The organism is Bacillus cereus group sp. BfR-BA-01380, from assembly GCF_022663535.1.
Lineage (GTDB): Bacteria > Bacillota > Bacilli > Bacillales > Bacillaceae_G > Bacillus_A > Bacillus_A cereus_BB.
The window spans coordinates 57,672-115,342 of the sequence record NZ_JAKUFS010000015.1; the positions used below are offsets into that span (position 1 = coordinate 57,672).

A 57,671-nucleotide genomic window follows, 5' to 3' on the forward strand; every position below is an offset into this window, starting at 1 on the left:
ATGCTTAATCATTTTGTTATTTAAAAATCCTAATCCAAGGACAATTCCTAATCCAAGTAAATATATAATATATTTTCGATTTTCTTTCATACGAGCTTGCGTAAGTATATAAATGCCACCAAGGGCCATAACAAATAAGCGTGTTATCACTCCAACCGTTGCATCGACTTTGAGCACTAAAATGCAAAATGATGTAAGTAAATCTATAATTGGTTGTAATATAATAAAAATCAATAGAAAGCGTTCAAATTTATAACTTAAACTATTGTGATTTAACATCTTTACCCCCTATAAATATTGTTGCTTCGTTCCAAATACCTATTATAGCATAAGTTCTCAAATGACTAGATGGTATTTTAATTGAATCATAAAATCTTTGGGAAAATCATTTTTCTTTTATATATAAATCCATTTTGATTTTCCAACATATAAATCGCTGCTATGCAGAATACAACATGCCCTCCTACTGGCCTGCTCCTTTTGTTTTAACCATCGCACGTGGCAGAAAAAGGCCCTGACCGCTTCTATGCATGGCCAGTTGCTCTCGCCCACCTAAAAAAAGAGGGTTTATGTCGTGTTTTCAATTTGTATTTATATATCTACTGTATTTACTTTGTAAACAGCACTTTCAAACGCTTTCTTTCCCTATTCTTTCACTTTTTTTACATGTAGCGAAACAGGAATTGTTATTTGTATAACTTTAGTGTATATTTTTTCCTTGGAACATCTTTAGAAGGAAGGGATCGGAGCGATGTTTTTAATTGATGTATTTACGTTTCTCGGCATTATCGCCGCTGCCATTTCTGGTACATTAGTAGGTTTAAAAAAAGAACTCGATTTATTTGGTGTCCTTTGTTTGTCTGTAGCAACTGCACTTGGCGGTGGAATAATTCGAGATATTATGATTGGAAACTTACCTCCAGTTGCATTTGTTCAACCAATTTACTTTTTTGTTAGTATTTTAGCAGCATTATTTACTTGTATGTTTTTTGAACGAATTCATAAATTACAAGTTGTTATCATGCTCTCAGACGCTGTCGGTTTAGGCGTATTTACTGCTATTGGTGCAAATGCGGCCATTACTCATCATATGAATGGTTCTTTCTTGGTTGTTTCTATGGGAGTCATTACAGGTATTGGCGGTGGAATTTTACGCGATATGTGTGCTCAAGATATCCCATATGTCTTTCGGAAAGAAATTTATGCAATTGCCTCCATTCTAGGTGCAATTAGCTTTCTTATTACTTATGAAATGGGCTCACACGTATTAGCTTTCTATATTTGTTTACTTATAACATTTGTTATACGCGTAGTAACTTTTATCTATAATGTGCATTTTCCAGTCTTTTTTAAAACACATGCGAAAATTCATAAAGGTCATTGATCTCTTTTATATATACAAGTTAAAAAATCGACATAAAGGCCCTCTTTCTTTTTAGAAGGGAGCATCTGGCCGCGCATAGAAACGGTCAGAGGATCTATTATCCACGAATAACGCGATAAAGTGAAACTTCCATCAGTGGGGGTTTTCTTCATCCCCCACTGATGGTTAGCCCGCCCAATCGGGCTTTTACGGGCAGTTATCCTCCACCTATCTTCTTTAGAAAAGCGGAAGTGGCTCGTTCAGAATGTGAGGGGGATGGAGCTTCTGACGTAGAGGTGTTTTTTACCTCGTAGGAAGAAGCGAAGCCACCGAACATTCTAGCCACTGGAGCTGGACAACGCTTCTCTCTCAATCTTGAGGTGGGGGTCTTACTGCCCACGAATAGCGGGATAAAACAACACTCCTATGAGTGAGGAATAAAAATGTCCACACTCATAGGAGTTTTACTTTTTAAAAAATAGTTTTTGGCAATACCGATACATCACATATATCCCATAGCTTTGTAATATCAATAGACTTGGGACTAATACACCCTCATATACAATATGCATGTTCATAAACCTTGTACACAAATGGCTCGCAATTATGAGTAGAAACAGCATATAATTTCTATTTTCCTGTTTTTGAATTAGAAGATGTAACATAGAGATTGCCGCAAATATTGTAATCATCATGTATGTAAAATATCCACCTTTTATAAAGGTGTTTTTCATTTCTTGTTTCTCTAGCTTTCCTAAACTCATTTGAATAGAAGAAAAACGATCCTTCTCTATTTTATTCAACTTTTTGTTTATAAAATCCATATTATATTCTTTTTTCTCTTGTTCTGCTCTTTTTTCATTTTCTCCTACTAGGACAGATTGAATATACCCTTCGTTTGTAAAGGTGTATCGCGAATTACTTGATGTTCCAAGTGCATAACTTACTGCGTAATGAACACCATAAAATATAACACATACACCTACCAGTCTAATCAACATTCCTTTTCTATCTGGACTTTGCAAAACTTCTACTAATACAAGATACAAAACAAGAACTATAATTAAAAATAAGCCTAATGGACGAATCATATTACTGAAAGCAAATAAAGCAACGGCGACTCCCCACATATACGAATGACTTAATCCTTTATGTATAATAAGTAAGTAACAGGCAAAATAAAATAAACATGTTGCCAAATGCTCATTCGTTAACACAGAACAAAGCATGATATTAGGAATGTACAAAGCATATAATGTCGCTGCAATTCGGCCACATTCTTCATGAAATATTTTTGAAGCAAGCTGATAAATAAAATAAGCGGTAGCTCCGCAATATAAAACATTACATACCTTTAAGACAAACGTTGCATCTCCGAAAAAGCGAATTAAAAAGGATTCGTACATAATAAAAGGAGATTGAACTACAGTTTCTAGACTGCTAAAAATAGTATTTCCTTGTGCAACTTGTTTAGCAGCTTCATACATCACATTCATATCACTTTCGATCGGAGCTTTCATTAACACAATGGATAGAAACCGGAGTAACACAGTACCAGAAATGAGAAAAATAATAAATTGTTTATCCGTAAATCGATATTGTAAAATAGAGGTAGTCAGCAAAAGTAAAATGATACAAACACCTAATACAATCGCTAAACTAGAAGATTTTACGTCAAAAACAGTTTTTACCTCTCCAAAAGAATACCAAAAGGAATATGCAAAAAAGAGGAACATGAGTCCAACTACTACCTTGTAAAAAAAAGTTGAAAAACCTATCTGCATCTTGTCCATAACTTTATTCTATCGCACCTCTTTTTTCTCTTGTTAATAGGTATCTATACCCTTAACTTCGTATTTGTAACAAGACGATTTTATCACGAATAAAGAGAATACCGGTACCCTATTTCTATGACAAAGTTATTAACGTCATATATTCTCCTTGCAATGTAAGCGAAATCTCTTTTACACTACAATCTATATACAGAGAAACTTCCGGCTATTATTCATAATGAATGATGGACGAAATAAATTAAGTTCTGATGAATATCATGAGAACAAACGAAACAGGAGTAGATAATATGGAAAAGAAATTTATGAGAGAGTCCAGGGCGATAAAAACAACACGTGTTTTCCCAAATGACTTAAACAACCATCAAACATTATTTGGTGGAAAATTATTAGCAGAAATTGATAGCATTGCTTCTATCGCCGCTGCACGCCATAGCCGTCAGCATTGTGTAACTGCTTCTATCGATTCTGTTGACTTCTTAACACCAATTCATCAAACCGATTCTGTTTGCTATGAAGCATTCGTTTGTTATACAGGAAAATCTTCTATGGAAGTATTCGTAAAAGTCGTTGCAGAGGATTTATTAGGTGGTGAACGCCGCATTGCAGCTACTTGCTTCATCACTTTCGTCGCATTAAAAGACGGAAAACCATCCTCTGTACCAGGTGTAATTGCTGAAACAGAAGAAGAGCACTGGTTATATAACACGGGCGGAGAGCGTGCAGAAAAACGAAAAATGAACCGATTAAAAAGTAAAGAAATGGCAGAAGTACTAACCATTCAAAAACCATGGAATGTATAATTCCACAAACTCTTCTTGGCGAATATATTCGCCAAGTTTTTTGTTTATAAAAAATACTAAGCTTTCTTATCTGTTATTTTCATACATTCTACGCTGTTTTTAGTGCAATTAATAAAAGAATCCACAGTTGCTTTACAAAGTTTATCTGCGGTAAACTTATATCCGTAATTACTTAGAATTAAGTCGATTATAGAAATACAAATTAAAAAATTTCCATAAAAACCCTCTTTCTTTTTAGGCGGGCGAGAGTATCTGGCCATGCACGGAAGAGGGCAACATACCAGGTTTAAAATAAATGTAGAAAGCAAGCGCAGGTCATTTTTTATGCTGCATAGCAGACCTATCTGCCGAAAATTAAAAGCAAATTGATTAACAATATTCGGCATATAATTACCGGCAAAATTAATATGATTAAAAATGCACATTTAGCTTTCAATATTGAATTTCTTTCAATAGAAACGCAAAGGCATTTTATTTCAAGAACTATCGATGAAAGGTGAAATTATGCAAAAATCAATTGTATCAAATATTTTTTATAAATTATTGCTCAACACCTTTAATATTATCCTTCCGCTTCTAGTAGGCCCATATGCATACCGAATGCTTGGGTCTCATTCAATGGGAACAGTTAACTTTAGCGAAACAATTTTTAATTATTTCTTTGTTTTTGCTACATTTGGTGTATATCAATATGGCTTACGCGAAATTAGCTTAGTGAAAAACAATAAGAAAAAAGCTTCACAATTGTTTACAAATTTATATCTTATTAACTTTACAACTAGTATCCTTGCTTTAATCGCATTTTTACTTTTTAGTTATATTGGATATGGAGATAAAGATGTATTTCCTGTCCTTCTTATTTTTGGATTCAACTTTATTTCAAGTTTATTTTATGTAGAATGGTACAATGAAGCACATGAAAATTATGATTTCATTGCGAAAAAAACAGTTATTGTTCGTCTCATTTATGTTGTCCTTCTATTCATTTTCATTCATGGTGCAAATGATTACAAACAATTTGCAAGTTTATTAGTTTTATCAACATTTTTAAACCATTTTATCAGTTTTATATATGTAAAACGTCAAGTTAAGTTCGATTTTTCCAACATAACTATTGTTCCGCATTTAAAACCATTATTTTTAGTTGTTATCTTTTCAAATGCAAATATCCTGTATACACAATTAGACCGACTATTATTAGGAGAGTATGTTGGTAAATCCGAACTTGCTTACTATGTAATGGCTTTTCAAATTATGACGATTATTAATACACTTATGTTAAGTGTAATTCAAGTTACCGTTCCGCGACTCTCTTATTTATCAGGAAATGCAGATGAAAAAGAGTATGAAGCTTTATTAAATAAAATCTCAAAAGTGTACTTTATTACATTATTCCCAGCAGCTATTGGCTTAATGCTTATCGCTCATGGAGCTGTTATTATTTATGGGGGAAGTGATTTTTCTAATGCTGGTGACACATTAGTTGTTTTTGCATTATACATGATTTCAGTAGGTATCGAATCCATCTTATCGAATCAAATTATTTATGTAAAAAAGAAAGAAAGCATTTTAGTACGATTTTTATTCATTGGTGGTTTTCTAAACCTTATTTTAAATATCTCGCTGATCGTCTTTCATGTATTCACACCGACAACAGCAATTTTCACAACTACGATTGCGTATTGCTTGCTAATTGCACTGGAATATATATATGTAAAAAAGAAACTAAAAGTAAATTACACATTATTTGATATGTCGAAACTAAAATATCTCTTCTATTCACTTACATTTGTACCGTTATCATTTCTCGTTCATATAACAATAACAGGAAAAATCCTTTCTGTTGTGGTTACAATCATTACATGCGGATGTGTATATGCCTTGATTTTATTGATAACAAAAGATGAGATATTGTTTACGCTTTTAGATAAAATTAAAGAAAAACTGAAGAAACAATAATGTAAGTAACAAAACACCATCTTGCATGTTTAAGTGAATGAAACTTCTTTAAAGGAGCTGTTCTGATTGAAATTCTCTTTAATCATGGCGACTTGCGGCAGACGTGATGATATTATAGATTTATTAAAATCGTTAGAAAAACAAACATATAAAAGCTTTGAACTCATTGTAGTCGACCAAAACGATACACCAATTGCTGGTTTATTTGATGACTATAAAGAAAAATTTCCAATCAATTATATATACACACCAATCAAAGGACTCTCCCGTGCGCGAAACACAGGTTTAAAAGTAGCTGATGGTGATATTATCGCTTTTCCAGATGACGACTGTATTTACGAAACAAATGTATTAGAAAGCATTCAAGAAACATTTAAACAAAATAAAGATATTCATTTTATTTCTACCAACACAACAAATGTAGAAGGGACAGGCTCTTTAATACACGCTCCTAAAACAGACATTATTTTAAATAATAAATATGGATTCATGGGTCCTTCCTTCGCCCTCTTCTTCACGAAACAATTTGTACAAGATGTAGGCACTTTTGATGAAGACTTAGGGGTTGGATCAGGAACAATTTACGGAGCTGGTGAAGAAACTGACTTTGTACTTCGCGGTATGAAGAATGGATATACAGGTTTATTTAAGAAAGACCTTTTCGTATATCACCCAGTAAAAGAAGAGATTATTAATGAACAATCATTAAAAAGAGCCATTTCCTATGCCGGTGGTTTCGGAAGAGTTATTCGCTTACATTATGGATTTCTTTACTTTTTACGTGCCATTGCCGCTGCTACATTCCGTGCAATGCAAAACATCTCTAACGATAAACGAAAATTCCATGTAAATCGCTTAAAAGGGATTGTTAGAGGATACTTTAATTGAACTACCCCCTCCTAATAGAGAGGATAAAAAAAGAGCAACTGTCCAATACAGGAACAGTTGCTCTTTTTTACAAGGGGTCTTTTCATAAAAACAAGGGGGGGTTTTTATAATCTCTAAACAATTATAAGATGAGTAAACTAACGACTATTTATTATCATGGTATACAGCACACATTATTGTATTTTTATCATTATACTTACTCATCTTTACAGCGTTTCTACCGCCTTACTAACTAAAGTGTATAATATATAAAAGGACTCAACTATCGATTTATCTTACAAGAACATTACATTGTTGTAATAAAGAAATTCCATAAAGTTACAGGCCCTTTTCCTACGGAATACGTGATAATTCAAAGATAAAAGATAGCATTATATTGAAGAATTTAGTATCATGATTCAAGACACTATTATAAATAGAAATTGAAAAACCTACCTAAAACCTCTTTCTTTTTAGGTAGGTGAAAGCATCTGGCCATGCTAGGGTCTTTTCCTGCCACAGTGAAAACAAAGGGAGAAAGCGAATGCAGGTCATTTTTTATGCTGCGTATTAGTAACTTTTATGTTAAAAAATTAAAATGGATTTATATATTTCAAACAGAGCGGAGGACACTATGAGCTTATTAACAGTTGAAAATCTAGGTCATACTTTTGGTGATCGTACACTATTTAAAGATGTATCAATGCGTTTATTAGCAGGAGAACATGTTGGATTAGTCGGTGCAAACGGTGTTGGTAAATCAACATTTATGAATATTATTACAGGGCAACTGATTCATGATCAAGGGCGTGTAGAATGGACACCTGGCACCCATTATGGATATTTAGATCAGCACACAATTTTAACACCTGGACGAACTATTCGTGATATATTAACAGATGCGTTCTTACCTTTATTCGAAAAAGAAAAAGAATTAAATACGATTGCTGAAAACATGGCAACAGCGTCACCAGAAGAATTAGAAGAACTACTTGAAAAAATGGCAGGAGTGCAAGATGCACTTGAAGCAGGCGGCTTCTATTTATTAGATATTAAAATTGAAGAAGCGGCACGCGGTCTTGGAATTGATGCAATTGGCTTAGATCGTGATGTTTCGGCGTTAAGTGGTGGACAGCGTACGAAAGTATTGCTTGCAAAGCTATTACTTGAGCAACCTGAAGTACTATTACTCGATGAACCAACTAACTATTTAGACGTTGAACATATTCAATGGTTAACAAACTATTTAAAGGAATATCCTCATGCGTTCCTTTTAATTTCCCATGATACAGAGTTTATGAACAAATGTGTTAATGTTATTTTCCATCTTGAATTTTCAAAAATGTCACGTTATACAGCAACATATGAAAAGTTCTTAGAACTAGCAGAAATCAACAAAAATCAACATTTACAAGCGTATCAAAAACAACAAGAGTTCATTAAACAACAAGAGGATTTTATTTCGCGAAATAAAGCGCGTTACTCAACTACTGGACGTGCAAAAAGTCGCCAAAAACAACTCGATCGCATGGATCGTATTGATCGTCCAGAAACTGCTATGAAACCGGAGTTTTCTTTTAAAGAATGCCGTGCAAGCAGCCGTTTTGTCTTTGAAGGAGAAGAGGTAGAAATCGGCTATACGTATCCTCTCTTACCGAAATTAACAATGACTGTTGAACGTGGTGAAAAAATTGCCATTGTTGGATGTAACGGAGTCGGAAAATCAACATTACTCAAAACGATTCTTGGAAAAATTAAACCGCTAAACGGGAAAATTAGTCTTGGTGATTTTTTAGAGCCTGCTTATTTTGAACAAGAAGTTAAGGCTGAAAATATTACACCAATTGATGATGTATGGAATGCGTTCCCGCATTTAGACCAACATCAAGTACGTGCAATGCTTGCGAAATGCGGCTTAAAAAATGAACATATTTCTCGCCCAATGAGCCAATTAAGTGGTGGTGAACAAGCAAAAGTTCGTTTATGCAAATTAATGGCAACAGAAAGTAACTGGCTATTATTTGACGAGCCAACAAACCATCTTGACGTAACAGCAAAAGAAGAATTGCAGCGTGCTATGAAAGCATATAAAGGTACAATTATTCTTGTTTGCCACGAACCTGATTTTTATGAAGGTTGGGTTACAAAAGTTTGGAACGTAGAAGAATGGGCAGAGAAAGCAGCTCAGCGATAAAGTGAAACTTCCATTAGCAGGGCTTCTCATCCCCCCACTGATGGAAAGCCCGCGAATAGCGGGATAAAAATATGCCTCGTGTCTAAGACAAGAGGCATATTTCATTATTTTTTCTTTTGAAAAAACTTGTATTCTTATAAAGAATGCACCTTATTCCCGCATAAATCATTACTATACTTCACCTTAAAAATGAATCACAATAAGGAGTGTAACAAATCATGTTAACCATACAATGGAACCGTTTCAATTCATTGTTAGCAAAATGTCTCGTGATCTTATGCTTACTTATCTTTACTTTTACTATTTGGACTTCTTATATAACTGTTAAAGAAACTCTATTCGTTCGAACACTTATTAGCGCTCCAATTGTAATTGTCATCATGATTTTACTTATCTTACTAACTTATCTTTGTAATACATACTTTTCAAAAACTACATTTATTATTTTATTAACATTTTGTGCGTTTACCATTCGATTCATTTGGATTTTAAACATCCCAACACCAATTGAATCTGACTTTGCATTAATGTATGAGGGGGCTGTACAAGCTGCTCACGGTGACTATAGTTTTTCAAATTCTCCATATTTTACAACATGGGTATATCAACTTGGGTTTACGGTGTATCAAGCTATCATCATCCATTTATTCGGCAACCATGTATTCATCCTGAAGTTATTAAATGTCCTTTATTGTACAGGAACTACCATCTGTGTATATAGTATTACAAGCAAAGTTTTTAATGAGTGGACTGGGCGTATAGCTGGACTATTATATGCCTTTTTTATTCCAAGCATTATGATGAGCTCAGTCTTAACTAATGAACACCTTGCAACATTTTTATTTTATTTAGGATTCTATTTATTAGTAAGATTACACAGTAAATATACTTGGATCTTTGTAGGGATTACACTAGCATTTGGTGATATCATGCGCCCTCTAGGTGGGCTTATTTTATTAGCAATTATCATTTACCTATTTCTTCATGGCTTTCTTGGAAAAGATAAGAAAACAATGCTTACTACAACAAAGCAACTTATTGGTATTCTTGTTGTCTTTTATGCTGTCCATTATATTGTAAGCTCTGCGTTCATTGCTACAGGAGTTACAAAGTATCCTTTATCTAATCGTGATCCCCTTTGGAAATTTGTCGTAGGACTTAACCATGAAACAACAGGATCATATTCAACATCCGATGCTGAACAAATCATAAGTCTAGAGATAGGTGAAGAAAGAAAATCATTAGAAATGAAACGTATTAAAGAACGAATTGCAGATAAAGAAAAGCTATTCACACTCTTTGGAGATAAATTTTCCTATATGTGGGGTGATATTGATTCCGCTGGTTACTGGAGCTTAAATCAATTAAATAAAAAGGAATTAACTGATACAGCCATGGAATATGAAAAATATATTTATATTGCAACCATGTTATTTGGTATAATTGGATTATTATGCCTTCTTTTTACAAAACAGAAAAACTTTCAGTATACATTATTCCTCTTACTTATTATCGGATATATATCCATTCATTTTTTAATAGAAATACAGACAAGATATCGATATTTTATCATTCCAAGCTTCTTTATTATTCAAAGCTATGGAATCTATGTGATTCATCAATATATGAGAAAAAACTTTCTTTTTAGGCGGGCAAGAGCATCTCACCATGCATAGAAGCGGTCAAGGCCTTTTCTTGCTACATGCAAGGGTTAAAGAAGGGTGCATGTCATGTTTGTTCTGCATGTGTTTTCCCGTATCGCCAAATCTGTAACATTCATTGTTATTTAAATTACATGTCAAATATTCGCATCAGATGTGTTCCAATGTAATAACAGCCTGTTCCAAAAATGAACTAAGAGGAACAGGCTGTTATATTTTTTAGCGTCTAAATAAGATAAGAAAATCCCCATATCCTTCTTTCTCTAAATCTTCTTTAGGGATAAAGCGTAATGCAGCAGAGTTAATACAATAGCGCAAACCATTTTGTCCTGGTCCATCTGGAAATACGTGTCCCAAATGAGAATCTGCATCTTTACTGCGTACTTCCGTTCTCGTCATATTATGGCTTACATCTATTTTTTCTTTTATACTTGCTGATAGCATCGGTTTCGTAAAACTAGGCCATCCACAACCGCTATCAAATTTATCTAACGAACTAAATAAAGGCTCCCCTGACACGATATCAACGTAAATCCCTTCTTCTTTATGGTTCCAATATTCATTTTGGAAGGATGGTTCTGTCCCATTTTCTTGTGTAACATAAAATTGCATGTCAGTAAGCTTTTCCTTTAAATGAGCATTATCCTTTGGCCAATATTTTTTGATAAACGCATCACGCCCTGAACCTTGGCGATATAACGCATATCGAAACGGATTTTTCTCATGATAGCCTTGATGATATTCTTCCGCAGAATAAAATATTGTAGCTGGTAAAATTTTCGTGACAATCGGCTTCGAAAAGCGTCCACTTTCTTCTAGCTCACGTTTAGACATTTCTGCAGCCTTACGTTGCTCTTCACTATGATAAAAAATGGCTGTTTCATATGATTGTCCGCGATCATGAAATTGACCGCCAACATCAGTCGGATCAATTTGTTGCCAATATAAGTAAAGTAATTGTTCATACGGCATATGCTCTGGATCAAAAGTAATTTGTACCGCTTCATAATGTCCAGTTGTCTCTGAGCAAACTTCTTTGTATGTTGGATTTTCCTTATGTCCACCTGTATATCCAGATACAACCTTTATAATGCCATCCATTTCCTCAAATGGCGACACCATGCACCAAAAACATCCTCCAGCAAATGTTGCAAATTCATATTTTTCGTTTACAACCACTTCTTCACCCCACTATCTTTTCTTACAGTATGGCATACGCAAATGTAAATTATAAAGTGAAACTTTAATCAGTGGGGAGGCTTTTTCATCCCCCACTGATTATCAGCCCTCACCAATCGGGCTTTTACGGGCAGTTTATCTCCCACCTAACTTCTTCAGAAAAGCGGAAGCGGCTCGCTCAGAATGTGAGGGATAAATAAAAAGCATCCAAATGGATGCTTTTTATTTGTAACTACTCAGCCATACATTTCATTTTCCAGCATATAAATTGCTGCCATGAAGATACAAATGGCAATGCGCCTCGCTACCTGTATTTGTTTGAAAACGTTGCGCGTGGCAGGAACAGACCCTGACCGCTACTATGCATCGCCAGTACCTCCCAGACCATTTAAAAAAACGCTTCTCTTCCTTTTTTTACAGAGCGACTGCGTAGTTACTTTTATTTCTTATTTACCATTTCTTCTTTTTCGTCACTTATTACTTCTAATACATCGAGTAAAAACATGAAAATTGGAATCCCTATAATCAATCCCCATACACCTAAAAAATGTTCAGAGAAAATTAAAATCATAAATGTATAAAATATAGGTAAATTTGTTTTCTCTGACATAAACTTTGGATTTAAGAAGTAACTTTCAATCGCATGAACGACTGCCACAATAATTAAAATGTATAAAATATAGACCATACCACCGGTATTATAAGCAATGATACAAAGTGGAAACAGCGAGATAATTACACCTGCGACCGGGATAAGCCCCAACAAGAAAATCATTAAGGCTAGGCCAAGCAACTGCGGGAAACCTAAAATCCAAAGTGCAATAGTCGATAGCACACAATTTACAATAGCAATAAGAAATTGCGCCTCAATTACTTTTCCGAATGAGCGAGCAAATTTCCTTCCAAAATACTCAATTTCATTATAGAAAACAGCCAGTTTACTTTCTTTGAACTTCACTGTAAACATAACAATTCTAGACTTTTCTAGTAAGAAAAATAAACTTAAAATAAGTGAAAGTAAAATTTGCAAACTTACTTTCCAAACATTTGCTAGCGAATTATAAATAATGTCAACGCCTTGATTCACATACTTCGATAATTCCACATGATTAATTGTAGAAACTAGATATCTAATTATTTCATTATCAGGTGGATTTCGTACAAATATATTGAACTGATACACAAGTTGCGTAATTTGTACCATTAAAATTGGTACATATTTGTATAATGTAATAACGATCCCACTAATCAATGCGGTATATAAAAATGCAATAATTATTTTTCTATTAATTGGTAAAAAATGCTCCAATTTGCGAGAAATGAATTTTTGAAATCTATCCATTAAATATGTAAGAATAAATGTAATCAAAATTAAATTAAACATGCTTTTCAACCCATATAAGACGAGCACAAGCAACCCTAATACAACTAATCTCTGAAATCCTTTACTTTGAAACAGGTTTTTCATTTGCATAATCGACGCGTAATCTCTCCTGTCCTTATAATTCGTTTTTACCTTAATTTCATTTTACAATATAAATGATACTTTCAGAACGTATTATTACAAACTAAATAAAAAGTTTTATTGGCAAATTTTGATTTTGTGATTCTATTGAAAAAAAATTCAATTAGCGTGTCAGTGACCTATATGTTGATGAATTTACATATAATCAATGTAACATAAAAGAACAAGCTATCTATAGAAATCTGTTTCTACAAATAGCTTGTTCTATAAAAACTCTTTATCCCGCATTAACGGGCAGTAATACTCCAACCTCAAAATTTAGCGAAAGCAAAGAAGTTAGGTGGGAGATAAACTGCCCGTAAAAGCCCGATTGGTGAGGGCTGATAATCAGTGGGGGATGAAGAAAACCCCCACTGATTAAAGTTTCACTTTATCTATAATGTGCTACGCGATAAATGGCATAAGCATCGGAATGACAACGACTGTCACAACGCCGACAACGGTAACTGCAATACTTGCCATTGCCGCTTCTACTTCCCCCATCTCAATACCGACCGCAACGCCCAGGGCATGTCCAGCAGTTCCTAACGCTAATCCTTTTGCAATCGGATTCTTCACTTTAAACATTCTTAAGAATAATGCTCCAAGAGCATAAACGATTACTGCGTTGAAAATAACTGCAAATGATGTAATTGCTGGAATACCGCCAATACTTGCGGATACTGGCAAAGCAATCGCTGTTGTTGCTGCTTGAGGTAGCATAGAATACATAACGGATGCGTCTAATCCAACCCCTTTTGCAACGATAAAGACAACAATAACGGAACAAACAGAACCAATGATGATTGCGGATAAAATTTGCCACCAATACTTTTTCAATTTATCAACTTGTTTATATAAAGGAATAGCAAATGCAATTGTTGCTGGTTCTAAGAAGAAGCTAATCATTTTCCCACCAGTATTATATTCTTCAAATGTGAAATTCCCTACTTTTAAAAAGACAACTCCGAGCACCATTGCTACAAAAAGCGGTGTAAAAAGGAAAAATCCTTTTGAATGTTTGAATAAAAACGTTCCGATTCCATATGCAACGAATGAAACTACAATACCGAAATATGGAGTCATTGTGCTTGCTGTGTTCATTATCCATTACCCCCTGACATCTGTTTATTAAAAAAGATACGTCATGCAACTTTCCCTTGCTTACGTCCTTTCCGAACATCATTCCATTGTTTTTTATCTGTAGTATCTTTTGAACGTTCTTTACCTAAAACCAATTGTGCAAATAAACCTGTTACTCCTAGTAAAATAATTGTTGCCACTACGATAACGACAACAATTTGTATCCAGTATTTCCCCATTACACCAAGAGAGTTCACAACAGAAATACTAGATGGTACAAAGAGAAATCCAATAATACCGGTAAGCGCTGTTCCAAGTGATTCAACTTGCTCTAATTTAATGACCTTTAAGCATAAAAGACTAAATAAAAGGACTAAGCCAACTACTGATGCAGGCATCGGAATTGGTAAATGCCCCGAAATGATATTAGAAACGAACATAATTGCTGAGAAAATAAATGCTTGTGTTAGAAAATCGTATACTTTTTTTGTACTCATTTTTTCCACCTCTTTCGATTTGGTACCTTTATTGTATAGGATGTAAGTGATTGCTTAGGCACTTACAACACAGAGCGTCAAATATATGAAATCAGTTACAAAAAAAGAAGGATGAAATGCAAAAAGCTGCTCGCTAAATACGAAGCAGCTTCTTTAATTCTTTTGCATATGTACGGCTTACAGGCACTTTTGAATCCTCTTTCATAATTAAATTATACGTAGAGTTAAACCACGGCTGGATTTCAGAAATATGATTTACATTTACGATAAAACTGCGATGCACACGCAGAAAATTCATTTGTGGCAATTTCTTTTCTAATATGGCAAGCGTATCGTGCGTTACATACGTATCACAAATCGTTTTCACAATTACCTTTCCGTCCAACAATCCAGCATATACGATATCTTCTATATTCACTAATACAATCGATTCATCAATCGACAGCGCTAATTTTTGCATTCTGCTAGATACATCTTGCGCATGTACTTCTTGTTTCTCCTCCATTTCATGTTGTTTTCGTTTTTTAAATTTCTTAATCGTTTGGACAATGCGCTCTTCATCAAACGGCTTTAAAATATAATCTAAAGCATCTACTTCAAATGCCTGAATGGCATATTGATCATAGGCCGTTGCAAATACAATAGCAGGTGGCTTTTTCATCTTCTTTAGTATATTAGCAATTTCAAATCCACTATCATCCGACAGCTGAATATCTAAAAAAACAAGATCCGGTTTACTTTCCATCAACTTCTCTAACGCTTCTTCTACACTGTCTGCCTCATCAATAATATCGACCTCTTTCGTTCGATATAATAAATATTTTAATTCGTCCCGCGCCAACATTTCGTCATCAACTACTAATATTCTCAATATCGCTCCCCCCTTTTCTTTGAATTGGAATCGTAAAGGAAATCTCTGTCCCTGCTTCCCGTTCACTGACAATATGAAGCGTTGTATCTTTTCCAAACAACCCCATTAACCGTTCATTAATATTATATAATGCTGTTCCCGTTCCTTTTTTTGACGATACAATCGCTTTTCCTAACCGCTCTAATCGCTCCGGTTCAATCCCTTGACCGTTATCTTTTACTTTAAAATGTACCCTGTTTTGTTTGGCATAAACGTGAATTCCAACTTGACATAGAGGCTGTTTTTTGGGAAATGCATGCCGAAGAGCATTTTCTACTAATAATTGCAGCACAAACGGTGGAAGCAAAATATTATGTAGTTCGTCTTCAATATACAATTTCACTTCATATTTATTCGGAAATCTTGCTTGTTCTAACGACAAATATGCATGCACATGATTTAATTCTTGTTCCAACGGAATGAGAAGCTGCCTTGCACCTTGTAAATTGCAGCGAAAATACACGCTTAGCTGTAACAATAATTTCCTTGCTTTCTCTACATCTGTACGACATAAAGCAGAGACTGTATTAATCGCATTAAAAAGAAAATGAGGGTTGATTTGTGCTTGCAACGCCTTTATTTCCGCATCTTGCAGCAATTTACTTTGCAGTTCTGCTTCTCCAAGTTCAAGCTGCGTTGAAAAGATTTTCGCTAATCCTTCTGCCAGCTCTTCCTCTACGGGGCTTAATGAATTGGGATTTTTAAAGTAAAGCTTTAACGTACCGATGGTCTTTCCATGAGATGTGAGCGGAATCACGATTGCCGCTTGTAATAAGCACCCTCTATGCTGACAATTAATCTCTTCACGCGACTTTGCTTTCATAATTTCCCCGGTCTTTAACACCTCTTTTGACAATTCCGTAATTAAGCTATGGGAAGGAATATGATGATCAGATCCTAATCCAACATGGGCTAATATTTTTTCTGTACCCGTTAAAGATACTGCATCTGTTCCTGTAAAGCGATGGATAATTTGTGCCACATGCGTACATGATTCTTCCGTTAATCCTTGGCGAAAATATGGAAGTGTTTTATCAGCAATGCGCAATACTTTATGCGTTTGTAATGCCTTCGCATGTTCTTCTTGTCGTAAAATGGACTGAATCATTGACAGTAGAATAAAACTTCCGAAACCATTTACGATAATCATTGGGATTGCAATTGTTTTCACAATGCTCCAGCCGTTATCAATTATGAAAAGAATCATAAGCATTTCCAGCGATACCATACAGATGCTAAGTACCGAAGAAAACTTAGGGGTTACAACACGATTCCGTTTTTGATATAAATAGCCAATATAACCTGTCACAATCCCAGCTAAAATAGAAGAGATTGCACAGCTCAATGCAGTCGTTCCCCCTAGCACATAACGATGAATGCCAGCTATAAATCCTACCCCTATTCCAACAATTGGACCTCCTAGTAACCCGCTAATCCCGATTCCCATAATACGCGTATTCGCAATCGTACTAGAAGAAGAGACACCCTGCAGCCAGTTTTCATTCATAATCGTATTACCAGAAATCTCAATCCCGGTGTAGTTGCTTACAATTGTAAATAATGAAAATATGCCAATTAACATAAGGCTACCTTTATAGCCATCTTGCTTATGCAGCAGCCAACGGAACGCCTTAATATGTGAAAGTAAAAATCCTAAAATAACGATTAAACCAACGCGTTCAATCATCATCAATAATAAATCTCCCATTTTATGTCCATCCTTCATGTATTTACTTCATTTCATTCAATATATTACATTATTATGTCTATGCCTGCAGAATCTATTTGTTTTATGAAAATAACATTATGATATAGAAATAATTTGACAATAATGTAAAAAGGAAGCCTCTCTAATGAGAGGCTTCCTTTTCAGAGTGTTGGGAAACCCTTTGGGTTTCCCAACCTCTGATAACCTTTATTGTAACTATGTATAAAAAAATTGTACGAAACAATAAAAAATAAGAAAAATAGCCCTTCAACTGACCCTTTCTGGTCAGATGAAGGGCTATTTTTTTCATGTTTTGGCAGGCTGCGGTGAGATATGCCTGCATTTGGACAGGCTTCATCCCTCGGAACCGAGCGTATCGATAGCCATGTAGTTCTTTGGCATCGGCAAAACTCCGCTCAATTGTAGAACAGCGTACTTTATATAATCGTTTTCCTGTTTTCGTTCGCTTGTATTCTCGTGCAATATCTTTATACTCTTCCCAAATATGACGCGTAATCTCTCGACTTTTTTGAGTAGTTGAAAAGCAATCTGAACGTAAAGGACATACTGCACAATCCTTTTTGTCCGCTTTATAATGACGATATCCTTCTCGATCCGTTGTCGCATACTTCATAATACATCCCATTGGACATGCAAATACATCACTTTCAGAAACATAATGAAATAATCGTCTTGGTACTTCTTTATTTTGATTGCCAAATCGGCGATATCCCATCACCATGAAAATATTTTGCTCTAATAATTTCTTACAGATATGTCCCGTAAAATACCCTGCATCCAGTGCCACCGCTTCTACTTGAAATTGAAACTTTTGAACTTGAGCTTGAAGGCGTGCCAAATATACCTCGGAATCTGCCACATTTCCGGGTGTAATATATGTATCCGTAATGATATTGTATTTCGCATCAACTGTTCGATGATCTAAATAGTGAAAGCCATCTGGTTTTCCAGCTCTCATTAAAAAACCACTGTCTGGATCTGTTGTACTTACGCGAATTTTATCTTTTGTGGCAACACCTTCCTTTTTAGGGTTTAAAGCTTTTTTCCATGATCCTCACGATCTTGTGTGACAGCTGCTTCTAATTCTTCCATATAAGATTTGGGTTTTTCTTGTTTCACCTTACGAATAAATTTATTTTTATTGGCATTCGCTTTAATATGAGTGGAGTCTGTCATCAATGCACGACCACCTACCATGTGATGCTCTGTGGCTTGGTGTACAATTTCATCAAAGATTTCTTCAAAAATATTCGTATGAATAAAACGAGTCCGACGATTCCAGCTAATTGTTGAGTGGTCCGGTACAGTATCCGATAAAGAAAATCCTAAAAACCAACGATAGGCAACATTCATTTTAATTTCTTTTTCTAATTGGCGTTCAGATCGAATTCCGTAAAAATAACCGATAAACATCATCTTAAATAAAACAATTGGATGAATCGAGGGTCTCCCATTATTTTTACAGTAATAAGGACGTAATTTTTCTTCAATGAAATGAAAATCAATTGTTGCCTCAATGGCACGAAGAAAATGATCTTGTGGAACTAACTCTTCTACAGAAATTGTTACACGTTCATCACGATGATTTTTTAGTGCTCCCATCATAGGATATCGCTCCTTTACATCTTTTTTATCAGTGTTGACAGATAAAAAGATGTTCAGACACAAAAACGGGCTGTGGAGAAGGCTTTCTCCACAGCCTGAAAAGGAAGCCTCTCTAATGAGAGGCTTCCTTTTTGCATTATTTATGAAAGAAATTTAGCTTCAGCACTTGATTTGGATACGCCTTATGATACATGTGCGTCGTTGCAGGCAACAGCGGCGGAATAAGCCACCTGTCACAAAGCGCCCGCACGCAGCTTCTCGCTTCTCAAATTTCTAATCTCTCTGCTTATAGAGCAAATATTTAGCTTCCGTTCCTTCTACAAATTGATTTTGCTCGGCAACCAAACGATAATTTTCATAAAGGTAAGGAACCTCAAGTTGATCTGGAATTGTTTTTGGATCAACTCTTAATACAACAAATTTAACCTTTTTCTCTTTTATATAACGATGTTGCTCATCCATATTTTCAGGATATTCATCATAGTCAATGTTTTGTCTTTCAAAATAGCGGATATTCGGTACAATATCTGCTGCTAAGTAAAATCCCCCATCTAAAAAACAATAATTTAACAATGTTGGATTCGGTTCTTGATGCATGATTTCTGCAAATTTTTCTTGTGCAAGAGGCCCCTTCTGATAGAACTTTGAAGATTTCATATTTGAATTATAGCCAAAGCAAAGAAAAATTGTTGCCACCGCCATCATTGATAAGGCAAACCATTTACTTTTACCAAGGTTAATCTGCGATTTTATATTAGAACTTTGAATAAAATGACCGATTGCTATCAATCCAAATAGCCCTAAAGGAGTTATAATAAGAAAGTAGTATGGATAACCTCTTCCTCCAATGTACACCCCCACTATTAAGAAGATGACAGTACTTAAAAATAACCATTTTTGGCTTCTATCTTTAAAATACTTCCATGTAAACATAAAATCAATTAAACCAACAATAATCAACACTTTACTTTCGAAATTACCATTAAATGCATCACCAAAAGTAAATGCAAAATTGATAAGTTTTTCAGTTGTACCCACCTGTGACGAATAAGTACCAAGATTAAATTTAAAATACACATCTATTAAGTCTTGCATTGCATGATTCATACCAAAATAGATAAACCATGGAATACTTGCAAGAACTAGTCCTGCAAACGTGAAAACAATTGCGTTCGTCAAATCTTTCCATCTTTTATCACCTATACAAATGAATAAAATTGCAAGGTAAAATCCAATCCAAGCCCCGACAAGAGTAAATTTAATCCAAAGCACGCAGGCAATCATAATCCCATTTAGAAGAAAAATTCCCCGTTTAAATAGAGAATCAGAGCCATACTTAAAATATTTAAATATTATATAAAGAAGGGTCATTATGAAAGGAATTGAAAACTCTTCAGCACTATCCCCAAAACGAAATGCATGTTGATTTAATATTAATATCGGGAAAAAAATGGATATAATAGCAGAAGGCATCCAATTCAAATAAAGTCGGGAAATCTTGAACGCTAAAACAATATTAGCAAACATTGCAAGACTTTCCAGTATGTATACTCCAACGAAAGTGGAATGAGAAAACGAGTAAGCTAATGCATGCAAGCCATATAACAAAGGACCCTTTTGTTCAAAAAGATCTTGGTAAGGAACTAATCCATTAGCCATACCTTTTCCGACTGTAAAAAAGGCATTAGAGTCTACCCATTCACTTAACACAAAGAATGGAGAACTCTGTGTAAAAAACAACATAGTAATAAAGGAATAAAAAAACAAAAAGATATTTAGTCGTTCAAATGATGATTTATTTATCCTGAGCTCATTAAACCTAACTGACTTTTTCATTTCTTTTAAGTCTTCCTCTCACTTATTTAATTAAAGCTGGGAACATTTCATCAACTTATGCCCCGATCAAACTTAATACCTATCCTAAAAATTCATCCCCATCTTCAGACACGCGCTAGGCAATAACCCAGCAGTAAGATGGGGATGAAATTCAGTTAGACATAGCTTAAAATAATTCCTAGTAAATACTTATAAGGTTTGTTCATCCTAAGAGTTTGTTTCGCTCCGTCAATATTTGTAGAAGCCTGTAACTTCTTATGTAAGGATGCCTATGATTGACCATTCCTTCCCAGTCAGAACCGATATAAATTCATAAATTAGGTAATCATTTTTGAATATGCAATCTATATATATCTATTTTAATTTTTTAATATATAAGTTACTGCTATGTAGAACATCCGGATTTCTCCTTTTATTTTAAACTTTGCATGTGCCCTAACCGTTTCTATACATGGCCAGATGCTCTTGTTCCCTCTAAAAGAAAAGGGAAATGTCATTTTTTTCAACTTGTATATATACGAATGGCATCAACAAAGAACTAATACTAGACTACTAGGATTTTTTACAAATACTCACTTCAAAATACTTTTAAGTGAAGATGAATTTCCTTACTTTCCATTTACTTTTTGATCAAGTCTGATACGTATTCTTTTTGTTTCTCAAGAATACTATTTTTTTCAATTGTATATCTCGGGCGCCTTTTTGTTTCTTTGAAAATTTTCCCTATATATTCACCAATAATTCCAATTGCCAGCAACTGTACTCCTCCAACAATCCAAATGGATAGCATTAATGAGGTCCAGCCACTAATTGTATATGAAAACACTTTTGCAAATACTGTATAAAGAGCAATTCCTATCCCGATAAGTACCATCAAAAATCCTAAATAGGAAACGAATCTTATTGGTGCAACGCTAAATGAAGTGAGCCCGTCAAAAGCAAAGGCAATCATTTTCTTTAATGGATACTTAGATTCACCAGCAAATCTTTCTTTACGGTCATAATAAACATTAGTAGATTTAAAGCCTAAAAGAGGGACAATTCCACGAATAAATAAGTTTTCTTCTTGATATTTTATAAATTCGTCTAATGCCCTTTTGCTCATTAAACGATAATCTGCATGATTGGGTACTAACTTAACACCCATTTTTCCCATTAGACCATAAAACCACAAAGCAGTATTTCTTTTAAATTTAGTGTCCGTATCTCTTTTATCCCGAACTCCATATACAATCTCATAACCTTCTTGATATTTATCAATAAATTGATATATAACGTTAACATCATCTTGAAGGTCAGCATCTATTGAAATCACACAATCTGAAAATTCTCTTGCTGATTCCAAACCAGCGATTAATGCTCCTTGATGGCCAAAATTTCTACTTAATTTTAATCCTTGAACATACGGATTTATTGTTGTTTTCTCTTCAATTATGCCCCAAGTATTATCAGAGCTTCCATCATCCACATAAAAAATGATACTTTCATCACTTATTTTGTTATTTGTAACTAAATCGTCCATAATTCTTGTCAGTTCTTTTGTTGTTTCCTCTAATGTAGCTTCTTCATTGTAGCAGGGAACAACAATCGTCAATAGAGGTATATTGTGCGCCATTTTTCCACTCCTTAATTTTAAAAAACCCCATTTTATATATCTTAAAATTCCCAAGATTCAGTACGCACAGATTATTTTAACATATTTAACTATAAAATGTAATAAAAACCCATACGACTTAACTTAATTATTATATAAATACCAATTAAAAAAACGACATAAAAACTTTTTTAGGGGGGCCCATGCATAGAAGCGGTCAGGGTCAGGGCCAGTTCCTGCCACGAGCAAGGTTTAAAACAAAGGGAGAAAGAAAGTAGCGGTCATGTTTTTTCTGCATAGCAGCGATCTATATTTTGAAAAATTAAAATGAGTTTATATAGATATTTCTTTAACTTCTCTCTCAAACAACGAGAACCTCATTTACTTATGGCAAGATTCCCGGTGATTAATTTAAATAAGATTTTTTCCTTCAGCGAATTACTTGTTTACAATTCCAGCCTTCTTCGTTAATCTCCTATTAGAAATTCGCCTATACTCACTTAAATTACATTCATACTATATAACAAACAATATTTAATTCTTTAAAAAGGAGGCAGTTAATTGTCTTTAAAAAAATTTGTAGATGTCTTGCCAATTCCTCCTGTCTTAAAACCAGAAGGTACCCGTGATGGGATCCCATTCTATGAAGTAACGATGAAGCAAAGCAAACGAAAATTGCATCGTGATTTGTCGCCAACTACTGTCTGGGGTTACAACGGTATGTACCCTGGCCCTACATTCGAAGTAGAAAGAAATCACCCTATTTTTGTAAAATGGAAAAATAAATTGCCCCTTAAACACCTGCTGCCTGTCGACCAAACCGTTCATGGTGCGGAATCAGATAAACCTCCTGTTAGGACCGTTGTCCATTTACATGGAGGTCGGGTTCATCCAGAAAGTGACGGACATCCTGATGCATGGTTCACAAGAGGTTTTAAAAATGTTGGGCCGGAATTCGTGAATGAAGTCTACTATTATCCAAACTGTCAACGTCCTACAACACTTTGGTATCATGATCACGCCCTTGGAATCACTCGTTTGAACGTTTATGCGGGTCTTGCGGGCTTCTATCTTCTCAGAGATGAAGAAGAAAAAAAATTGAATCTTCCCAGTGGAAAATTTGAAATTCCGCTAGTCATCCAAGATCGTTCGTTCTATGCTAATGGTGAACTATTCTACCCATCCCAACCAGGAAATGTGTCGCCTCCAGCACCACAGTCACCTCTACCAATCGATCCTGCATTACCAAATCCGTCAGTCGTCCCTGAATTTTTCGGTAACACAATTTTAGTAAACGGAAAAGTATGGCCTTATCTTGAGGTTGAGCCACGAAAATACCGGTTCCGCATCCTAAATGGCTCCAATTCTCGTTTTTATCGTATGCAGCTAAGCCCTGGGCAAAATTTTGTCCAAATTGGCACGGACGGAGGACTTTTAGAAAAACCAGTCCAAGTGTCCGAAATCATTCTTGCACCTGCGGAACGCGCCGATGTCATTATCGATTTTTCAAACCATAATGGTCAGAGTATTATTTTAACAAATGACGCACCAACCCCATTCCCTGATGGTGAAAGTCCTTCTGAAGATTTGAGACAGATTATGCAATTTCGCGTCAAACAAACATGCTGCAGGCCTGACAAAAGCAAAATTCCAGAAAAGTTAAGTTGCTTGGAACACCTGAATCCCCAGGATGCTGTAATGACACGAAAAAACACTTTACTTGAAGCTACCGATAATTTTGGACGCCCTATGCCATTATTAAATAACATGGAGTGGGATCAGCCCATTACAGAAACCCCGTATAATGGAACGATAGAGATTTGGGAGCTGTACAATACGACACCAGACACTCACCCGATTCACTTGCACCTTGTCAATTTTCAAATTTTGAATCGTGCTGTATTTACTGGCGATCCAAATGGTTCTAACCTCAAAATCGGACCGCCCATACCACCCGATCCAAACGAGAGAGGATGGAAAGATACTGTTCGCGCTAATCCTGGGGAAGTGGCCCGAATTATTGCACATTTTGGACCATTTACAGGAACCTATCCGTGGCACTGCCACATTCTTGAACATGAAGATTACGATATGATGAGGCCGTACGAGGTTCTAGCTAATCCTGCCTTTAACCCATGCGAACGAAGTCCAGAACAATGCAGCGATAACGCCTTTTCTCAATGTTTTGACTGCCATAAACACCGTAAAAATAAATGCAGCAAACGAAGCCAATGCGATGATGATTGAATTCAATATTCAAATCCTAAAATAAAAAAGAAGAGAAATCATTATTCCTTGATTTCTCTTCTCCCTTTCATTCAGGTAATACCCTTAAACTCATTTACTTATGATACGGTTCATTACGATTAATTCGAAACGCCCTATACACCTGTTCTAACAATACCAGGCGCATCAACTGATGAGGCAGCGTCATTTTCGAGAACGACAATGACTCATTGGAGCGCTTCATCACTTCTTTACTTAGTCCAAGCGATCCCCCGATAACAAACGCCACTTTACTTTTTCCATATGTAGCAAGACGGTCTAAACTTGCAGCAAATTCCTCTGATGATTTTTGTTTTCCTTCAATGGCTAATGCAATCACATGCATATCATCAGAAATTCTATCTAAAATACGAATTCCTTCTTTTTCTTTTACCATTTGCATTTCTGCTTCACTTAAATTTTCTGGTGCTTTTTCATCTGGTAATTCAACAACTTCCACTTTCGCGTAAGAAGATAATCGTTTTAAGTATTCTTCAATACCTTGTTTTAAATATTTTTCTTTTAACTTTCCGATTGAGATAATTAAGATATTCACATATATTCCCCACCTTACAAACACGTTATCCACAAAAGTTATCCACATATCCACATGCATCATCCACATATTGTGTGAGAATCTGTGTTCGATACAACATATATCGCCTTATTTTGACAAAATTCACATGTTTTTTTCTCATCTTCTTCGTTATCCACATTGTGGATAACTGGAGCTACTTCACATTCATCCACAATGATATCTAACGCTAACTCTACATGTTCTAAACAACAAGGTAACTTCATAATTTCACCTCACTTATCCACAACAGAAAACAGGAGGGGCTACCTCCTGCTTTAATACTGCTGACTGCCTAATTTTATAGTTGTTGTTACTCGCTTTGCCCCACGATAATATGTAATCGTCATCTTATCGTCAATTTTCTTATTATAGAGGACTTTTCGGAATGCAATAATATCCTGAACTTTTTTTCCATCAACCTCTACAATGACATCATATTCGTGTAAACCTGCATCGCTACCAGGCGATGGACTTTTTACATCTAAAATACATACACCTTCCGTTACATTAGCCGGGAGATGCAATGTTTTATCCCAATAATAAGTAGGAATTTCATTTAAAGACCTAAGCTCAACCCCAACATAAGGCCGTCTTACTTTCCCATACTTTTCGAGCTCATTCATCACAGGGACAGCTCTTGCAACAGGAATCGCAAGCCCAATTCCCTCTACCTCTTTTGCAGAAATTTTCATGGAGTTGATTCCAATAAGCTGTCCAGCTTCATTTACAAGAGCCCCGCCACTATTACCAGGATTAATAGCTGCATCTGTTTGCAATACTTCTACTTGCCAATCGTAATGTCCATCTTGATTTAAATCAACCGGTACAACGCGTTCATTTGCTGAAATAATCCCTTGTGTTACAGTACCTGAAAATTCTAAACCAAGAGGGTTCCCGATTGCAAGTGCTGCTTCACCACGTTTTACTTTCGTAGAATCACCAAGGTCAATGACCTTTTTCGCATATTTTTCATCAATTTGTAAGACAGCTAAATCTGTTACAACATCGGTTCCCAAAATCTTTCCAGGAACTTTTTTTCCATCGCTCAAACTTACTTCAATGCGATTTGCTCCTGCTACAACATGATTATTCGTTACAATATATGCGTGTCCTTTTTCCTTCTTGTAAATTACACCAGATCCTGTTCCTGCTTCTGAATCTGCTTCTGAAAAATTATCACGCTGAATATTAATAACACCAACAACCGCCTCTGAAGCACGATCAACAGCCTTAACAAAGCCCTCTCCTGTATTCACAACTTGAGGAGTAGACTGCGCTATATACTGTTTCTCTTCACTTGCCTCTGTTTCTCTCATTGTAGTCCAACCTAATTTTGAAAACGTTGGAATAGCAAAAGCAAATAGTGTTGCACCAATGACAGTTCCCGCTACACCGGAAATAAAAATATGTTTATTCTTTTGCTTTCTTTTTCGTTTCTTCTGAACATCTTCTTCATCAATAAAGGACATTTATGCTCACCTAGCCTTCCGAAAGCATTTATATTCCCCTTTATTGTTTACCAAAATGAAGAATTATACGTATTGAATTTTAGTTGGCGCTTTCGGGTCAGTATCGTGCAGTTGAAACGCTTCTCCTACAGCAAGTCCTCTTTCTTCAAGAACTTGCTCAACAGACATACGAGCAAGTTCTTTCATATTGTTATCTAAACTAAGGTGAGCCAAATAAATATGCTTTGTTTCATCTGTAATTACATCCGTCATTGCAAGCGCTGCATCTTCATTAGAAACATGCCCTACATCACTTAAAATTCTTCGTTTAATGCTCCATGGATAACGTCCCATTCGCAGCATCTCAACGTCGTGATTACTTTCAAACACAAAAGCATTGGCTCCCTTAATAGTCCCTTTCATTCGGTCACTAACATACCCCGTATCTGTAATAAGCGCTAACTTTCTTCCGTTATGATGAAACGCATAAAACATTGGCTCCGCAGCGTCATGTGAAACACCAAATGATTCTACTTCAATATCTCCAAATGTTTTCACTTCTCCAATCGAGAAAATAAATTTTTGCTCCGTTGGAATATTACCGATTAAGTGTTCCATTGCATTCCATGTTTTCTCATTTGCATAAACGGGTAAATGATACTTACGAGCTAACACACCTAGCCCTTTAATATGATCACTATGTTCATGTGTGACAAGAATACCAGATATACTATTTATATCTAATTCAGCTTGTTGAAACAAAGCTTCTGTCGCTTTTCCACTCAATCCCGCGTCTACTAATAACTTTTCACGTTCTGTCCCTACATACAGGGCATTTCCCGTACTGCCGCTTGCAAGTACACTAAAATGCAAACTCATTTACCCTCACTCCATTGCTCAGTGTCCTTGTTGTCCTTACCTAATTGAATAACTTGTCCTTCTATTGCATTTACAAAGTAGTCCGTTTTATCTGTATACAAATTCCATGTCGGAACAAGAACTTGTACATTTGAAGAAGAAGGAGCTACCACTGTTGCATATCCTAATTTTGCTCCTTTAATATGGCTTCCTTGCTTTAATTTACTTTTCTTATACAACGTTTCTAATGCATTGGGAGCAGAAATAAGGTCCAATTCTTTATTCTTTTCTCCCATCTCTTTAAATTCATATAGCATTGTTTGTGTATACGATATAATTTCCTTCTTTTCATTTAGTTCAGCAACGATCATCCCATGTTGATTATAAAAAAGTGGTTTATCCTTATATTTTTGAAAGAAGTACACTCTCGATCCTTCTGCTTTTCCTGCAGCACTGTACTTTTGTCCATCAATTACATAAGAACGTAGAAATTCACTATAGTTATCACTTGTTGTTGCTTTTGCATTCCAAAATGGCTCTTTAAGTTTACTTGCAATTGTATTTTGTTCTTGTAAAGATACCGCTTGATTTTTTAAAGGATGTATATCTTCATCGGAAAAAACTCTATTTTTCGCCGTAATATACGTATCTTTCGTCGGTTCTTTTGGAAAATCCTCAAATGTAATTTTATCTGCTTTCATTTGTTCTTCAATATTCGTCTCCGTCGTATAGTCAAGTTGATTACTATGTTGTTTTTGCACGAACTGAAAGACAAGGAAGAGATTTAAAATGAGAAAGGCAACAATAAAAATTGTTTTAATCCTATTCCAATCCAATGAGCTCTCCCCCTTTCTCTTCGCACCACTCTTTCACTTTATTGTCTTCATCAACAACATACCAAATAGGTTTTAAATTTACTGCTGCAATATTTTTCCCGTCTGCCCCTGACACTGGTGTAAGCTTATATCCTAATCGAATATCTTGAATTAATTTCATATCTACTTTTTCATTCTTCTCTAAAGATTGTATAACTGTCTTGCCATCTGCAAGAGAAATTGTTTGATCATCACCATACTTTATGTTCAGCTTAAATAATGGGCGCTGATAGGAAATTAATTCTTCCTTCCCCCATACTTGTTCTAACGTTGCCATACCACTTTCATTAAATACAGGTAAGCTATCAACATATAAACGATACGTTGTTTGTCCTTTTTTAGAGTCCATATAATCAAAACGATAAGAGCCTGTTAAACCACCATGACTATTAATAAAATCGAAACTGCGTTGAGCAAGCGGATTTCCAGATATATGCCCTTGATTTGATACAGCTGAATTTGTGTACTGCAGTATTTGCTTTTTCTTTAATACTTGCATGAGGCGAATTCCATCTGTATATGTGTTTTCACGTTCATCAGATACTTTTTTTACATAACGAGGATCTGTAAATAATGCATTTATAAATGTATCCTCCGTTATATCATTTACTATATACCCCATATTCTGCATATCTGTTTTTGTATCTGGTAAAAATATCTCTCTCGTATCACTTAATGCGTATTGAGAGTAGTCCCTCGCACTTGCTGCAAATTGATCACGTGCCGCTTCAAGTTCTCTAAGCATAATTCCTTTTAATACCATCTGATATACTCTGCGGTGTTCATACGAAATGAAATAGATAGGAATATTGCCATCACGACTTTTTTGTAGATCAATCATTATATGATTAAAGCTAGATGGCTCTGGGATTTTTTCTTTAATTGAAAAAACGCCTCTCATGGAATCCAATGGTATATGTGTAGGAAAAATCATTTCAATCTTGTTTTTACCACGAACAAAGGAAAAGAATTGCTGTTTTGGGATATCATCTGATATATCTTTAAAATCGTCCAATTCTCCTTTTTCCAGTAATTTGTATAATGGGTCAATACTATTTATATTTTCACTTCCAAGATGCGTATTCTCTTTATGAAAAAGAACTAAAGAAGGCAAAATTACATTTGCAAGGCTCTTTTGATCTTCTTCTGTATTATCTTGTAAATATTTTGCATTTTGCAATTTACTAGAATCAGGCACATAGGTCCATAAATTAAAAGTAAGAAATACGCTAATAACAACCAAGTTAATTAGCAAGACTGACTTTAAGTTCTCAATATTCATTCCCAGTCATCCTCTTCTTCCTTTTCCATTGGAAGCGTGAAATAAATGGTCGTCCCTTTTCCTTCTTCGCTTTTTGCCCAAACCGAACCGCCATGAGCTTGAATCATTTCCTTGGCAATTGCTAGACCTAATCCTGTTCCACCCAATTTACGTGAACGCGCTTTGTCAACACGATAGAAACGTTCAAAAATCTTATCAACGTTCTCTTTCGGAATGCCCACTCCTTGGTCGCTAATGCTTATTTCTAACATATCTTCTCTTTCCCGTAAACGATATGTTATTGTTCCACCTTCTGGAGAATACTTTAATGCGTTTGAAATAATATTATAAAGAACTTGTGTAATTTTATCTTCATCGATCTCAATAAAACGTGTTCTCTTAGAAAATGAACGTTTAAAAGATACATTCTGCTCTTTTGACATTTCAAAACGATCAATGATATTACTAAAGAATTGTGTAAAGTCTACCCATTCTTTCATTAAACGATATTCTGTACTATCTAATTTTGAAAGCTGTAGTAGTGCATTAACAAGTCGAATCATTCGCTCCGTTTCTTCTTGTGTTACCTGTAAGAATTGTGGCGCAATATTCGGATCTTGCCACGCTCCTTCCCCCAACGCTTCCAAATAGCTTCGCATCGTTGTTAATGGTGTACGAAGTTCATGAGAAACGTTTGCCACAAATTCACGGCGTTCCCCCTCAATTCGCTCCTGTTCTGTCACGTCATATAATACGGCGATGAAACCATTTACCTTTCCATTCTCTTTTTGAATAATAGAAAAGCTAGCTCGTAAAATATACGGTTCATCTCTTGTACTAAAATCTAATATAACAGAGTCTGGTTCTTCATATAAATTATCTAATGTATACTCTTCTTGAATGCCTAATATTTCAAAAATAGATTGATCTAATGCTGTTTCACGTGAAACGTTGAGCATTTTTTCTGCCGGATCATTTAATAAGATAATATCTCCTTTTCGATCTGTTGCAATTACTCCATCTGTCATATGAGATAATACAGACGAAAGCTTCCTTCTCTCACTCTCCGTAGAAGAACGAGCTTGTTGTAACTTCTTCGACAAGTTATTAAAAGCCAACGCTAATTGACCAATTTCATCATGACCATGTACTTTTACTTTACGGGAGTAATTTCCCTTTGCCATTTCAATGGCTTGCTTTCTCATATCTGAAATTGGTCTTGTAATAGTTTGCGCTAATAAAATACCTAGCACGGCTGTTACTAATAATGCGATAACCGTTCCCGTTGCAAAGATTTGATTAATAAGCTTCATTTGTTTATAAACATCTTCCATAGAAGCAACAATATAGATTACAAAAGGTTTCTTATTAGCTTCTCGAATAGGAGTAGCAACAACTTGCACACGATTTCCCGTATTACGGTCTATCTCCGTTTTGTCAACAGGTTTTTCTTGTACCAAGGCTCGCTTTACCAATAAATCTATTGCTTTTTTTCCGACAATACCTTGATTGGATTGACGTGATGTTGCTAACACACGACTATTCTCATCAATTACTTGAACCTCTTGAATATCAGCTTTTCGATCAGAAGCAAAATCTTCTATACTCGTTTTCAGTGCCTCTTCAATGGAAGGATCTTTTGTTTTATCTCGTTCTTCTTTTCCAAATTCCTGCTTTAAGTTGTAAGCAAGTAAATTCGTTCGCTGTGTTAATGACTCCTTAAAACTCTTCACAAGATTCTTCTCTAACTCCCGAACGAAATATACACCAATAATTTGCATTGCCATTAAAATTAATAGCATGTAAATTAATACGAACTTTAAGTGAATAGACTGAAAAAAACCAACTTTCTTCATAGATTACTCCTGCTCTGGATCGCGTAAGTAATATCCCACACCACGTCTTGTTACAATTAAAGTCGGATGACTTGGATTATCTTCAATTTTCTCACGTAAACGACGAACTGTTACATCTACTGTACGCACATCACCAAAATAATCATAACCCCAAACGGTTTGTAATAAATGTTCGCGCGTCATAACTTGTCCTAAATGCTTCGCTAAATAATGAAGCAATTCAAATTCGCGATGTGTTAACTCAATATTTTCTTCGCGCTTTGTTACACTATATGCATTGGGATTGATTACAATCGGTCCAATAACCATCTCTGCATTTTCTTCTTTTTCAGCTGCTCCACCTTGTTGATGACGACGTAAATTCGCTTTTACGCGTGCTAATAACTCACGTGTACTAAACGGCTTTGTTACATAATCATCTGCCCCTAGTTCTAATCCAAGGACTTTATCAATTTCAGAGTCTTTTGCTGTTAGCATAATAATTGGCATTTCATAATTTTTGCGTATTTCACGACAAACTTCTAAACCATCTTTTCCCGGTAACATAATATCTAATAAAACCATATCTGGTTGTTCTTCATTTGCTTTTTCAATGGCTTCATCACCATCATGAGCCATTACAATTTCAAAACCTTCTTTTTCTAAATTAAACTTTAAAATATCTGCAATTGGTTTTTCATCATCAACGACTAAAATTTTCTTTCCCATCATTTTAGTTTCCTCCTGAACATTTAATTGCCTTCTTTACAGAAAAACCTCTAGCTTCAACTGCTAGAGGCTTCTCTTCCTTCTATTTTAAAAGAACTAATCTCATTTGTAAAATTGTACAATATAAAAAGGATATTAAGCGGGCCCTCTTAATATCCTGAAAGTGGCTCGGGACGGAATCGAACCGCCGACACGAGGATTTTCAGTCCTCTGCTCTACCGACTGAGCTACCGAGCCAAAACATATATATAAAACCACTAATTGTGGTATTAAACAAAAGTGGCGGTCCCGACCGGGGTCGAACCGGCGATCTCCTGCGTGACAGGCAGGCATGTTAACCACTACACCACGGGACCAAAATAAAACAAAAAAAAAGTGACCCGTACGGGATTCGAACCCGTGTTACCGCCGTGAAAGGGCGGTGTCTTAACCACTTGACCAACGGGCCACGAAAATAAAATGGTGAGCCATGAAGGACTCGAACCTTCGACCCTCTGATTAAAAGTCAGATGCTCTACCAACTGAGCTAATGGCTCATGTTCACCAATGTCATGTTTCGTGACGACAAGATTTATAATATCATGAAATGTTTTATTTGTGCAATACTTTTTTTATATTTTTTTATAAAAACATGAAAAAAGAACCCATTTAACATGGGTTCTTTTTTAATATACCGTATTTTTAAGAAAAAGACAAGATTAGATACCGTATACGTTACGAACAATATTTGTTTGGCTACGGTCTGGACCAACAGAGAACATAGCTAATGGAATACCTGTTAATTGAGACACACGTTCTACATAATGTCTTGCATTTTCAGGAAGTTCAGCTAATGTTTTTACGCCTGTAATATCTTCAGTCCAACCTGGAAGCTCTTCATATACCGGCTCACATTTTGCTAAAATATTTAAGTTTGCTGGAACTTCATCAATAATTTCACCGTTATATTTGTATGCAATACAAATTTTCACAGTCGGAATACCTGTTAATACGTCGATAGAGTTTAAAGACAAGTCTGTAAGACCACTAACGCGGCGTGCGTGTCTTACAACAACACTATCAAACCAACCAACACGGCGTGGACGGCCAGTTGTTGTACCATATTCACGACCAACTTCACGAATTTGATTACCGATTTCATCATGAAGCTCAGTTGGGAATGGACCGTCACCTACACGGCTTGTATACGCTTTACATACACCTACTACACGTTTAATTTTAGAAGGCCCTACACCAGAACCAATTGTTACACCACCAGCAACTGGGTTAGAAGATGTAACGAACGGGTACGTACCTTGATCGATATCAAGCATAACACCTTGTGCACCTTCAAATAATACGCGGCGTCCTTCATCTAATGCATCATTTAATACAACAGATGTATCACATACGTACTGTGCGATTTGTTGACCATATCCGAAATATTCTTCAAAAATCTCTTCTGCACTAAATCCTTCTGCATCATACATTTTTTCAAATAAACGATTTTTTTCCGCTAGATTACGCTCAAGCTTTTCTTTAAATGCCTCACGATCTAAAAGGTCTGCCATACGAATACCTACGCGAGCAGCTTTGTCCATGTATGCAGGACCGATACCTTTTTTCGTTGTACCAATTTTGTTATCACCTTTACGCTCTTCTTCTAACTCGTCTTGCTTTAAGTGATAAGGTAAGATAACGTGTGCACGGTTACTAATACGTAAATTATCAGTACTTACGCCACAGTCATGTAAGTATTTTAATTCCTCAAGCAAAGCTTTTGGATCTACTACCATACCGTTTCCGATAACACAAATTTTTTCCTTATAGAAAATACCAGATGGAATTAAATGTAATTTATATTTAACACCGTTAAATACAATTGTATGTCCTGCGTTATTTCCGCCTTGATATCGTGCAACTACTTCTGCATGTTCAGAAAGGAAATCAGTAATTTTACCTTTTCCCTCATCGCCCCACTGTGTTCCTACAACTACTACTGAAGACATTATTCAAGCACCTCCAAAATTTTCAAACGAACTTTTCAAACAATATAATTGTACCAAAATGCAAAGAGAAGTCAATTTAAAAACGAACATTTTTTACTCTTTTGTCCTTTTCGTTCGTAAGAATTTCTCCTTATGTATGAAAGCATTATTTTTCACAAACAAAAAAAGAAACACATTTTATTATAAGAAATGTGCTTCTTTTTTATACTCTCACTATGCTGGCGGTGCATGCCCATCACCAAAACGCCGTTCTAAGTTTACGAATTTGTTAAATTCCTTCACAAACGCGAGTTCAACTGAACCTACTGGACCATTACGCTGCTTAGCAATAATAATTTCAATTGTATTTTTATTTTCCGTTTCTCGGTCATAGTAGTCTTCACGATATAAGAACGCTACTATATCAGCATCTTGCTCAATACTTCCTGATTCACGAATGTCCGACATCATCGGACGCTTATCTTGACGAGACTCTACACCACGAGAAAGCTGAGATAAAGCAATAACTGGAACTTCTAGTTCACGCGCGAGCCCTTTTAATGTACGGGAAATTTCCGATACTTCTTGCTGGCGGTTTTCACCAGATTTCCCACTACCTTGAATCAGCTGTAAATAATCGATTAAAATCATTCCAAGACCATGTTCTTGTTTTAAACGCCTACACTTTGCTCGAATTTCACTAACACGAATTCCTGGTGTATCATCAATAAAAATACCTGCATTTGAGAGACTGCCCATTGCCATCGTCAGTTTCGCCCAGTCTTCCGAAGTTAAAGTTCCTGTACGAAGACGCTGTGCATCAATATTCCCTTCTGCACAAAGCATACGCATAACGAGCTGATCAGCCCCCATCTCTAAACTAAAAATCGCAACATTTTCGTCCGTTTTGGTAGCAACATTTTGGGCAATGTTTAAAGAAAATGCTGTTTTCCCTACAGATGGACGCGCCGCTACAATAATTAAATCATTGCGCTGAAAACCTGCTGTCATACGATCTAACTCGGTGAAGCCAGTTGGAATCCCTGTAACTTCACCTTTTTGATTATGCAGTAATTCAATTTTATCGTAAGCTGCTACAAGAACATCTTTAATATTTTGAAAGCCTTTAGTATTCGTACGCTGAGATACTTCTAATATTTTTTTCTCAGCTTCATTTAATAGACTCTCTACATCATCTTCTCGTTCATAACCATCCGACACAATATGCGTTGCTGTCCGAATAAGCCGACGCAAAATCGATTTTTCTGCGATAATACGTGCATAATATCCTACGTTAGCAGCCGTCGGTACAGCTTCCGCTAGTTCAGCTAAATAAGAAACACCACCAACTTCTTCTAATAAGTTTTGATCAGCAAGTGCTGCGGTTGCAGTAATTAAATCAATTGGCTCGCCTTTGTCAGAAAGATCAAGCATCATTTGATAAATTTTTTGATGCGCCGTTCGATAGAAGTCTTCTGGCATTAGCATTTCCGAAGCTGATGTTAACGCTTCTTGATCGAGAAAAATAGCTCCTAATACGGCTTGTTCAGCCTCAATATTATGCGGAGGGGTACGATCAGCAAATACGTCACTCATGCGCAATCCTCCTCTTCAATCTTTTATTTATTGTTCAGTAACATGCACTTTTACTGTTGCTGTTACTTGCGGATGTAATTTCACAGTAACGTTCGTATATCCTAATGCACGAATTGCATCGTCCATTTCAAATTTGCGTTTATCAAGTTTAATATTATGAGTTTTTTGTAAGCCGTCTACAATTTGTTTACTTGTAATAGAACCAAATAAGCGGCCACCTTCACCTGATTTTGCTTTTAATTCTACTGTTAACTTTTCTAGCGTTTCTTTTAATTCCTTGCATTTTTGAATCTCTAATTCTGCATCTTTTTCTTCTTTACGCTTTTTCGCATCTAATGTTTTCACATTTGCATTTGTTGCTTCAATTGCAAGTCCTTGTTTTAATAAAAAGTTATTCGCATAACCGTCTGGTACGTTTTTTACTTCCCCTTTTTTCCCTTTACCTTTTACGTCTTTTAAAAAGATTACTTTCATGATTGTATTCCTCCCTCTAAATACTCATTTATAACAGATTGTAAGTTTGCTTCTGCTTCATCAATTGATATGTCTTGTATTTGCGTTGCAGCATTTGTTAAATGACCGCCCCCGCCTAAATTTTCCATAACAAGCTGTACATTTACTTCCCCTAAAGAACGCCCACTAATCCCAATCACACTTTCACTGCGCTGTGCAATTACGAAGGAAGCAACCACTCCTGTCATTGTGAGTAATGTATCAGCCGATTGGGCAATTAATACTTGATCATAAAATCCATCACCATCTACCTTTGCAATTGCAATCCCATTTTTATAAATGTACGCATTTCGAATTGTTTTTGCAATTTGTAAATAATGGTCCATATCTTCTTTTAATAACTTTTGTACCAATATAGTATCTGCGCCATGAGAACGAAGATATGAGGCTGCATCAAATGTACGTGCTCCAGTGCGGAATGTAAAACTCTTCGTATCCACTATAATACCTGCCAATAAAGCTGTTGCCTCTAGCATACTCATTTTCAAACGCTTAGGCTGATACTCCAACAGCTCTGTTACAAGTTCTGCTGTAGATGATGCATATGGCTCCATATAAACAAGCAACGGATCTTCAATGAAGTCCTCACCTCGGCGATGATGATCAATTACCACAACATTTTCAATCTTATCAAGCAACTTTTTTTCCATAACCATAGATGGTTTATGCGTATCTACTACGACAAGAAGCGAATCATCATTCGCAAATTCAAGAGCCTGCTGCGGTGTAATAAAGCGCGACCATAATTCCTCGTGCTGCTTAATTTCGTCCATTAAACGCTTGATTCCTTTATCAGAATCATTTTCATCTAATACGATATATCCTTCTCGCTCATTAAGCTGCGTTACTTTTAAAATCCCAATTGCAGCTCCGATTGCGTCCATATCCGGTGCCCGATGCCCCATAATAATGATATTGCTACTTTCTAACACGAGATCTTTTAAAGCATGAGAAATAACACGTGCACGTACACGAGTCCGTTTCTCTACCGGATTCGTTTTCCCACCATAAAATTTTACTTTCCCTGTTGCTTGTTTAATAGCCACTTGATCTCCACCCCGGCCAAGTGCTAAATCGAGACCAGATTGTGCCATAGATCCAAGCTCTACAAGTGACAAATCACCAGAACCAACACCAATACTAAGAGTAAGAGGAATATTTCGTTTAGACGTTTCTTCACGCACTTGATCTAAAATATCAAATTTCCCTTTCTCCATTTGCGTTAAAATACTTTCATTTAACACAACGAAGTATCGTTCAGACGAAGCACGTTTCAAATACGCCCCATGCTTCACAGCCCATTCATTTAGTAAAGATGTAACGTGACTTGTAATATTGGTACGCAATTGATCATCTAATCCTTGTGTTACTTCATCATAGTTATCTAAATAGATAACAGCAAGTACCGTTCTTTGGTCTTCATACATTTTCTCAATTTCTGTTTGCTCTGTCACATCAAAGAAATAAATTAACTTCTCTTCTTTCCTTGCAAACACACGAAATTTCCGATTGTTTAAAGACACAACATCATTAGCTGTTTCCCCTTTTGTAAATAAAAGTAAGGTTTCTGATAGATCATACAAGTGCCATCCAGCTAACGCATGTTGCCCTAAACAAGAAGATAGATATGGATTTGCCCAGTCGATTCCATAATCCTTATTATATAGTAAAATTCCTATCGGCATTTGATTGAAAGCCTCATTACTTACCTTTTTCACTCTTGTAATCGTATCATTTGTATACTTTTCAACGCTTTTTTGAAATGCAAGTTCAAATTTTATAACGAAAAATAAGACGATACAAAAAACAACAAAGGAAATCATACCCGTCATCCAATGAAAATAAACGAGAATGGTAATGAGTAAAAGTGCTAAAAACGCCAATACATAAACAGGATATAGAAACCGCTGTTTCTTATAAAATTCAGGCATATATACAACTCCTATAAAGTGAAACTTCTATCAGTTAAGTCTTTATCCTCTACTGATATTTAGTCGAGTCAGCTATACTTATCCCTCACTTACAGAGTATGACCGTTTCGGATAAAAGCTTCGATTTCTATGGTTCGTTACAAAAAATGCTTACAAAAGCACTTTATTTCAAATACTTATTTTACCTGTACTTTCGATCGTAACGAAAAGCCTAAATCAATTATACCTAAGATTGTCATAAGAGGAAACAGAACTGATACAAACAAACCTATAACAAAAGTTAAGATTGGAACAGCTTTAGTATATCCTTTTGCATGTGTAAAAAAAGCAAGGAACGAAAAACCTTGAAACAACAGTAATAAAGTAAAAATTGTCGATAGATTTAGAAACAGCATTTCTATATATGACCCTGCTTCTACTTTTGTAAAAGAAGAGAATAAAATAACAGCGACATATAACCAAACGATACTCTTAGGAATTTGTATATCACGAAATTTCGGCCAAGATGCCGCCGTGTACTTTAATCGTTTTAAGACACGATTAGCAATTAAAATCGTAACCCAAGCATAAAAAAATGACCCCATAGCAAGTAAAGATGGTGCAAGCAAGCGAAGCATATTCCCTACTTTTTTCAATTCAGCTAGTTGCTCTTCATTTACAGATGCACCAGTCATTTTCATAAATTGCTCGCTTTGTTCCAGTGATTGTTTAAACATATCTTCCATTTGTTTAATAATATCTAAGTTAAAAAATTTCACGCCGACAACATACAGCAATACAAAACTCACAAGATATACGAGTGTCCCTACCAATAAAATTTCAATAACACTTTTTTTCTTTTTATACATATGTCCTAATATAACACCTGTTATTCCGAACATAAGTGTATTTGCAATACTAAGAGGTGAACTAACGATAAGTGTTACAAGAATTGCCGCTCCTAATAACATACAAGCACTACTTAACTGGTATCTTATCGTAAAAATAAGAAATGGCAACGGCAATGTAAATGTAAATACAGCCCCTAAAACAGGCATATACAGAGAAGCCAGAAGCAAGATAGCATATAAAGCAAGTAAAACCGCTCCTTCTGTAATGAGTCGTGTGCGCTTCATTTTTCACACCCTCTTTCTATAAAGTAAAACTTCTATCATGATTAGCGAAAAGAAGAGAATAGCAAAATGCACAGTAGAGTAATACTCTACTGTGCATTTCATACGTTATTATTCACCAACATATGGTAAAAGTGCCATTTGACGAGCACGTTTAATTGCAACTGTTAATTTGCGTTGGTATTTTGCGCTAGTACCTGTTACACGACGTGGTAAAATTTTACCACGCTCAGAAACAAAGCGTTTTAGTAAATCAACATCTTTATAGTCGATGCGAGTGATACCGTTAGATGTGAAGAAACACACCTTACGACGTTTCGCACGTCCACCTTTGCGTCCTCCTGCCATGTTCATTTCCCTCCATTCCGTATTAAAATATCCGGTCTATACCATTAGAATGGTAAGTCATCGTCTGAAATATCAATCGGTTGACCTACATTTGCAAATGGATCGTCATTTCTAGTAAATCCGGCATTATTGCCATTATTACCAGATTGACCAAATGGGTTTTGAGAGCCTTGATTTCCGAATCCTGCTCCCGATGGTTGCGGATTAAATGAACCGCGTTGCTCACCAGCGCTACTGCGCGGCTCTAAAAATTGTACGTTCTCTGCAACCACTTCTGTTACATATACACGTTTTCCATCTTGTCCCTCGTAATTACGAGTTTGAAGACGACCATCCACGCCTGCTAAACTACCTTTTTTCAAGAAGTTTGCTACGTTTTCTGCTTGTTTACGCCATATAACACAGTTAATAAAGTCAGCTTCACGCTCACCTTGCTGATTTGTATATGTGCGATTTACAGCTAATGAAAAAGTAGCTACTGCAACACCGTTTGGCGTGTAACGTAAATCAGGGTCTTTAGTTAAACGACCAACGAGTAAAACGCGATTCATCAATCGAACCACTCTCCCTATATATCTTAATGATTATTCTTCTTCTTTAACAACGATGTGACGAATGATATCTTCGTTGATCTTAGCTAAACGATCGAATTCTTTAACCGCTTCTGGGTTAGAATTTACGTTTAAGATCATGTAGAAACCGTCACGTAAGTCGTTGATTTCGTAAGCTAAACGACGCTTACCCCACTCTTTTGTGTTAATGATTTCTGCACCATTGTCAGTTAAAACGCCTGCAAAACGCTCAACTAAAGCTTTTTGAGCTTCTTCTTCCATGTTTGGACGAACGATGTACATGATTTCGTACTTTTTCATTACACTTTCACCTCCTTTTGGTCTAAACGGCCCAAATTGGGCAAGGAGCAATTAATTTATAGTAATTACTCACGAGTTTAGATTATATCATAGTAAGTTAGAGGAATCAACTCACGAAAACATAAAAAACTTGGCAAATCCAATGAATTTGCCAAGTTAGATACTTTATTTTTTCCTAGGAAATAAAAGATTATACATTAAAGCGGAAGTGTACAACATCTCCGTCTTTCATAATGTATTCTTTTCCCTCTAAACGTACTTTTCCAGCTTCTTTAGCCGCTGTCATCGAACCATGTTCCATTAAATCGTCATAAGATACTGTTTCTGCACGAATAAATCCACGTTCAAAATCTGTATGAATGATTCCGGCGCATTGCGGTGCTTTCATTCCCGTTTTAAATGTCCAAGCACGAACTTCTTGTACACCAGCTGTAAAATAAGTAGCCAATCCTAATAAATCATATGCTGCGCGAATTAGTTGATCAAGACCAGATTCTTCAATACCTAGCTCTTCAAGGAAGGCTTTTTTCTCTTCCTCGTCTAACTCAGAAATTTCTGATTCAATTTTTGCACAAACAATAATTACTTGTGAATTTTCTTTTTCAGCAAACTCTTTTACAATTTGTACATATTCATTTTCAGACGGATCCATTACATCGTCTTCACTAACGTTTGCTACATATAGCATTTCTTTGATTGTTAATAAATGAAGACCTTTTACCACTTTCATTTGCTCTTCAGTAAATTCAACTGTACGAGCCGGCTTTCCTTCTTCAAATGCTTCTTTTAAGCGAACTAAAATTTCATGTTCAACTACAGCATCTTTGTCTTTTTGTTTCGCTAATTTTGTAACGCGTTCAAGACGCTTATCAACAGATTCTAAATCCGCTAAAATAAGCTCTAAGTTAATTGTTTCAATATCTGCAATTGGATCTACTTTTCCTGCTACGTGCGTAATATTTTCATCTTCAAAACAACGAACTACTTGGCAAATAGCATCTACTTGACGAATATGAGATAAGAATTTATTTCCTAACCCTTCACCTTTACTCGCACCTTTTACAATACCTGCGATATCTGTAAATTCAAAGACAGTTGGCACTGTTTTCTTCGGTACTACAAGCTCAGTTAATTTATTTAAACGTTGATCTGGAACTTCTACGATTCCAACGTTTGGATCTATTGTACAGAATGGGTAGTTCGCAGATTCTGCACCTGCTTGTGTAATTGCATTAAATAGTGTCGACTTACCTACGTTCGGTAATCCAACGATACCAGCCGTTAATCCCATATAATTCACTCCTATGATTCAATCTTCCATCATTATAGATAGTAACGAATAAAATGACAACCTTCATCCAAATTTATCAAGTGGAACAAATAGTCTTTTACGGACAATTTCCCTTCCCTATCTTCCGCGAATTCCTTACAAATTTGAAGCGAGAATCTTACTGTCCGTTAATAGCTAAATAAAAAACAGCAGCACCAATGCCGCTGTTTCCTATTTCATCTATTCTTCATGCTTTACAAGTACTTTCTTCACCTTATGGTCAAATTCTCTTCGAGGAATTAATACCGAATGGTTACACCCCTCGCACTTAATACGGATGTCCATTCCCATACGGATAATCTTCCAACGATTTTCCCCACACGGATGAGCTTTCTTCATTTCCACTATGTCATGCAAGTTATATTGTTTTTGCTCCATTCTCTAAACTCCTCTCACTGCTAATTTACTGTTTCATTCATCAACTCTTCACGATTGTATAGAACCATACGCGGATATGGAATTTCAATCCCGTGTAAATCTAGACGATTTTTAATTTCTTTACGCAGAGCCCTAGCTACTGCAAAATGTTGCATTGGTTCTACTTCAGCCGTAACCCTCAAAACAACCTCTGATGCCGCTAAACTCTGTACCCCTAATAATTGCGGACGAGCAACCATTTGCTCATACCTTGTTGGTAATTCATCTAACAACTTTTCAAGAACTTGTTCTGCATGTTCAATGTCACTTTCATATGAAATAGATACATCTACAAAGGCAACACTATTACTAACAGAGAAATTTGTTACTTCCTTAATACTTCCATTTGGAATAATATGAATTTCTCCTGTCCATTTCTTCATTTTTGTTGTGCGTAAGCCAATTTCTTGAATAACTCCTTCAAATTGACCTAAGCGTACATAGTCCCCTACTGAAAATTGATCCTCTAATAAGATAAAGAATCCAGTAATAACGTCTTTGACTAAGTTTTGTGCACCAAAACCAACCGCCAAACCAACAACCCCTGCACCGGCTAATAATCCTTTTGTATCAATTCCAAATACACCTAAAAGCGCAATTATTACAATGAAAAAGATGACATATGTTAAAATGTTTTCTAATAATTTCGCTACTGTCAACGTTCGTCTTTCAGAAATTTGAATTGGTGATTTGGCCTTTATTTTGAAAGCATTACGAATAATCACTCTGCCAAGTCGAATAACTACACTCGAAATAAGCAAAATAAGTATGATTTTCAGTAAACCGAGACCGATATTCGCCCATAATCCTACATTTAATAACCAATTTATAAAGTCTGTATATAAGTCGTGAAGTCCTTTCATCGCGACCTACCTTTCTATCTTATATTCATTATTCATTGTAACAGAATTTCTCCTATATTTTACGAAAAAAGTTCTTTCATACACTTTTATTTTCACATTCCATGAGGTATAAAATAACACATTTTTTTATATACTAGTACTAGTATTCTACAGACTACATGATACGCTTCATCCTTTTTTATACTTTATAAATCTCTAAATACAAGAGTGCCTCCTCTTCTGTCCATATCACATCTTTTGAAACACTCTTATCCTATAAGAAAGCGACAGCTACATAGCAGGAATACTAGAAACACATTCTAATTATTACCTAACATAAAATAAAGTTTCCCCTAAACTAAAAGCAAAATAGTGCTTATATTAAGAGAAATATTTAATATGCAAAAATTAAGTTTATCCCGCTACTTTAGGGCAGTAAGAGTCCGATTGGTTCAACTAACCATCAGTGAGGGATGAAGCCTCCCACTGATGGAAGTTTCACTTTATATGAAATACACTAAATTCTATTAAAGGATGGATGCTTCGTGAATATCGGAAGTTTTCGTTTACCTTTTTTCGAAAAAGATTCACAACAGGTTATGTATCATGATGTAAATTGCAATCAAACCATTAGTAGTTTTCTACTTTCTCATCTCCCAATCGAACAAAACTCTCCACTTATTATACTTTGTATCGGAACAGATCGCTCAACTGGCGATGCCTTAGGACCCCTTGTTGGTTCAAAACTACAAGATCACAACATTCAAAATTTCCATTTATACGGAACACTAGAATCGCCCGTCCATGCTTTAAACCTGGAAGAAACAATTACAGAAATACACAAATCATTTATGGATCCCTTTATCATTGCAATTGATGCCTGTCTAGGGAAATCACAAAATATTGGCTCAATTACAGTTGGAAAAGGGCCTAGTAAACCTGGGGCAGCTATGAATAAAAAACTTCCTGCAATTGGTGATATGCATATTCATGGTATTGTAAATTTAAATGGATTTATGGAGTTTTTTGTACTACAAAATACAAGACTTAATCTTGTTATGAAAATGGCTACTGGCATTGCAGAAAGTATTATTGAAACTGATAAAAAAATTGCTGTAATGAAAAAAATAAACCATCTATAACTGAAGATGGTTTATTTTTCATCATTCTCCCGCTAAAATCTCTAAAATGCGTTGCAAATCATCTTTATTGAAAAATTGAATTTCAATTTTTCCTTTTTCTTGTTTCGTTTCTTTAATTTTCACAGACGTTCCAAATCGTTCTCGTAACACCGTTTCTTGTTCCTCGAAAAAGATGTTTTTTTGTGGTTTTTGCTTCTTTGTTTCACGTGAAACATATTCATTCATCTGTTGAATAATTTGTTCCAACTGACGGACATTTAATCCTTCTTCTTTAATTCGTTGTAATAAACTATTGATTTTTGTTTTATCTTTTAATGCAAGTAGTGTTCGTCCATGTCCCATAGAAATGCTTCCATTTACAATCATTTCTTGTACAAAAGATGGGAGAGAAAGTAAACGAATGTGATTCGCAATATGTGGTCTACTTTTTCCAAGCCGTTTTGCTAACTGTTCTTGTGTTACCTTAAGCTCTTCCATGAGCATTTGGTAAGCTAATGCTTCTTCAATGGGCGTTAAATCTTCACGTTGCAAATTCTCTAGTAGCGCAAACTCCATCATTTGTTGATCATTTAACTCTCGAACAACGGCAGGAACTGTGTTAAGCTTTGCTTCTTTCGCAGCACGAAATCTCCGTTCTCCTGCAACGATTTCATATCCTTTAATACTTTTTCGAACAATAAGAGGTTGTAAAATCCCATGTTCTTTAATAGATAACGCTAATTCTTGAATTGCTTCACTATGAAAATATTTACGCGGCTGATATGGGTTAGGACGTAATTGATTTACTTGCAATTCTTGAATTGTTTCTCCCTCTTTCACATCTAAATCTGGAAAAAACGCATTAATTCCTCTTCCTAGTCCTTTAGCCACCTGCAATCACTTCCTTCGCTAAATCTAAATACACTTCTGCCCCCCTTGACTTAGCATCATACATCATAATTGGTTTTCCATGACTCGGTGCTTCACTTAAACGTACATTACGCGGAATAATGGATCTATATACTTTATCTCGGAAGTATTTCTTCACTTCATCAATCACTTGTAATCCTAAATTTGTACGAGCGTCTAGCATTGTTAGTAAAACACCTTGAATTGCTAAATTTTTATTTAAATGCTTTTGTACAAGGCGAACTGTATTTAATAATTGACTTAATCCTTCTAGGGCATAATACTCACATTGAACAGGAATAATAACAGAATCTGCAGCAGTTAATGCATTAATAGTTAATAAACCTAAAGATGGGGGACAATCAATAATAATATAATCATATTCATCACGAATTGGCTGCAGCGCACGCTGCAAGCGAACTTCCCGGGAAATTGTCGGTACAAGTTCTATCTCGGCTCCTGCTAATTGAATGGTAGCAGGGAGTACATCTAAATTTTCAGTCGTTGTTCGCTGTATAACAACACGAACATCCATGTCTTCTACAAGCACATTATAGATACATTCATTTAAATCTGACTTTTCAATTCCGACTCCTGTCGTTGCATTCCCTTGTGCATCAATATCAACAAGAAGTACTTTTTTTCCTACTTGTGCCAATCCAGCTCCTAAATTTACCGATGTTGTTGTCTTTCCAACCCCACCTTTTTGATTAGCAATGGCAATGATTTTCCCCACGATGTCACCTACTTTCAACCTTTATATCTTATTCTACTAATGATTATTTTCATTTTAGCATGAAACAATCACGCTTCTTTTGCTTCTGTATATTAAACTTCAAAATTTATTTACAAACTCCTTCTTAATTTTAAAAGAAAATATAGTACTTATAAAGTGAAACTTCCATCAGTGGGGGAAATGCGTGACAAAACAAAAAGACCCCTACCGACGGTTTGAGGTCTTTCTATTTTCTTACTTCTTTTTTGGAATTTTAATTGTAATTTGATAGTATTCGTCAAATTCTTCTTCTTCTGAATCCACATTTAGGCCACTATTCGCAACCATTTGTAAAGATTGACGAATGGTATTCATCGCAATACGCATATCGCGGCTTACCGCTTTTTGTTTTGCTTTTCGTTTCGGTTTCGTTTCTTCTAACAATTGAGCAATTCTATCTTCTGTTTGTTTTACATTCAATTGCTTTTCAACGATTTCTTGTAAAACCTTTAATTGAAGCTCTTCATTTTTAAGTGGAATAAGAGCACGAGCATGACGTTCTGTAATACTCTTCTCTAATAATGCTTGTTTAATCTCTTCGGGTAACTTTAATAATCTCAACTTGTTCGCAATTGTAGATTGCCCTTTACCTAATCGCTGTGCTAATGCTTCTTGCGTTAAATTATGTAATTCAATTAACTTTTGATAAGCAATAGCTTCTTCGATTGCTGTAAGTTCTTCTCGTTGCAAGTTTTCAATTAAAGCAACAGAAGCAGTCTCAGTATCATTCAAATTTTTTATAATAGCCGGAACAGTTTCCCAACCTAATTTTGTAGCAGCTCGAAAACGTCTTTCACCAGCGATAATCTCATATTTATCCTCTCCATACCGTCGAACAACAATTGGTTGAATTAATCCATGTGTATGAATTGTAAGAGCAAGCTCTTCAATACGAGCATCATCAAAAATTGTACGTGGCTGATAGCGATTTGGAATGATATTTACTAACGCAATTTGTTTGATTTCTTCACGGCTTTCTTCTTGTAGCGCTAATTCAGCCTCTTTATCTCCAAAGCCAAATAAACGAGAAAATGTGTTTTTCATACATATTCCACCACCTTGAATCCTATTGAATACTCTATACAAAAATGTTCCATGTGAAACATTTACGCTTTTATCCCGCATTAACGTGCAGTCATATCCCCATCTCAAAATTTTTCCATACACAAAGAAGGTAGGTAGAGAGAAACTGTCCGCAAAAGCCCAATTCGTTCAACTAATGATTAGTAGAGAGATAAAGCCTTTCCACTAATCAAAGTTTCACTTTATTTCTTTCGCTCTAACGGGCAGTAAGCCCACGCCTCAATATTGTAAAGAATCTAAAAAGATAGGTGGTGGATAACTGCCTGTAAAAGCCTGATTCGTTCAACTAACTATCAGTAATGGTAAACAAAATTACTAATAACAACTTTATTTTATACAATTTAATCTTACGTCTAATAAGATTTATTTTTCAATAGGTAATTTATTCGGTGTTCCTGGCTTACGAGGATATTTCTTTGGCGTTTTTCTCTTTTTCTCAATCAATAAAATGTTACGTTCACTTTCCTCGAATGGTAATTTAAACGTAGACATATCCTTCAATTCACCACCAAGCACTTGCAGAGCATATTTACCATTTTCAATTTCTTCATTTGCAGCTGCACCTTTCATTGCAATAAATGTTCCCCCTACTTTCACAAGTGGTAAACACAATTCACTTAAGACAGAAAGGCGAGCAACAGCGCGTGCCATTACAATATCAAAAGATTCACGTACTTCTTCTTTTTGTCCAAATGTTTCAGCACGATCATGACAAAATGCTACGTCTTGTAATTCTAATTTTGTTGCTAAATGATTTAAAAACGTAATGCGCTTTTGCAAGGAATCGACAATTGTAACTTTTAAATTTGGAAAACATATTTTTAATGGAATGCTAGGGAATCCCGCTCCTGCACCCACATCACAAATAGAAAATGGCTTTGAAAAGTCATGATAGAAAGCAGCTGTAATAGAATCAAAAAAGTGTTTTAAATACACTTCTTCTTTTTCCGTAATTGCTGTTAAGTTCATTTTTTCATTCCATTCAACTAATGTCTCAAAATAGATTTCGAATTGTTCTAACTGCCTAGCAGAAAGAGTAATCCCTCTTTCTACTAGCATAGATTGAAATTGTTCTATATTCATCTCGCTATATCTCCTAACTATTTATTGGTTCGATACTCGTGCAATTTTTCCTTGTTCTATATACACAAGTAAGATGGAAATATCAGCTGGATTTACCCCAGAAATACGAGATGCTTGCCCCATAGATAGCGGACGGACATCTTTTAATTTTTGACGTGCTTCAGAAGCTATTCCAGAAATTGCATCATAATCAATATCAACCGGAATCTTTTTGCTTTCCATGCGCTTCATACGTTCTACTTGTTGTAAGGATTTTTCAATATATCCTTCATATTTAAGCTGAATCTCAACTTGCTCTGCTACTTCATCACTAACTTCCACTTCACTTGGAGCAAGAAGGTGAATATGCTCATATGTCATTTCTGGACGGCGTAATAAATCACTCGCACGTATACCATCCTTTAGTTCACTTCCACCAGCTCCGCGAATGATCTCTTGTACTTCAGAACGCGGCTTAATAATAATACTTGCTAAACGTTCTTTTTCTTTTTCAATTTTCTCTTTCTTTGCTGTAAAACGTTCATAACGTTCTTCTGGAATTAAACCAATTTCATGACCAATCTCTGTTAAACGTAGATCTGCATTGTCATGGCGTAATAATAATCGATATTCTGCACGGGATGTTAATAGGCGATATGGCTCATTCGTACCTTTTGTAACTAAATCATCGATTAAAACGCCAATGTATGCATCTGAACGATTTAAAATCACTTCTTTTTTACCTAATGAACGGCACGCAGCATTAATACCCGCCATTAAACCTTGCCCTGCCGCTTCTTCATAACCAGATGTTCCATTAATTTGGCCTGCTGTATATAAATTTTGTATTTTCTTCGTTTCAAGAGTTGGCCACAGCTGTGTTGGTACAATTGCATCATATTCAATTGCATATCCTGTACGCATCATTTCTACGTTCTCTAGGCCAGGAATAGTCTTTAACATCTCACGTTGTACATCTTCTGGCAAACTTGTCGATAAGCCTTGTACGTATACTTCCTGTGTATTACGACCTTCTGGCTCTAAGAAAATTTGATGACGCGGCTTATCATGGAAACGAACAACCTTATCTTCAATGGAAGGGCAATATCGTGGCCCTGTTCCTTTAATCATGCCAGAATACATAGCAGAACGATGTAAGTTTCCATCAATTAAACGATGCGTTTCTTCACTTGTATATGTTAACCAGCATGGAATTTGATCCATGATGAACTTTGTTGTTTCAAAAGAGAATGCACGTGGTGTATCGTCACCTGGCTGAATTTCTGTTTTACTATAATCAATTGTACTACTATCTACACGCGGAGGCGTACCCGTTTTAAAACGAACTAGTTCAAATCCAAGCTCTTCTAGATGCTCTGATAATTTCACAGATGGTTGTTGGTTATTTGGACCGCTTGAATATTTTAAATCCCCAACGATAATTTCACCGCGTAAAAATGTACCTGTTGTAATAACAACCGTTTTCGTTGTATATTCTGCCCCAGTTTGTGTAGCAACACCTTTACATACACCATCTTCTACAATTAAGCGTTCAACCATCGCTTGACGTAATGTTAAATTTGGCGTTTCTTCAATTGTTTTTTTCAATTCATGCTGATACGCAAATTTATCTGCTTGGGCACGAAGTGCACGTACTGCTGGACCTTTTCCTGTGTTTAACATACGCATTTGAATATATGTTTTATCAATATTTCTTCCCATTTCGCCGCCAAGCGCATCAATTTCACGAACAACGATTCCCTTTGCAGGTCCACCAACTGAAGGGTTACACGGCATAAACGCAACCATATCTAAGTTAATTGTTAACATTAATGTTTTTGCTCCCATACGAGCTGCAGCCAAACCGGCTTCACATCCTGCATGGCCTGCACCGATTACAATTACATCATAAGAACCAGCGTTGTATCCCATTTTCTATTCCTCCTTACAATTACTTTCCTAAACAAAATTGAGAGAATAACTGATCAATTAAACTTTCGTGTACAGTGTCTCCTGTAATTTCACCGAGTATTTCCCACGTTCTTGTTAAATCAATCTGTACCATATCAATTGGCACGCCGCTATGAATAGCCGCGATTGCATCACCAATCGTCTTTTCTGCTTGTGTTAATAAACCAATGTGACGAGCATTTGATACATATGTCATATCAGCTGCTTCAATTGTTCCTTCAAAGAAGAGATCAGCAATTGCCTGTTCTAGCTCATCTACACCTTTCTCTTCAAGTAAAGCTGTTGTAATAACACGAGCTGAACCAGCTAATTTTGCAACATACTCCATATCAATTTGCTGCGGTAAATCTGTTTTATTTACAATGACAATAAAGTCTTTTCCTTGCACCGCTCGAAATAACTCTTCATCTTCGTTTGTTAACGCTTCGCTATAATTTACAACAAGAAGAACTAAATCTGCTTTAGTCATCATCTCTTTTGAACGTTCAACACCAATTTGTTCTACGATATCCTCTGTCTCACGAATACCAGCTGTATCAATAAGTTTAAGAGGTACACCGCGCACGTTCACATATTCTTCAATAACATCTCGGGTCGTTCCTGCTATATCTGTTACAATTGCTTTCTTTTCTTGTACAAGACTATTTAATAGCGATGACTTTCCAACATTCGGCCTTCCGATAATAGCCGTTGCAATTCCTTCACGCAAAATCTTCCCTTGCTTTGAAGTTTGTAGCAACTTTTCAATTTCTGATTTGACATAGGTTGCCTTCTCAATTAAAACACCATGCGTCATTTCTTCAACGTCATCGTATTCCGGATAATCAATGTTCACTTCTACATGAGCTAACGTTTCTAAAATTTCTTGTCGCAAACGACCAATTAATTTCGATAATCGACCTTCCATTTGATTAATCGCAACGTTCATTGCACGATCTGTTTTAGCACGAATTAAATCCATAACCGCTTCCGCTTGCGATAAGTCAATACGCCCATTCAAAAAAGCACGCTTTGTAAATTCTCCAGGCTCTGCCAAGCGAACACCTTGTGATAAAATAAGCTGTAATACTTTATTTACAGAAACAAGGCCACCATGACAATTTATCTCAACAATATCTTCACGCGTAAATGTCTTTGGTGCCCGCATAATTGAAACCATAACTTCTTCAATCACCTTATTTGTATCTAAATCCACAATATGCCCATACTGAATTGTATGAGATGGAACTGTCGTCAAATCTTTCCCTTTAAAAATACGGTTGACCTTCTCTACCGCATCATCTCCACTTACTCGAACAATGGCAATTGCACCTTCCCCAAGAGCTGTGGAAATCGCAGCAATTGTATCAAATTCCATGTTCTTTCACCTCACTTGCTTATTTCTATATATTTCAACACGATTTTTTCTTTCACTAAATTATTAGGATACCATAACGAAACTGCGTAAAAAAGAATAATAACTTATTTTATTATGTCCTCACCTAAATCGCACTAAACTTATGCACAGTGGATAAGTTTAGTGCGATTTACTTATCCACAGATCATCCTCTGTCTTTATATTTTATCCAGTAAAAAACCGGCACTCAAACGAGTTACCGGTTTATCCCGCTATTCACGGGCAGTAATATTCCCACCTCAAATTTCGGTGAAAGCAAAGAAGTTAGGTGGGAGATAAACTGCCCGTAAAAGCCCGATTGGGAGGGCTAATAATCAGCGGGGGATCTTCTTCCCCCACTGATTAAAGTTTCACTTTATCCCGCTCTAAAAGAAAGTAAAACTCCTACTTCAATCTTCTAAGAAATGTAAAGCAGATAGGTTACCTATAAGAGCCTGGTTTGTTCAACTAGCCAACCCTCTAGAATCAATTCCTCAGGATGGAAGTTTTATTTTATTTCGGAGATACAACAACATGTCGATGTGGTTCTTTACCTTCAGACGTCGTAATCACATATGGATGATTCGAAAGTGCTTGATGTATAATTTTTCTTTCAAAAGAAGGCATCGGTTCTAACACAACTCTTTTTTTCGTATTGCCAACTTGCTTCGCTAACCGAAGCGCAAGCGATTCTAGCGTATTTTTTCGTTTCTCACGATAATTTTCAGCGTCGATTGTTACACCGATATATTGTTTCGTGCTACGATTTGCAACAAGTTTTGTTACATATTGTAAAGAATTTAATATATTACCTCTTTTTCCAATTAATACACCAACATCGCTACCAGAAAGTGTAAAATGGATATCACGCCCTTTTACATCTGTTCCAACAGTTACATCAACATCCATTTCTTTTATGATACTTTTCAAATAAAGTTCTGCTTCTTCTACAGGATCTTTTTTTACAATGACCTCTACAATAGCAGGCCGTCCTCCAATAAAGCCAAGAAACGCCTTTTTCCCTTCATCAATGACATGTATCTCAACTTTCTCTCTTGATACTTGTAATTGTTCTAATGCGAATTGCACTGCCAGTTCGACTGTTTGTCCTTTAGCAGTAATCATACTCACTTACTTGATCCTCCTGCCTTACTAGCCTTAAGATCCGGCCCTTTGATCAAATATGTTTGAGCGATACCAAAGATGTTACCTACTACCCAGTAAAGAGATAATGCAGCTGGGAAATTAATTGCGAAAACTAAAATCATGATAGGCATAAGCCAAGTCATCATTGCCATTTGTGGATTTTGTGCAGCAGTACCAGCCATTGCAAGCTTTTGTTGAATAAACGTTGTGATCGCTGCAACAATTGGAAGAATGTAATATGGATCAGCATGACCTAAATCAAACCATAAAAAACTATGCTGTTTAATTTCTGCCGTTCTGATAATTGCATGATAAAATGCAAATAAAATTGGCATTTGAATAAATATTGGTAAACAACCTGCTAATGGATTGATACCATGTTTTTGATACAACTGCATCATTTCTTGTTGTAATTTTTGTTGAGTTGCTTGGTCTTTAGAACTGTGTTTTTCTTTTAATTTTGCCATTTCAGGTTGTATTACTTGCATTGCTTTCGTACTCTTCGTTTGCTTAATCATTAATGGTAATAAAGCAAAACGAATGATAAGAGTCGTAACAACAATCGCTAAACCATAGTTATTGCCAAATAATTTTGCAAAATACGTGATTAACTGAGAAAGTGGGTATACGAAATATTCATTCCAAATTCCCGTACTTTGCGGTGTAATCGGCTGATTTGTTTGATTACAGCCAGCAGCAATTGCCATAACAGCAATAAGCATGACTAGTAAGCCTATCTTTTTTTTCACAGCCTGCTCCTCCTTGTTTCGGTATGTATATAGTGTAATTCATTTCCCTCTTTTTTCGCCACTTTTTGCCCGTTTAACTCCTGAGCGCTGCAGAGCATGAATTAAGCTTTTCTTTAATTGTTCATAGTTCATGTCTGAACAAGGCTTCCTTGCTATTATAACAAAATCTTTTCCAGAATCTATCTCATCTTTTAACTCTGTAAAAGCTTGACGAATCATACGTTTAATACGATTACGCATGACTGCATTTCCTAATTTCTTACTAACGGAAAGACCAATTCGAAAATACGGTTGATCAGGCTTTTCTAACTGATATATAACAAATTGACGATTGGCATTTGATTCTCCATTTTGAAAAACAGCTTGAAATTCCTCATTCTTCTTTACACGATTCTTTTTCTTCATATCAATTGAACACTCCTGTATTTCGCCAGTGGAAAATTCATAATTACTAGAAAAAAGACCACTGAACGATCAGTGGCCTACGCAGATAATACTTTTCTACCTTTACGACGACGAGCTGCTAGAACTTTACGTCCGTTCGCTGTGCTCATACGGCTACGGAAACCATGTACTTTGCTGCGCTTACGTTTATTTGGTTGATAAGTTCTTTTCATTATATGACACCTCCCTGAGGAATAACTGTTAAAGACAGTCCTATAAATTATAGTTAATTTGCTAGGAGAATGTCAATGCTTCTAAAAATTTTAATCAAATATTCACATTCTCCCTATTCACAAGGTTGTTCACAGCACACTCTATTCGTTGTGGATAATTTTTTTCGCCACTTTTTTCTATCCACAAATATTTTTTTTACTTTTACACAGTATATCGTACTGTGGACAAGTTTATTCCACAAGGTATTGATTTTGTGGATAACTTTCCGAAATACATTGCTATCGCTATCTTTTTTTGATATTATAGTTGTGTTTTCACCTTGAACAAGTTTTCCACAATTATCATTTATCCACAATTTGTGCATAACTTGTGGACATGTATACTCACATGTGTATAAAAAGTTTTCCACAATGTGTTTTTTGTCGAAAACTCTATCTTGTATTTAAAGCACTTTTTTTCTTTTAAAAATTGTTTCGTATAAATATACAGCACTTTTCGCTTGCATTGTACAAATATTAAACATCCTGTTTACTCATCATCTTTTGTAAAGGAGGGACACCTTTGGAAAATATTTCGGATTTATGGAATAGCACCTTGAAAGAATTAGAAAAAAAAGTGAGTAAGCCTAGTTATGAAACATGGCTTAAGTCTACAAAAGCGTATTCTTTAAAAAAGGACGTTTTAACAATTACTGCGCCAAATGAATTTGCACGTGATTGGTTGGAATCCCATTATTCTGATCTTATTTCAGAAACAATTATTCATTTAATGGGAGCAGAACTTACAATTCGCTTTATCATTCCACAAAGTCAAACAGAAGAGGAATTTGACTATCCTCCTCTTCAAAAGAATAAAACAATGCATGATGAACCTAATCATTTCCCACAAAGTATGCTTAATCCCAAATATATATTTGATACTTTTGTAATCGGTTCTGGCAATCGTTTTGCCCATGCTGCTTCTTTAGCTGTGGCGGAAGCACCCGCTAAAGCATACAATCCCTTATTTATTTATGGGGGAGTCGGACTCGGAAAGACACATTTAATGCATGCGATTGGCCATTATGTCATCGAACATAATCCAAACGCAAAAGTCGTTTATCTATCATCTGAAAAGTTTACAAATGAGTTTATTAATTCTATTCGTGATAATAAAGCAGTAGATTTTCGCAATAAATATCGAAACGTTGATGTTCTGCTTATAGATGATATTCAATTCCTTGCCGGAAAAGAACAGACACAAGAAGAATTCTTCCATACGTTTAATGCATTGCACGAAGAAAGTAAACAAATTGTAATTTCAAGTGATCGTCCACCAAAAGAAATCCCAACATTAGAAGATCGCTTACGCTCACGTTTTGAATGGGGACTCATTACAGATATTACTCCTCCAGATTTAGAAACAAGGATTGCAATTTTACGTAAGAAAGCAAAAGCTGAGGGGCTCGATATCCCGAATGAGGTTATGCTTTATATTGCCAATCAAATTGACTCTAATATTCGTGAATTAGAAGGTGCCCTAATTCGTGTTGTAGCGTACTCTTCTTTAATTAATAAAGATATGAATGCAGATTTAGCTGCTGAGGCACTAAAACATATTATTCCAAATTCAAAACCAAAAATTATTTCAATTTATGACATTCAAAAAGCTGTAGGGGATGTTTACCAAGTAAAATTGGAAGACTTTAAAGCAAAAAAGCGTACAAAGTCTGTCGCTTTCCCTCGTCAAATTGCAATGTATTTGTCTCGTGAATTAACTGATTCCTCTTTACCAAAAATCGGTGAAGAATTCGGAGGACGTGATCATACTACAGTCATTCATGCCCATGAAAAAATTTCAAAGTTGTTAAAAACAGATACACAATTACAAAGACAACTTGAAGAAATTCGCGATATTTTAAAGTAATAATTAAATAATGTGAACAACGTGAATAACTATCCTTGTTTTACACACAGTCTATCCACATGTAGATAGACTGTTTTTCCGTCCTTTAAATAAGTTATCCACATATCCACAAGACCTATTACTATTACTACTAATTTTTTATTATTATTAAATAAATTCAATTTTATACTTACCGGAGGTTTTCGATATGCATTTTTCAATTCAAAAAGACTACCTTGTCAGAAGTGTACAAGATGTAATGAAAGCTGTTTCCTCTCGTACAACAATTCCAATTCTTACAGGGATTAAAATTGTAGCAACCGAAGAAGGTGTTACATTAACAGGTAGTGATGCAGATATATCCATTGAATCTTTTATCCCAGTTGAAGAAGATGGAAAAGAAATTGTAGAAGTAAAAAAATCTGGAAGTATTGTTTTACAAGCAAAATATTTCAGCGAAATTGTAAAAAAATTACCGAAAGATACAGTTGAAATTTCTGTAGAAAGTCATTTTATGACAAAAATAAAATCTGGAAAATCTGAGTTTAATCTTAATGGTCTAGATGCAGCTGAATATCCATTATTACCACAGATCGAAGAACATCATGTATTTCAAATTCCAACAGATCTTTTAAAACATATGATTCGACAAACTGTATTCGCTGTATCTACATCAGAAACACGCCCGATCTTGACAGGTGTAAACTGGAAGGTATATAACAGCGAGTTGACTTGTATTGCAACAGATAGTCATCGCTTAGCACTTCGTAAAGCAAAAATTACAGGACAAACGATTGCAAATGAACTTCAAGCTAACGTTGTGATTCCAGGAAAAAGTTTAAATGAGTTAAGTAAAATTCTTGATGAATCAGAAGAGATGGTAGATATTGTTATAACGGAGTATCAAGTCCTATTCCGCACAAAGCACTTATTATTTTTCTCTAGACTATTAGAAGGTAACTATCCTGATACTACAAGACTAATTCCGCCTGATAGTAAAACAGATATTTTTGTAAATACAAAAGAATTTTTACAAGCAATTGATCGGGCGTCATTATTGGCAAGAGATGGACGTAATAATGTTGTGAAATTATCAACTTTAGAAAATGAAATGTTGGAAATTTCATCGAACTCTCCAGAAATTGGAAAGGTAGTAGAAGAAGTTCAATGTGAGCAATTTACAGGGGAAGAGTTGAAAATTTCGTTTAGTGCAAAATATATGATGGATGCATTAAAAGCGTTGGATAGTACAGAAATTAAAGTTAGTTTCACTGGTGCCATGAGACCATTTTTAATTCGTACTGTAAACGACGATTCCATTATTCAATTAATTTTACCGGTACGTACGTACTAAAATAAGGTAAGGGTTACTAGTGCAAATCTACTGGTAACCCTTTTGATTTCTTGCTATTACTTTCCTAATGCTTGTTTATTTAGTACAATGAAAGAATGAACACTTTTAGAAAGTGAGCGATTTATTATGAAACATATTCAAATTTCGACAGAATATATTACATTAGGACAATTTTTAAAACTGGCTGACGTGATTGATACAGGCGGAGCGGTAAAGTGGTTTTTACAAGAGTATGAAGTGTATGTAAATAAAGAGCTTGAAAATCGACGAGGCC

Annotated in this window: 51 protein-coding genes, 4 tRNA genes and 1 pseudogene (2 of these 56 cut by a window edge); 11 read left to right on the forward strand and 45 right to left on the reverse strand. The window is 35.6% G+C overall.

What is annotated here, in order from left to right; all coding sequences use genetic code 11:
• On the reverse strand, nt 1-279 hold the beginning of the coding sequence (locus MR076_RS14985) for an O-antigen ligase family protein (RefSeq protein ID WP_242221923.1). It extends 1,080 nt beyond the left edge of the window; the window shows 279 of its 1,359 coding nt (coding positions 1-279); its start codon is at nt 277-279; its stop codon lies off the left edge, out of view.
• Nucleotides 280-751: 472 nt separating this feature from the next.
• Here MR076_RS14985 and MR076_RS14990 point away from each other — a divergent pair, with 472 nt between their 5' ends.
• Nucleotides 752-1,384, forward strand: coding sequence for a trimeric intracellular cation channel family protein (locus tag MR076_RS14990; protein ID WP_242221926.1), 633 nt, complete (start codon nt 752-754; stop codon nt 1,382-1,384).
• A gap of 443 nt (nt 1,385-1,827) precedes the next feature.
• Here the strand turns inward: MR076_RS14990 and MR076_RS14995 are convergent, their stop codons facing one another.
• On the reverse strand, nt 1,828-3,099 hold the full coding sequence (locus MR076_RS14995; protein WP_242221930.1) for a glycosyltransferase family 39 protein: 1,272 nt from the start codon (nt 3,097-3,099) through the stop codon (nt 1,828-1,830).
• A gap of 344 nt (nt 3,100-3,443) precedes the next feature.
• Between MR076_RS14995 and MR076_RS15000 the strand changes: the two genes are divergently transcribed.
• The 5 genes from MR076_RS15000 to MR076_RS15020 all read left to right on the forward strand — a co-directional run bounded on the left by MR076_RS15000 (nt 3,444) and on the right by MR076_RS15020 (nt 10,652).
• Nucleotides 3,444-3,956 (forward strand): acyl-CoA thioesterase, encoded by a 513-nt coding sequence (locus MR076_RS15000; protein ID WP_242221932.1) that lies wholly within the window; start codon nt 3,444-3,446, stop codon nt 3,954-3,956.
• A 504-nt stretch (nt 3,957-4,460) separates the two neighbouring features.
• Nucleotides 4,461-5,915: an oligosaccharide flippase family protein gene (locus tag MR076_RS15005; RefSeq protein ID WP_242221934.1), complete on the forward strand. Its 1,455-nt coding sequence runs from the start codon at nt 4,461-4,463 to the stop codon at nt 5,913-5,915.
• A gap of 66 nt (nt 5,916-5,981) precedes the next feature.
• Nucleotides 5,982-6,803, forward strand: coding sequence for a glycosyltransferase family 2 protein (locus tag MR076_RS15010; RefSeq protein WP_242221936.1), 822 nt, complete (start codon nt 5,982-5,984; stop codon nt 6,801-6,803).
• A 613-nt stretch (nt 6,804-7,416) separates the two neighbouring features.
• Nucleotides 7,417-8,976, forward strand: a complete 1,560-nt coding sequence (locus MR076_RS15015) for an ABC-F family ATP-binding cassette domain-containing protein (RefSeq protein WP_242221939.1) — start codon at nt 7,417-7,419, stop codon at nt 8,974-8,976.
• A gap of 218 nt (nt 8,977-9,194) precedes the next feature.
• Complete coding sequence (locus MR076_RS15020; protein WP_242221940.1) at nt 9,195-10,652, forward strand: glycosyltransferase family 39 protein; 1,458 nt, start codon at nt 9,195-9,197, stop codon at nt 10,650-10,652.
• Nucleotides 10,653-10,856: 204 nt separating this feature from the next.
• On the opposite strand, the gene msrB is transcribed toward MR076_RS15020, so the two are convergent.
• The 10 genes and pseudogenes from msrB to MR076_RS15070 all read right to left on the reverse strand — a co-directional run bounded on the left by msrB (nt 10,857) and on the right by MR076_RS15070 (nt 22,595).
• A complete protein-coding gene (msrB, locus tag MR076_RS15025) occupies nt 10,857-11,816 on the reverse strand; it encodes a peptide-methionine (R)-S-oxide reductase MsrB (protein ID WP_242221942.1) in 960 nt (319 codons plus the stop codon).
• 439 nt (nt 11,817-12,255) lie between these two features.
• Entirely contained in the window at nt 12,256-13,290 is a 1,035-nt protein-coding gene (locus MR076_RS15030) for an AI-2E family transporter (RefSeq protein ID WP_242221944.1), read from the reverse strand.
• Between the two features lie 435 nt (nt 13,291-13,725).
• Nucleotides 13,726-14,424, reverse strand: a complete 699-nt coding sequence (gene lrgB / locus MR076_RS15035; protein WP_242221947.1) for an antiholin-like protein LrgB — start codon at nt 14,422-14,424, stop codon at nt 13,726-13,728.
• Nucleotides 14,425-14,465: 41 nt separating this feature from the next.
• Complete coding sequence (lrgA, locus tag MR076_RS15040; protein WP_242221949.1) at nt 14,466-14,900, reverse strand: antiholin-like murein hydrolase modulator LrgA; 435 nt, start codon at nt 14,898-14,900, stop codon at nt 14,466-14,468.
• 133 nt (nt 14,901-15,033) lie between these two features.
• Nucleotides 15,034-15,774 (reverse strand): LytR/AlgR family response regulator transcription factor, encoded by a 741-nt coding sequence (locus MR076_RS15045; RefSeq protein WP_242222028.1) that lies wholly within the window; start codon nt 15,772-15,774, stop codon nt 15,034-15,036.
• The gene (locus MR076_RS15050; protein WP_242221951.1) at nt 15,752-17,518 is read right to left on the reverse strand and encodes a sensor histidine kinase; all 1,767 of its coding nucleotides are present in this window, start codon (nt 17,516-17,518) and stop codon (nt 15,752-15,754) included. Before MR076_RS15050 ends, MR076_RS15045 begins: the two co-directional genes overlap by 23 nt.
• 142 nt (nt 17,519-17,660) lie before the next feature.
• Nucleotides 17,661-19,144, reverse strand: a protein-coding gene (locus MR076_RS15055; protein WP_396021705.1) for an IS1182 family transposase whose coding sequence is annotated in 2 segments (ribosomal slippage) — nt 17,661-18,577 and nt 18,577-19,144 — 1,485 coding nt in all. Because the reading frame shifts where the segments join, the coding sequence is not laid out codon by codon here.
• 136 nt (nt 19,145-19,280) lie between these two features.
• Nucleotides 19,281-19,417, reverse strand: a pseudogene (locus MR076_RS15060) (nitric oxide synthase oxygenase); the annotation flags it as partial.
• A complete protein-coding gene (locus MR076_RS15065) occupies nt 19,418-20,980 on the reverse strand; it encodes a hypothetical protein (RefSeq protein WP_242221953.1) in 1,563 nt (520 codons plus the stop codon).
• Nucleotides 20,981-21,599: 619 nt separating this feature from the next.
• Nucleotides 21,600-22,595, reverse strand: coding sequence for a glycosyltransferase family 2 protein (locus tag MR076_RS15070; protein ID WP_242221954.1), 996 nt, complete (start codon nt 22,593-22,595; stop codon nt 21,600-21,602).
• A gap of 540 nt (nt 22,596-23,135) precedes the next feature.
• Here MR076_RS15070 and MR076_RS15075 point away from each other — a divergent pair.
• Nucleotides 23,136-24,821, forward strand: coding sequence for a multicopper oxidase family protein (locus tag MR076_RS15075; RefSeq protein WP_242221957.1), 1,686 nt, complete (start codon nt 23,136-23,138; stop codon nt 24,819-24,821).
• 94 nt (nt 24,822-24,915) lie between these two features.
• Here MR076_RS15075 and rlmH read toward each other — a convergent pair whose 3' ends face one another.
• The 23 genes from rlmH to MR076_RS15190 all read right to left on the reverse strand — a co-directional run bounded on the left by rlmH (nt 24,916) and on the right by MR076_RS15190 (nt 43,371).
• Complete coding sequence (gene rlmH / locus MR076_RS15080) at nt 24,916-25,395, reverse strand: 23S rRNA (pseudouridine(1915)-N(3))-methyltransferase RlmH (RefSeq protein ID WP_242221958.1); 480 nt, start codon at nt 25,393-25,395, stop codon at nt 24,916-24,918.
• A gap of 59 nt (nt 25,396-25,454) precedes the next feature.
• Nucleotides 25,455-25,640 carry a CxxH/CxxC protein gene (locus MR076_RS15085; protein ID WP_242221960.1) on the reverse strand — a complete coding sequence of 62 codons (186 nt, stop codon included), beginning with the start codon at nt 25,638-25,640 and terminating at the stop codon, nt 25,455-25,457.
• 51 nt (nt 25,641-25,691) lie between these two features.
• Nucleotides 25,692-26,885, reverse strand: a complete 1,194-nt coding sequence (locus tag MR076_RS15090) for a S1C family serine protease (protein ID WP_242221962.1) — start codon at nt 26,883-26,885, stop codon at nt 25,692-25,694.
• 63 nt (nt 26,886-26,948) lie between these two features.
• Nucleotides 26,949-27,743: an MBL fold metallo-hydrolase gene (locus MR076_RS15095; protein WP_242221965.1), complete on the reverse strand. Its 795-nt coding sequence runs from the start codon at nt 27,741-27,743 to the stop codon at nt 26,949-26,951.
• Nucleotides 27,740-28,558 (reverse strand): two-component system regulatory protein YycI, encoded by an 819-nt coding sequence (locus MR076_RS15100; protein ID WP_396021706.1) that lies wholly within the window; start codon nt 28,556-28,558, stop codon nt 27,740-27,742. Before MR076_RS15100 ends, MR076_RS15095 begins: the two co-directional genes overlap by 4 nt.
• Nucleotides 28,545-29,879 (reverse strand): YycH family regulatory protein, encoded by a 1,335-nt coding sequence (locus MR076_RS15105; protein ID WP_242221966.1) that lies wholly within the window; start codon nt 29,877-29,879, stop codon nt 28,545-28,547. Before MR076_RS15105 ends, MR076_RS15100 begins: the two co-directional genes overlap by 14 nt.
• Nucleotides 29,876-31,714, reverse strand: coding sequence for a cell wall metabolism sensor histidine kinase WalK (walK, locus tag MR076_RS15110; protein WP_242221968.1), 1,839 nt, complete (start codon nt 31,712-31,714; stop codon nt 29,876-29,878). Before walK ends, MR076_RS15105 begins: the two co-directional genes overlap by 4 nt.
• Nucleotides 31,715-31,717: 3 nt before the next feature.
• Nucleotides 31,718-32,425 (reverse strand): cell wall metabolism DNA-binding response regulator WalR, encoded by a 708-nt coding sequence (gene walR / locus MR076_RS15115; protein ID WP_081904889.1) that lies wholly within the window; start codon nt 32,423-32,425, stop codon nt 31,718-31,720.
• Between the two features lie 161 nt (nt 32,426-32,586).
• A tRNA-Phe gene (locus MR076_RS15120) sits at nt 32,587-32,659 on the reverse strand.
• Nucleotides 32,660-32,702: 43 nt separating this feature from the next.
• Nucleotides 32,703-32,778 (reverse strand) — tRNA-Asp (locus tag MR076_RS15125).
• A gap of 20 nt (nt 32,779-32,798) precedes the next feature.
• A tRNA-Glu gene (locus tag MR076_RS15130) sits at nt 32,799-32,870 on the reverse strand.
• Between the two features lie 12 nt (nt 32,871-32,882).
• Nucleotides 32,883-32,958, reverse strand: a tRNA-Lys gene (locus tag MR076_RS15135).
• A 162-nt stretch (nt 32,959-33,120) separates the two neighbouring features.
• Nucleotides 33,121-34,410, reverse strand: coding sequence for an adenylosuccinate synthase (locus MR076_RS15140; protein ID WP_242221969.1), 1,290 nt, complete (start codon nt 34,408-34,410; stop codon nt 33,121-33,123).
• Nucleotides 34,411-34,623: 213 nt separating this feature from the next.
• Nucleotides 34,624-35,985: a replicative DNA helicase gene (gene dnaB, locus MR076_RS15145; protein ID WP_242221970.1), complete on the reverse strand. Its 1,362-nt coding sequence runs from the start codon at nt 35,983-35,985 to the stop codon at nt 34,624-34,626.
• A 27-nt stretch (nt 35,986-36,012) separates the two neighbouring features.
• Nucleotides 36,013-36,459: a 50S ribosomal protein L9 gene (gene rplI, locus MR076_RS15150; protein ID WP_242221972.1), complete on the reverse strand. Its 447-nt coding sequence runs from the start codon at nt 36,457-36,459 to the stop codon at nt 36,013-36,015.
• Nucleotides 36,456-38,429 (reverse strand): DHH family phosphoesterase, encoded by a 1,974-nt coding sequence (locus MR076_RS15155; RefSeq protein ID WP_242221974.1) that lies wholly within the window; start codon nt 38,427-38,429, stop codon nt 36,456-36,458. Before MR076_RS15155 ends, rplI begins: the two co-directional genes overlap by 4 nt.
• Nucleotides 38,430-38,605: 176 nt before the next feature.
• A complete protein-coding gene (locus MR076_RS15160; RefSeq protein WP_242221976.1) occupies nt 38,606-39,544 on the reverse strand; it encodes a YybS family protein in 939 nt (312 codons plus the stop codon).
• Nucleotides 39,545-39,652: 108 nt separating this feature from the next.
• Nucleotides 39,653-39,889, reverse strand: a complete 237-nt coding sequence (rpsR, locus tag MR076_RS15165) for a 30S ribosomal protein S18 (RefSeq protein WP_020059677.1) — start codon at nt 39,887-39,889, stop codon at nt 39,653-39,655.
• Between the two features lie 44 nt (nt 39,890-39,933).
• Nucleotides 39,934-40,443, reverse strand: a complete 510-nt coding sequence (gene ssb / locus MR076_RS15170; protein ID WP_035433797.1) for a single-stranded DNA-binding protein — start codon at nt 40,441-40,443, stop codon at nt 39,934-39,936.
• Between the two features lie 30 nt (nt 40,444-40,473).
• Entirely contained in the window at nt 40,474-40,761 is a 288-nt protein-coding gene (gene rpsF, locus MR076_RS15175) for a 30S ribosomal protein S6 (RefSeq protein WP_242221977.1), read from the reverse strand.
• Nucleotides 40,762-40,951: 190 nt separating this feature from the next.
• Nucleotides 40,952-42,052, reverse strand: a complete 1,101-nt coding sequence (gene ychF, locus MR076_RS15180) for a redox-regulated ATPase YchF (protein ID WP_242221979.1) — start codon at nt 42,050-42,052, stop codon at nt 40,952-40,954.
• A gap of 219 nt (nt 42,053-42,271) precedes the next feature.
• The gene (locus MR076_RS15185; protein WP_242221981.1) at nt 42,272-42,469 is read right to left on the reverse strand and encodes a DUF951 domain-containing protein; all 198 of its coding nucleotides are present in this window, start codon (nt 42,467-42,469) and stop codon (nt 42,272-42,274) included.
• 20 nt (nt 42,470-42,489) lie between these two features.
• Nucleotides 42,490-43,371: a mechanosensitive ion channel family protein gene (locus MR076_RS15190; RefSeq protein ID WP_242221984.1), complete on the reverse strand. Its 882-nt coding sequence runs from the start codon at nt 43,369-43,371 to the stop codon at nt 42,490-42,492.
• 524 nt (nt 43,372-43,895) lie between these two features.
• Here MR076_RS15190 and yyaC point away from each other — a divergent pair.
• A complete protein-coding gene (yyaC, locus tag MR076_RS15195) occupies nt 43,896-44,492 on the forward strand; it encodes a spore protease YyaC (RefSeq protein ID WP_242221986.1) in 597 nt (198 codons plus the stop codon).
• Between the two features lie 21 nt (nt 44,493-44,513).
• On the opposite strand, the gene MR076_RS15200 is transcribed toward yyaC, so the two are convergent.
• From MR076_RS15200 to rpmH, 10 genes are all read right to left on the reverse strand, one after another.
• Nucleotides 44,514-45,362, reverse strand: a complete 849-nt coding sequence (locus MR076_RS15200) for a ParB/RepB/Spo0J family partition protein (RefSeq protein WP_242221988.1) — start codon at nt 45,360-45,362, stop codon at nt 44,514-44,516.
• Nucleotides 45,355-46,116, reverse strand: a complete 762-nt coding sequence (gene soj / locus MR076_RS15205; protein ID WP_242221990.1) for a sporulation initiation inhibitor protein Soj — start codon at nt 46,114-46,116, stop codon at nt 45,355-45,357. The genes MR076_RS15200 and soj overlap by 8 nt, the downstream gene beginning before the upstream one ends.
• A gap of 234 nt (nt 46,117-46,350) precedes the next feature.
• Entirely contained in the window at nt 46,351-47,199 is an 849-nt protein-coding gene (gene noc, locus MR076_RS15210; RefSeq protein WP_242221993.1) for a nucleoid occlusion protein, read from the reverse strand.
• 402 nt (nt 47,200-47,601) lie between these two features.
• Nucleotides 47,602-48,321, reverse strand: a complete 720-nt coding sequence (gene rsmG, locus MR076_RS15215; protein WP_242221994.1) for a 16S rRNA (guanine(527)-N(7))-methyltransferase RsmG — start codon at nt 48,319-48,321, stop codon at nt 47,602-47,604.
• A gap of 21 nt (nt 48,322-48,342) precedes the next feature.
• Nucleotides 48,343-50,232 (reverse strand): tRNA uridine-5-carboxymethylaminomethyl(34) synthesis enzyme MnmG, encoded by a 1,890-nt coding sequence (gene mnmG, locus MR076_RS15220; RefSeq protein WP_242221997.1) that lies wholly within the window; start codon nt 50,230-50,232, stop codon nt 48,343-48,345.
• A gap of 19 nt (nt 50,233-50,251) precedes the next feature.
• The gene (mnmE, locus tag MR076_RS15225) at nt 50,252-51,628 is read right to left on the reverse strand and encodes a tRNA uridine-5-carboxymethylaminomethyl(34) synthesis GTPase MnmE (protein WP_242221999.1); all 1,377 of its coding nucleotides are present in this window, start codon (nt 51,626-51,628) and stop codon (nt 50,252-50,254) included.
• A 531-nt stretch (nt 51,629-52,159) separates the two neighbouring features.
• Nucleotides 52,160-52,777 carry an RNA-binding cell elongation regulator Jag/EloR gene (gene jag / locus MR076_RS15230; protein ID WP_242222001.1) on the reverse strand — a complete coding sequence of 206 codons (618 nt, stop codon included), beginning with the start codon at nt 52,775-52,777 and terminating at the stop codon, nt 52,160-52,162.
• Nucleotides 52,774-53,541, reverse strand: a complete 768-nt coding sequence (gene spoIIIJ, locus MR076_RS15235; RefSeq protein WP_242222004.1) for a YidC family membrane integrase SpoIIIJ — start codon at nt 53,539-53,541, stop codon at nt 52,774-52,776. The genes jag and spoIIIJ overlap by 4 nt, the downstream gene beginning before the upstream one ends.
• A gap of 39 nt (nt 53,542-53,580) precedes the next feature.
• Entirely contained in the window at nt 53,581-53,946 is a 366-nt protein-coding gene (gene rnpA, locus MR076_RS15240) for a ribonuclease P protein component (RefSeq protein ID WP_242222006.1), read from the reverse strand.
• Between the two features lie 77 nt (nt 53,947-54,023).
• Nucleotides 54,024-54,158, reverse strand: coding sequence for a 50S ribosomal protein L34 (rpmH, locus tag MR076_RS15245; RefSeq protein WP_000831901.1), 135 nt, complete (start codon nt 54,156-54,158; stop codon nt 54,024-54,026).
• Between the two features lie 562 nt (nt 54,159-54,720).
• Here rpmH and dnaA point away from each other — a divergent pair.
• The 3 genes from dnaA to yaaA all read left to right on the forward strand — a co-directional run.
• The gene (dnaA, locus tag MR076_RS15250) at nt 54,721-56,064 is read left to right on the forward strand and encodes a chromosomal replication initiator protein DnaA (protein ID WP_242222008.1); all 1,344 of its coding nucleotides are present in this window, start codon (nt 54,721-54,723) and stop codon (nt 56,062-56,064) included.
• Between the two features lie 187 nt (nt 56,065-56,251).
• The gene (gene dnaN, locus MR076_RS15255; protein ID WP_242222010.1) at nt 56,252-57,397 is read left to right on the forward strand and encodes a DNA polymerase III subunit beta; all 1,146 of its coding nucleotides are present in this window, start codon (nt 56,252-56,254) and stop codon (nt 57,395-57,397) included.
• A 126-nt stretch (nt 57,398-57,523) separates the two neighbouring features.
• Nucleotides 57,524-57,671, forward strand: partial view of a S4 domain-containing protein YaaA gene (yaaA, locus tag MR076_RS15260; protein ID WP_242222013.1) — the 5' portion only. The gene runs 65 nt beyond the window's last position; only the first 148 of its 213 coding nucleotides appear in the window; it begins with the start codon at nt 57,524-57,526; the stop codon falls past the right edge of the window.

What these genes read in the sequence shown, in the direction of transcription:
- MR076_RS15070 (WP_242221954.1), bottom strand. Translation starts at nt 22,595, where the DNA reads ATGGCGCACAATATACCTCTATTGACGATTGTTGTTCCCTGCTACAAT.
- noc (WP_242221993.1), bottom strand. Translation starts at nt 47,199, where the DNA reads ATGAAAAACACATTTTCTCGTTTATTTGGCTTTGGAGATAAAGAGGCT.
- MR076_RS15000 (WP_242221932.1), top strand. Translation starts at nt 3,444, where the DNA reads ATGGAAAAGAAATTTATGAGAGAGTCCAGGGCGATAAAAACAACACGT.
- lrgB (WP_242221947.1), bottom strand. Translation starts at nt 14,424, where the DNA reads ATGAACACAGCAAGCACAATGACTCCATATTTCGGTATTGTAGTTTCA.
- MR076_RS15015 (WP_242221939.1), top strand. Translation starts at nt 7,417, where the DNA reads ATGAGCTTATTAACAGTTGAAAATCTAGGTCATACTTTTGGTGATCGT.
- walK (WP_242221968.1), bottom strand. Translation starts at nt 31,714, where the DNA reads ATGAAGAAAGTTGGTTTTTTTCAGTCTATTCACTTAAAGTTCGTATTA.
- lrgA (WP_242221949.1), bottom strand. Translation starts at nt 14,900, where the DNA reads ATGAGTACAAAAAAAGTATACGATTTTCTAACACAAGCATTTATTTTC.
- MR076_RS15155 (WP_242221974.1), bottom strand. Translation starts at nt 38,429, where the DNA reads ATGCCTGAATTTTATAAGAAACAGCGGTTTCTATATCCTGTTTATGTA.
- MR076_RS15005 (WP_242221934.1), top strand. Translation starts at nt 4,461, where the DNA reads ATGCAAAAATCAATTGTATCAAATATTTTTTATAAATTATTGCTCAAC.
- dnaB (WP_242221970.1), bottom strand. Translation starts at nt 35,985, where the DNA reads ATGAGTGACGTATTTGCTGATCGTACCCCTCCGCATAATATTGAGGCT.
- rsmG (WP_242221994.1), bottom strand. Translation starts at nt 48,321, where the DNA reads ATGAATATAGAACAATTTCAATCTATGCTAGTAGAAAGAGGGATTACT.
- MR076_RS15085 (WP_242221960.1), bottom strand. Translation starts at nt 25,640, where the DNA reads ATGAAGTTACCTTGTTGTTTAGAACATGTAGAGTTAGCGTTAGATATC.
- MR076_RS15065 (WP_242221953.1), bottom strand. Translation starts at nt 20,980, where the DNA reads ATGAAAAAGTCAGTTAGGTTTAATGAGCTCAGGATAAATAAATCATCA.
- MR076_RS14990 (WP_242221926.1), top strand. Translation starts at nt 752, where the DNA reads ATGTTTTTAATTGATGTATTTACGTTTCTCGGCATTATCGCCGCTGCC.
- MR076_RS15020 (WP_242221940.1), top strand. Translation starts at nt 9,195, where the DNA reads ATGTTAACCATACAATGGAACCGTTTCAATTCATTGTTAGCAAAATGT.
- rnpA (WP_242222006.1), bottom strand. Translation starts at nt 53,946, where the DNA reads ATGAAGAAAAAGAATCGTGTAAAGAAGAATGAGGAATTTCAAGCTGTT.
- rpsR (WP_020059677.1), bottom strand. Translation starts at nt 39,889, where the DNA reads ATGGCAGGAGGACGCAAAGGTGGACGTGCGAAACGTCGTAAGGTGTGT.
- MR076_RS15185 (WP_242221981.1), bottom strand. Translation starts at nt 42,469, where the DNA reads ATGGAGCAAAAACAATATAACTTGCATGACATAGTGGAAATGAAGAAA.
- rplI (WP_242221972.1), bottom strand. Translation starts at nt 36,459, where the DNA reads ATGAAAGTAATCTTTTTAAAAGACGTAAAAGGTAAAGGGAAAAAAGGG.
- MR076_RS15030 (WP_242221944.1), bottom strand. Translation starts at nt 13,290, where the DNA reads ATGCAAATGAAAAACCTGTTTCAAAGTAAAGGATTTCAGAGATTAGTT.
- MR076_RS15105 (WP_242221966.1), bottom strand. Translation starts at nt 29,879, where the DNA reads ATGAATATTGAGAACTTAAAGTCAGTCTTGCTAATTAACTTGGTTGTT.
- mnmE (WP_242221999.1), bottom strand. Translation starts at nt 51,628, where the DNA reads ATGGAATTTGATACAATTGCTGCGATTTCCACAGCTCTTGGGGAAGGT.
- ychF (WP_242221979.1), bottom strand. Translation starts at nt 42,052, where the DNA reads ATGGGATTAACGGCTGGTATCGTTGGATTACCGAACGTAGGTAAGTCG.
- rpsF (WP_242221977.1), bottom strand. Translation starts at nt 40,761, where the DNA reads ATGAAAAAGTACGAAATCATGTACATCGTTCGTCCAAACATGGAAGAA.
- MR076_RS15190 (WP_242221984.1), bottom strand. Translation starts at nt 43,371, where the DNA reads ATGAAAGGACTTCACGACTTATATACAGACTTTATAAATTGGTTATTA.
- mnmG (WP_242221997.1), bottom strand. Translation starts at nt 50,232, where the DNA reads ATGGGATACAACGCTGGTTCTTATGATGTAATTGTAATCGGTGCAGGC.
- MR076_RS14995 (WP_242221930.1), bottom strand. Translation starts at nt 3,099, where the DNA reads ATGTTCCTCTTTTTTGCATATTCCTTTTGGTATTCTTTTGGAGAGGTA.
- MR076_RS15140 (WP_242221969.1), bottom strand. Translation starts at nt 34,410, where the DNA reads ATGTCTTCAGTAGTAGTTGTAGGAACACAGTGGGGCGATGAGGGAAAA.
- MR076_RS15090 (WP_242221962.1), bottom strand. Translation starts at nt 26,885, where the DNA reads ATGTCCTTTATTGATGAAGAAGATGTTCAGAAGAAACGAAAAAGAAAG.
- MR076_RS15160 (WP_242221976.1), bottom strand. Translation starts at nt 39,544, where the DNA reads ATGAAGCGCACACGACTCATTACAGAAGGAGCGGTTTTACTTGCTTTA.
- MR076_RS15050 (WP_242221951.1), bottom strand. Translation starts at nt 17,518, where the DNA reads ATGGGAGATTTATTATTGATGATGATTGAACGCGTTGGTTTAATCGTT.
- dnaN (WP_242222010.1), top strand. Translation starts at nt 56,252, where the DNA reads ATGCATTTTTCAATTCAAAAAGACTACCTTGTCAGAAGTGTACAAGAT.
- walR (WP_081904889.1), bottom strand. Translation starts at nt 32,425, where the DNA reads ATGATGGGAAAGAAAATTTTAGTCGTTGATGATGAAAAACCAATTGCA.
- MR076_RS15095 (WP_242221965.1), bottom strand. Translation starts at nt 27,743, where the DNA reads ATGAGTTTGCATTTTAGTGTACTTGCAAGCGGCAGTACGGGAAATGCC.
- rpmH (WP_000831901.1), bottom strand. Translation starts at nt 54,158, where the DNA reads ATGAAAAGAACTTATCAACCAAATAAACGTAAGCGCAGCAAAGTACAT.